Annotated in this window: 46 protein-coding genes (1 of these 46 only partly in view); 19 read left to right on the forward strand and 27 right to left on the reverse strand. The window is 42.5% G+C overall.

Annotated elements, in window-relative coordinates:
• Positions 1-78: 78 nt before the first annotated feature.
• Positions 79-825 (reverse strand): hypothetical protein, encoded by a 747-nt coding sequence (locus MSHOH_RS20040; RefSeq protein WP_048142335.1) that lies wholly within the window; start codon positions 823-825, stop codon positions 79-81.
• Positions 826-1,325: 500 nt separating this feature from the next.
• Positions 1,326-3,449 carry a DUF2341 domain-containing protein gene (locus MSHOH_RS20045; RefSeq protein WP_048142336.1) on the reverse strand — a complete coding sequence of 708 codons (2,124 nt, stop codon included), beginning with the start codon at positions 3,447-3,449 and terminating at the stop codon, positions 1,326-1,328.
• Positions 3,450-3,736: 287 nt separating this feature from the next.
• Here MSHOH_RS20045 and MSHOH_RS20050 point away from each other — a divergent pair, with 287 nt between their 5' ends.
• On the forward strand, positions 3,737-4,252 hold the full coding sequence (locus MSHOH_RS20050) for a deoxyuridine 5'-triphosphate nucleotidohydrolase (protein WP_048142343.1): 516 nt from the start codon (positions 3,737-3,739) through the stop codon (positions 4,250-4,252).
• A gap of 100 nt (positions 4,253-4,352) precedes the next feature.
• Complete coding sequence (locus MSHOH_RS20055) at positions 4,353-5,156, forward strand: 2-amino-3,7-dideoxy-D-threo-hept-6-ulosonate synthase (RefSeq protein ID WP_048142348.1); 804 nt, start codon at positions 4,353-4,355, stop codon at positions 5,154-5,156.
• A 1,237-nt stretch (positions 5,157-6,393) separates the two neighbouring features.
• Here the strand turns inward: MSHOH_RS20055 and MSHOH_RS20065 are convergent.
• Positions 6,394-7,389: a radical SAM protein gene (locus MSHOH_RS20065; protein WP_048142352.1), complete on the reverse strand. Its 996-nt coding sequence runs from the start codon at positions 7,387-7,389 to the stop codon at positions 6,394-6,396.
• Positions 7,390-7,655: 266 nt separating this feature from the next.
• On the opposite strand from MSHOH_RS20065, the gene MSHOH_RS20070 reads away from it, so the two are divergent.
• The 6 genes from MSHOH_RS20070 to asd all read left to right on the forward strand — a co-directional run bounded on the left by MSHOH_RS20070 (position 7,656) and on the right by asd (position 12,677).
• Positions 7,656-8,156 (forward strand): hypothetical protein, encoded by a 501-nt coding sequence (locus MSHOH_RS20070; RefSeq protein WP_239451078.1) that lies wholly within the window; start codon positions 7,656-7,658, stop codon positions 8,154-8,156.
• 880 nt (positions 8,157-9,036) lie between these two features.
• Positions 9,037-9,342, forward strand: coding sequence for a hypothetical protein (locus tag MSHOH_RS20075; protein ID WP_048142354.1), 306 nt, complete (start codon positions 9,037-9,039; stop codon positions 9,340-9,342).
• Between the two features lie 265 nt (positions 9,343-9,607).
• Complete coding sequence (locus MSHOH_RS20080) at positions 9,608-10,666, forward strand: CobW family GTP-binding protein (RefSeq protein WP_048142356.1); 1,059 nt, start codon at positions 9,608-9,610, stop codon at positions 10,664-10,666.
• A gap of 150 nt (positions 10,667-10,816) precedes the next feature.
• Entirely contained in the window at positions 10,817-11,125 is a 309-nt protein-coding gene (locus MSHOH_RS20085; protein ID WP_048142358.1) for a hypothetical protein, read from the forward strand.
• Between the two features lie 246 nt (positions 11,126-11,371).
• Positions 11,372-11,554 (forward strand): indolepyruvate ferredoxin oxidoreductase subunit alpha, encoded by a 183-nt coding sequence (locus MSHOH_RS20090; protein WP_048142359.1) that lies wholly within the window; start codon positions 11,372-11,374, stop codon positions 11,552-11,554.
• Positions 11,555-11,648: 94 nt separating this feature from the next.
• Positions 11,649-12,677 carry an aspartate-semialdehyde dehydrogenase gene (asd, locus tag MSHOH_RS20095; RefSeq protein ID WP_048142361.1) on the forward strand — a complete coding sequence of 343 codons (1,029 nt, stop codon included), beginning with the start codon at positions 11,649-11,651 and terminating at the stop codon, positions 12,675-12,677.
• A 242-nt stretch (positions 12,678-12,919) separates the two neighbouring features.
• On the opposite strand, the gene larC (MSHOH_RS20100) is transcribed toward asd, so the two are convergent.
• The 6 genes from larC (MSHOH_RS20100) to MSHOH_RS20120 all read right to left on the reverse strand — a co-directional run bounded on the left by larC (MSHOH_RS20100) (position 12,920) and on the right by MSHOH_RS20120 (position 18,122).
• The gene (gene larC / locus MSHOH_RS20100) at positions 12,920-14,110 is read right to left on the reverse strand and encodes a nickel pincer cofactor biosynthesis protein LarC (RefSeq protein ID WP_048142363.1); all 1,191 of its coding nucleotides are present in this window, start codon (positions 14,108-14,110) and stop codon (positions 12,920-12,922) included.
• 72 nt (positions 14,111-14,182) lie between these two features.
• On the reverse strand, positions 14,183-14,986 hold the full coding sequence (gene larB, locus MSHOH_RS20105) for a nickel pincer cofactor biosynthesis protein LarB (protein ID WP_048142364.1): 804 nt from the start codon (positions 14,984-14,986) through the stop codon (positions 14,183-14,185).
• Positions 14,987-15,298: 312 nt separating this feature from the next.
• Positions 15,299-16,498 (reverse strand): aldo/keto reductase, encoded by a 1,200-nt coding sequence (locus MSHOH_RS20110; RefSeq protein ID WP_048142366.1) that lies wholly within the window; start codon positions 16,496-16,498, stop codon positions 15,299-15,301.
• A 216-nt stretch (positions 16,499-16,714) separates the two neighbouring features.
• On the reverse strand, positions 16,715-16,870 hold the full coding sequence (locus MSHOH_RS24870) for a hypothetical protein (RefSeq protein ID WP_204245359.1): 156 nt from the start codon (positions 16,868-16,870) through the stop codon (positions 16,715-16,717).
• Positions 16,871-16,880: 10 nt separating this feature from the next.
• On the reverse strand, positions 16,881-17,249 hold the full coding sequence (locus MSHOH_RS20115) for a flavodoxin family protein (RefSeq protein WP_204245360.1): 369 nt from the start codon (positions 17,247-17,249) through the stop codon (positions 16,881-16,883).
• Between the two features lie 210 nt (positions 17,250-17,459).
• Positions 17,460-18,122, reverse strand: coding sequence for a carboxymuconolactone decarboxylase family protein (locus tag MSHOH_RS20120; RefSeq protein WP_082089438.1), 663 nt, complete (start codon positions 18,120-18,122; stop codon positions 17,460-17,462).
• Between the two features lie 172 nt (positions 18,123-18,294).
• Between MSHOH_RS20120 and MSHOH_RS20125 the strand changes: the two genes are divergently transcribed.
• Both MSHOH_RS20125 and MSHOH_RS26105 read left to right on the forward strand, forming a co-directional pair.
• The gene (locus MSHOH_RS20125) at positions 18,295-19,005 is read left to right on the forward strand and encodes an ABC transporter substrate-binding protein (RefSeq protein WP_048142367.1); all 711 of its coding nucleotides are present in this window, start codon (positions 18,295-18,297) and stop codon (positions 19,003-19,005) included.
• The gene (locus MSHOH_RS26105) at positions 19,002-19,346 is read left to right on the forward strand and encodes a cupin domain-containing protein (protein WP_048143706.1); all 345 of its coding nucleotides are present in this window, start codon (positions 19,002-19,004) and stop codon (positions 19,344-19,346) included. Before MSHOH_RS20125 ends, MSHOH_RS26105 begins: the two co-directional genes overlap by 4 nt.
• A gap of 509 nt (positions 19,347-19,855) precedes the next feature.
• Here MSHOH_RS26105 and MSHOH_RS20140 read toward each other — a convergent pair.
• The 6 genes from MSHOH_RS20140 to MSHOH_RS20165 all read right to left on the reverse strand — a co-directional run bounded on the left by MSHOH_RS20140 (position 19,856) and on the right by MSHOH_RS20165 (position 26,139).
• A complete protein-coding gene (locus tag MSHOH_RS20140; protein WP_048142371.1) occupies positions 19,856-20,341 on the reverse strand; it encodes a flavodoxin in 486 nt (161 codons plus the stop codon).
• Between the two features lie 24 nt (positions 20,342-20,365).
• Positions 20,366-20,788, reverse strand: a complete 423-nt coding sequence (locus MSHOH_RS20145; protein WP_048142372.1) for a cupin domain-containing protein — start codon at positions 20,786-20,788, stop codon at positions 20,366-20,368.
• 289 nt (positions 20,789-21,077) lie between these two features.
• Positions 21,078-22,205, reverse strand: a complete 1,128-nt coding sequence (locus MSHOH_RS20150; protein ID WP_048142373.1) for an MBL fold metallo-hydrolase — start codon at positions 22,203-22,205, stop codon at positions 21,078-21,080.
• A gap of 608 nt (positions 22,206-22,813) precedes the next feature.
• The gene (locus MSHOH_RS20155) at positions 22,814-23,392 is read right to left on the reverse strand and encodes a TetR/AcrR family transcriptional regulator (RefSeq protein WP_048142374.1); all 579 of its coding nucleotides are present in this window, start codon (positions 23,390-23,392) and stop codon (positions 22,814-22,816) included.
• A gap of 231 nt (positions 23,393-23,623) precedes the next feature.
• A complete protein-coding gene (gene larC, locus MSHOH_RS20160) occupies positions 23,624-24,205 on the reverse strand; it encodes a nickel insertion protein (protein ID WP_239451406.1) in 582 nt (193 codons plus the stop codon).
• Positions 24,206-24,351: 146 nt separating this feature from the next.
• Positions 24,352-26,139, reverse strand: a complete 1,788-nt coding sequence (locus tag MSHOH_RS20165; RefSeq protein WP_048142378.1) for a hypothetical protein — start codon at positions 26,137-26,139, stop codon at positions 24,352-24,354.
• 299 nt (positions 26,140-26,438) lie between these two features.
• On the opposite strand from MSHOH_RS20165, the gene pyrH reads away from it, so the two are divergent.
• From pyrH to MSHOH_RS20185, 4 genes are all read left to right on the forward strand, one after another.
• Positions 26,439-27,140 carry a UMP kinase gene (gene pyrH / locus MSHOH_RS20170; RefSeq protein WP_048142379.1) on the forward strand — a complete coding sequence of 234 codons (702 nt, stop codon included), beginning with the start codon at positions 26,439-26,441 and terminating at the stop codon, positions 27,138-27,140.
• 162 nt (positions 27,141-27,302) lie between these two features.
• A complete protein-coding gene (locus MSHOH_RS20175; RefSeq protein ID WP_048142381.1) occupies positions 27,303-28,496 on the forward strand; it encodes a hypothetical protein in 1,194 nt (397 codons plus the stop codon).
• Between the two features lie 115 nt (positions 28,497-28,611).
• Positions 28,612-29,727 carry an ABC transporter permease gene (locus MSHOH_RS20180; RefSeq protein ID WP_048142383.1) on the forward strand — a complete coding sequence of 372 codons (1,116 nt, stop codon included), beginning with the start codon at positions 28,612-28,614 and terminating at the stop codon, positions 29,725-29,727.
• Positions 29,728-29,860: 133 nt separating this feature from the next.
• A complete protein-coding gene (locus MSHOH_RS20185; RefSeq protein WP_048143707.1) occupies positions 29,861-30,523 on the forward strand; it encodes an ABC transporter ATP-binding protein in 663 nt (220 codons plus the stop codon).
• A 130-nt stretch (positions 30,524-30,653) separates the two neighbouring features.
• On the opposite strand, the gene MSHOH_RS20190 is transcribed toward MSHOH_RS20185, so the two are convergent.
• The gene (locus MSHOH_RS20190; protein WP_048142390.1) at positions 30,654-31,577 is read right to left on the reverse strand and encodes a ribose 1,5-bisphosphate isomerase; all 924 of its coding nucleotides are present in this window, start codon (positions 31,575-31,577) and stop codon (positions 30,654-30,656) included.
• Between the two features lie 85 nt (positions 31,578-31,662).
• Positions 31,663-32,451 carry a helix-turn-helix transcriptional regulator gene (locus MSHOH_RS20195; RefSeq protein ID WP_048143709.1) on the reverse strand — a complete coding sequence of 263 codons (789 nt, stop codon included), beginning with the start codon at positions 32,449-32,451 and terminating at the stop codon, positions 31,663-31,665.
• Between the two features lie 1,445 nt (positions 32,452-33,896).
• Here MSHOH_RS20195 and MSHOH_RS20200 point away from each other — a divergent pair.
• Positions 33,897-34,517 carry an FmdE family protein gene (locus MSHOH_RS20200; protein ID WP_048142392.1) on the forward strand — a complete coding sequence of 207 codons (621 nt, stop codon included), beginning with the start codon at positions 33,897-33,899 and terminating at the stop codon, positions 34,515-34,517.
• A complete protein-coding gene (gene tsaA / locus MSHOH_RS20205; RefSeq protein ID WP_048142394.1) occupies positions 34,510-34,947 on the forward strand; it encodes a tRNA (N6-threonylcarbamoyladenosine(37)-N6)-methyltransferase TrmO in 438 nt (145 codons plus the stop codon). Before MSHOH_RS20200 ends, tsaA begins: the two co-directional genes overlap by 8 nt.
• A 190-nt stretch (positions 34,948-35,137) precedes the next feature.
• On the opposite strand, the gene cobN is transcribed toward tsaA, so the two are convergent.
• From cobN to MSHOH_RS20230, 5 genes are all read right to left on the reverse strand, one after another.
• Positions 35,138-40,933, reverse strand: coding sequence for a cobaltochelatase subunit CobN (gene cobN / locus MSHOH_RS20210; protein WP_082089440.1), 5,796 nt, complete (start codon positions 40,931-40,933; stop codon positions 35,138-35,140).
• A gap of 481 nt (positions 40,934-41,414) precedes the next feature.
• A complete protein-coding gene (locus tag MSHOH_RS20215) occupies positions 41,415-45,764 on the reverse strand; it encodes a cobaltochelatase subunit CobN (RefSeq protein WP_048142396.1) in 4,350 nt (1,449 codons plus the stop codon).
• Positions 45,765-46,108: 344 nt separating this feature from the next.
• Positions 46,109-46,504, reverse strand: a complete 396-nt coding sequence (locus tag MSHOH_RS20220; RefSeq protein ID WP_048142398.1) for a DUF2149 domain-containing protein — start codon at positions 46,502-46,504, stop codon at positions 46,109-46,111.
• Between the two features lie 24 nt (positions 46,505-46,528).
• Positions 46,529-47,158 (reverse strand): MotA/TolQ/ExbB proton channel family protein, encoded by a 630-nt coding sequence (locus tag MSHOH_RS20225; RefSeq protein ID WP_048142400.1) that lies wholly within the window; start codon positions 47,156-47,158, stop codon positions 46,529-46,531.
• Positions 47,155-47,844: a DUF2162 domain-containing protein gene (locus MSHOH_RS20230; protein WP_048142402.1), complete on the reverse strand. Its 690-nt coding sequence runs from the start codon at positions 47,842-47,844 to the stop codon at positions 47,155-47,157. The genes MSHOH_RS20225 and MSHOH_RS20230 overlap by 4 nt, the downstream gene beginning before the upstream one ends.
• Positions 47,845-48,317: 473 nt before the next feature.
• Here MSHOH_RS20230 and MSHOH_RS20235 point away from each other — a divergent pair, with 473 nt between their 5' ends.
• Positions 48,318-48,833 (forward strand): ArsR family transcriptional regulator, encoded by a 516-nt coding sequence (locus MSHOH_RS20235; protein WP_048142404.1) that lies wholly within the window; start codon positions 48,318-48,320, stop codon positions 48,831-48,833.
• Between the two features lie 155 nt (positions 48,834-48,988).
• On the opposite strand, the gene MSHOH_RS20240 is transcribed toward MSHOH_RS20235, so the two are convergent.
• From MSHOH_RS20240 to MSHOH_RS20260, 5 genes are all read right to left on the reverse strand, one after another.
• Positions 48,989-49,672, reverse strand: coding sequence for a fibrillarin-like rRNA/tRNA 2'-O-methyltransferase (locus MSHOH_RS20240; RefSeq protein ID WP_048142406.1), 684 nt, complete (start codon positions 49,670-49,672; stop codon positions 48,989-48,991).
• Positions 49,673-50,683: an NOP5/NOP56 family protein gene (locus tag MSHOH_RS20245; RefSeq protein WP_048142407.1), complete on the reverse strand. Its 1,011-nt coding sequence runs from the start codon at positions 50,681-50,683 to the stop codon at positions 49,673-49,675. It lies immediately after the preceding gene.
• Positions 50,680-51,645 carry a beta-ribofuranosylaminobenzene 5'-phosphate synthase gene (locus MSHOH_RS20250; RefSeq protein ID WP_048143714.1) on the reverse strand — a complete coding sequence of 322 codons (966 nt, stop codon included), beginning with the start codon at positions 51,643-51,645 and terminating at the stop codon, positions 50,680-50,682. Before MSHOH_RS20250 ends, MSHOH_RS20245 begins: the two co-directional genes overlap by 4 nt.
• A 34-nt stretch (positions 51,646-51,679) precedes the next feature.
• Positions 51,680-52,597, reverse strand: a complete 918-nt coding sequence (locus tag MSHOH_RS20255; protein ID WP_048142409.1) for a DUF2953 domain-containing protein — start codon at positions 52,595-52,597, stop codon at positions 51,680-51,682.
• Between the two features lie 106 nt (positions 52,598-52,703).
• Positions 52,704-53,171 carry a GerW family sporulation protein gene (locus MSHOH_RS20260; RefSeq protein ID WP_048142412.1) on the reverse strand — a complete coding sequence of 156 codons (468 nt, stop codon included), beginning with the start codon at positions 53,169-53,171 and terminating at the stop codon, positions 52,704-52,706.
• Between the two features lie 560 nt (positions 53,172-53,731).
• Here MSHOH_RS20260 and MSHOH_RS20265 point away from each other — a divergent pair.
• Together MSHOH_RS20265 and MSHOH_RS25440 are read left to right on the forward strand one after the other, a co-directional pair.
• On the forward strand, positions 53,732-56,374 hold the full coding sequence (locus tag MSHOH_RS20265) for a PKD domain-containing protein (RefSeq protein ID WP_082089518.1): 2,643 nt from the start codon (positions 53,732-53,734) through the stop codon (positions 56,372-56,374).
• Between the two features lie 581 nt (positions 56,375-56,955).
• Positions 56,956-57,671, forward strand: partial view of a PKD domain-containing protein gene (locus MSHOH_RS25440; RefSeq protein ID WP_394297775.1) — the 5' portion only. It continues 2,224 nt past the right edge of the window; the window shows 716 of its 2,940 coding nt (coding positions 1-716); its start codon is at positions 56,956-56,958; its stop codon lies beyond the right edge, outside the window.

Genomic DNA, 57,671 nt, shown 5'->3' on the forward strand with positions numbered 1-57,671 from the left:
AGAAGATAATGAAAAAAAAGAAAAATAATTTTGCTGGTTTAGCCCTACTGGTTTGGTCTATTTACCTGGTTTAGCCAATCATCTTTTAATTACCATAAACGCCCCGAAAAGCGCTGCAATAAACAGCAATGCTGTGAAGATTGATGAATAACCTGCATCTTCGGCCCCTTCAGCGTCTTCAGTACCTTCAGCACCTTCAACATCTTTAATATCCTCTCCTTCTCCGTCATCTACCTGAGAAACAGGTCCCTCTGCATCAGCAGTATCATCTTCGTCTTCTCCGGCAAAACTTGCTTCTGAACTACCTTCAGTCCTGTCAGAAGCTTCAGACTCGGCTGTATCTTTTTCCGCAATCCTGGCTTCACCTGTTGAGCCACCACCGCCGCTTGAGCCTGTGTTACCATCAGTAGATGAAGTAGAGTATATTATGTCAACTTCAGCAATATAGCCCTGAGATGCATTCTCAATTGTTTCCATCTGAGAAACAGGAATCTCAAAACTGACTTTATCGCCATTAACGTAGAGTTCGACATTTCCGATATTGGTATAGTTTTCAGGAGTGAGATTCAGGTTCAGACTGTATCTGCCTCCCTCTCCTACGGTACTTTTTGCAATTAGCTCTCCCTCATAATATGCCATAATTTCAGAGCCTGCAGAGACAGATTCTCCATTAAAATCCAGCTCTCCATGAAGGATGAGCGGCAGGTCAGGCACATCTCCAATCAAATCGTTATCTTCGGATAAGGCAGTCACACTTACCGCTGCAAACACAGGCAGTATTATCAGGCTTAAAATAAGCACTCCGAACTTTCGGTATTTAATCAAAATTACTTCCCCCACTCTATTCAGGTTAATGTAAAGATTATGAAACCACTGCCATTACTTGATCTCTGCTCTGTCGGACAATAGTCGCAACGACTGCAGGTACCTCTTAAGAAATGGGCTTTGTTTACAGGTTTCCTATGTTGCTATTTTTTTCAGGCAGAGTTTAACTCCCATAAAACTCACAAATATTTGATTTGAAAATATTTCCTGCCCGACAATTTAAGAAGGCAAGAATTATTAAGATATAATATTGTTAGATATTATATATACCAATATATTAAAAAATATTAATTATTTAATAATAATCCAGTCAATATTGAGCTTATATCAAATAATATCCCCAAAAGATCCTGTTTTTTTGTTTTTATACTCCGAAAAAAGAGAAAAAAGAAAGGAAAAAAAGAAAAAAAGAAAGTTACTCTTTTTTACTCTTATTCTTCACTTCTACTGTATTTCCCTGTCAATTTTTATTTCCTTAGTTTCTATTTTCTTATCTTGTTTCATTCTCTCTTCGACTTAAGAAAAGCAAAGGCTCCAAGCCCTGCAAGTAATGCAGATAATGTTTCAAACCCAGGTAGTGCGGACCGTTCCTCAGGTTCAGCTTTGACAGGCAGGGCTGAGTATGCATCATAGCTGGAGATTGAGAATCCTGCAAAAGCTAAGTCTCCTGTGTAATACTCTGCAAGTCCTGCAAAAAGATCCTGTACCAGGTACTTATCTTCAAAACCTTCTTCTACGGAAACTTCTATTATTCCTTTTGAATTTACACCTCTTATTTCACCCATTTCAAGTGCAACAGCATCAATAATCGCCGATTCAGAGTTAAGGTCTTCAGTCTCACCGCCATAAGCCCTGACAATAAAGAAGTCTACAAGAGGAGCAATTTTTTCAATATTTGATGAAGCATAAACGGGAGGAAGACTTGCTGAAACGGATACGTTTTCTCCGGCATTCTCACTGGCAGCCTTAAAAAGGGGTATATAGTCCATGCAATTATTTCCGGAGTCCGGATCAGAGGAAGTTTTGATATAAATGTTAATTCCATCAAAAGGTGCAAGTGACTTGTTGTTGTAGTCAAGGATGGTATTCAGGGAAGATGTAGAGGAATTCGCAGCTTCTTTTGCTGTGCAGTTGAGCTCTTCAAAAAGCACTGCATGTACTTTCTTTCCGTTCTCATGAGCCATTTTCACGAAACGTTCATACTGCCAGACGTCTTCACTGTTTATGCTCAGGAAAACAGTACTGATTCTTGAGGATTCAAGTTCACTTATGAGTACAGGAGAATCGAATCTATATGGAGACGAGAGTTTAATTCCAGAAAGATTAACATTATATCTGGGAAACAGAATCTCTGGAGCTTTGGTTTCATTTACACTCTGATTTTCCTGCACTTTTACTGTTTTTTCAGAAGATTCTTCAGGAGACTTCTCAGAAGCTGAAATCTCAGGGGCAGAAGTTTCAGTCTCGGGGATGGTTTCAGATTCGGAAATTGAACCTTCAGAGGCGTTGCTTTGGATAGATACTTCAGCGTTGTTTTGGGTAGATACTTCAGTTTTGTTCTGATCTGAGACGAAATTTACAGTTGGCTCGGATTCTACAAATTTTCGGACAAAAGCGTATTCTACAGCCATATATCCCGTATTCTTAGAGGCATTGGAATAAGATTCTGCATAAAGATAGACATGCATCGGGAAGTTCGTAATATAGTCATTCGAAGAATAATCCATGTTAACATCCCGAATACCGTTCTTAAACCAGGCTACTTTGCGTGTATCATTTTCTTCATACCAGGCGATTCCTGAGCTGTACCACTCTCCTTCAGGAATGCGGACATCTGTTTTATCAAAAGAATTAAATCTCTCCTTTCTGTAAGAAGTCTCCCAGCGCACCCGACTCTCGTTGGCAAATTCAGTCTGGAACCTGACCTCGTTTTTCCTGCTGCTTATCTGATCTATGAAGCCCTGCCTCAGCAGAGGACCTCTCTCATCTTTTCCTGTAGTAACTTTCATTCTTTTAACTACGAACATAGAATTAATGTCAAAACTATCTTTACTGTAGATCAGGGAGGAATCATAAGCATGAGGCACAGGAACTGTCACTTTACAGATTCCGTTTTTGACTTCGACAAGCCCTCCACCTGCACTTTCGGAATCCCATACAAGCCCCTTGAGTTTATCCTCTTCAAAGTCATCGAAAAATTCGAAGGTTTTCTCTCCATTACTTACTGCCTCAGCAGCCGGATTTCCGCACTTCATAAGGAGTGTGGTGTTCTTGTTCGCAGGCAGGGAAGGGATTTTTACCCAGATGAGAGCTTCTTCAGTTTTCGGGTTCCAGGACTCAATCCAGTAATTAAGTGTTCGTCCTCCGGAAAAGAAACGAAGGTCGGAACCATCCTCTTTTGCCTGTGAAAAATTAAAGTTGGAAAAATTCAGGTTAATAGGAACCTGATAGTCTGTCAAAGTTTCTCCGGAATTTTCAGTAACTATGATCTCCTGGGAATAGCCTTCCGTATCATTTACCTTAGATATGGCCCATAGATCATTCACGGTAGCCAGGGCAGAGCCCGTAATCAAAACCAGGAAAAAAACAGAAATAATTCCACATGTGGTCAGTCTCTTTTTCATTTTTAGCAGCCTCTTTTAAGCCCTTTTGTCAGACACAATGAAAAGTACTATCCAGACATCATCAAGACTATAACAAACACTATTTGTTTTACCTAGGTACTAACCCAAAAACAATAAACCTTTTCATAAATACTTACACATGATAATAGTTAAAATAATAATATTGAGTTATATAAAAATTGGGTGAAAAAGAAAGAGACCAGGGAAAATGAAAGATTTATCGGAACAGGTGAAGAATCTAAAAAGCCCGAAATGGTAATAAAGAATACACACAATTACAGTTTTCCATGACTCTTCTATCCAGCAACGAACTAAGAAAACTCATACAGGCAAATCCCCCTTTGCTTGAAAACGCAGTCGATGTAGAAACCCAGATCCAGCCCAATGGGCTTGAACTTACCCTGAAAGAGATAAAAACAATAGAAGGTACGGGAGCTGTCGATTTTGATAATTCTGAAAGGAAAGTTCCCGACGCAAAAAACCTGGAATTCGGGAGCGACGACTGGATTCATCTTCCCAGAGGCATTTATAAAGTCCTGTTTAATGAAATCGTAAATATTCCCATGGACCTGGCTGCAATTGCAAAGCCGAGATCAAGTCTTATTCGATGCGGGGCAACTCTTGAAACCGCGGTATGGGACGCAGGTTACAGGGGACGCAGCGAGTCCATGCTTGTAGTTTATAATCCGGCAGGTTTTAAGTTGAAGAAAAATGCCAGGATAATGCAGCTCCTTTTCTATACCCTTAATACCGAAGTAGAGGAAGGTTATTCAGGAGTCTACCAGAACGAAAACACAAAATGAATTTTACGAAAAAAAGGACGGTGCTTAAAAGTCTGGAGAGAGATATCTTTCGAAAATATATAGATAAAGTATATATCATCTGATCCGTATATCACAGCCTATGAGTACTATAGGAAAATCCGTTAGGATGGAGCGTATTTTCGATAGAAATACAGGTAATGCAATTATCATTCCCATGGACCATGGAGTCGGTGCAGGGCCCATTTCAGGGCTTACAAACCTTCAGGAAGCTGTAAATAGGGTTGCTGAAGGTGGAGCGAATGCCGTACTCGGACACATGGGGCTTGCCAAACACGGGCACAGAGGATATGGACATGATGTAGGTCTGATAATCCACCTTTCGGCTTCTACCTCACTTGCCCTTGACCCGAACCATAAAGTCCTTGTAACAACTGTAGAAGAAGCTATAAAGGTTGGGGCTGATGCGGTATCTGTCCATATTAACATAGGGGCTGAAGACGAATTTGAAATGTTGCAGGGTCTCGGCTATGTTGCAGGAAAATGCGATGAATGGGGAATTCCTCTCCTTGCAATGATGTATCCACGCGGTAAAAAAGTACGTTCTGAGTATGATGTTGATGTAGTAAAGCATGCAGCAAGGATTGGCGCTGAACTTGGAGCGGATATTGTTAAAACTAACTATACCGGAAGTCCGGAAACTTTCAAAGAAGTTGTTGACGGATGTCCTGTACCTGTAATTATTGCAGGCGGCCCCAAAATGGGCTCGGAAAAAGAACTGCTTGAGATGATTCAAGGCTCTCTTGAAGCAGGCGGACGTGGTGTTGCAATAGGAAGAAATGTATTCCAGGCAGAAGACCCAACAGGACTTGTACGGAGAATTTCAAAAATCGTCCACGAAGGTATGACTGCAGAAGAAGTAACAAACCTTGGTAAAAGTGCCTGAAGCCCGAATATCAAGATAAAAAGGAAAATTTATTAGTTGGTTAATTAGTTAGTTAATCAATTAGTTTAGAAAGTCGTAGACATAATTAAGATCTTAATTTCAGATTTGACGGAACGGGGAATTTACTTTTCAGGAAATTTCCTGTCATCCTTTCCAGTGGAAATGAAGGGGGTGCTACTTTTCAGAAGAAATGTTCCTTCAGATACATAAAGAACAAAATTTAATATTTGACTTCATAACTTCACTTAAGTTCCAGAAAAAGCAGGTAAAACAAAATAAAAATTTTGAGCTATAACTCAGGATTCCTTCGAGTGTTCTTAATTGAACAAATAGTCTCCAATGCTCCTTCACTTTTCTGTTCATTTAATCTTAACCTCGAAGAATATACCGAGATTATTCAGTAGACTTTAATAAAAGTAAGTAGATGCAAAGCTTCAGACAATGCAAATTCCTTTTCTGAAATAGAACCTTAATCTCTTGAAGGACTATCAGATTTAAACACTGTTTCTGTATATATCAAATAAAGAGTTCCCGGTTTACCTGTAGATTCCAGTGGAAATTTGGGGCTTTTTAGATTTTTATTATAAAGAGCAGAATGTGAAATGGATACTTTTTTAATAAAATTTAAGGATATGTGAGATTCAATGAATTAGAAAAGTATGCAGGATAAACTTATACAGGATAGAAAAAGGGGAGGACAAAATAAAATAATTAAAAGAAAAAATAAACGATTGAAAAGTAAACACCACTTGAGAAAGTAATGTGAGAGAATAAGGATACCAAGGCAAATAAGGAAGCCGATGATGAGTTAAGGCAAAAATAAAGTAAGGAGACTTTAACTTAAGGAAGAACCGAGAAAAAGATAGATTTCTTAAGAGTAGAGCAGTCCAGAAGCACTCCTGATAGTGAAAGTGGATAATGAAAAGATAAAAGAGAAAAACCGTTTATAACAGTGAAATCCGGGAAACAATTGAAAAGTATATAGGAAAAAAACGAAAAGTCATAGATGAGGAAGAACTAAAAAATAGTAAAAAATAAATTTACGAAAAGTTCCAGTGGAAATAAGGGGGTTCCTCTTTAAAGAAAAAGGAGAAACTGAAAAGTCTAAAAATAATTTTTACAATTATAAAAGTAAAAAAATTATCAAAAAGGTGAAAATTAAAAGTCAGGCTCCAGAACTCAAAAGAGACTGTTCTTTAAGCCAGAAACCTGCTCTGCGTTCATATCTATGCCGGCATTAGAAATCTACAGCGGGCACAAGGTCGCAACCTGTGCATTTAAGACACATTGTCATTGCAAGGGAGGGATCTAGCCCGTATTTCTTCAGGATTTCAGCTTCCATTTTCGCAAGTTTCAAAAGGCGTTCAGGAGAAGGACGTTCGGTAAAACAGTCCCCTGATCTGAGAGGATGAGGGTTTACCGGGCGCAGGATTGGAATTACCCCTATCTTTGCAAGGGTCTCGATTCCTTCCCTGACAGAATCATCAGTTTCCCCAAGTCCTATTATGAAGTTACTGAAGACCCTGTTTTTTCCGAAAATTTCCACAGCTTCTTTAAGCCTGTCCAGAATATAATCAAGAGAAAGATCTCCACACACCTTCCGGAATATTTCTCTGTCCATGGTTTCGACATTATACTTAACCTCGGCAACTCCAGAATCGTAGAATTTTCGGGAACAGCCCCTGGTTGGATATACAGAAACTCCTATGGGGACATCGTATTTTTGAAGTGCAGGGAGAAGGCTGAGTACACGCTCAACTTCTCCCTCGATTGAGGTTTCGACACCTGAGGTAATGGAGATAGCTTTGAGAGATCCTGCCTGAAGGACATCATCCACTATGCTCAGGACTTCCTCCTCACTCTTGACATGCCCCTGAAGTTTAGGTACAGGGCAGTATTTGCAGTCAAAAATACATCTTTCGCAGAGCGTGATAAAAGCCTGATCAGGGCAATGTGCAGGTGCAGGTTCAAGTTTTCCTCTGGCAAGTTCTTTGCCTTCATGCAGAAGCGCAACTGTCTCGCTATCTCCTGCTGCGGCAATGGAAAGAGGGGAATTCTTGTTTACGCTGAGCCTGACCCGCTTCCCTCCTGCTCTAAAAAAAACGGAGCTTGTACCTGCCCCTGGACCTGCAGTAGAACCTCGCGCCCTTGGAATAAGTAAAGGGTCCACAGAAACGGAACCTATTGAGATAAGAAAAGCTTTTATTTCCGGCGTGATTTGCGTACTTTGCATTAGGGTGTTCCTCAAGATAACTATTCTTTCCTGTAGTTCCGGCCTTTTTTCATCATCACCAGATAGTATATAAATCATTCTGAAAATATAACTTAAATAGTCTGGAACCAGCTTTGAGATAAGGAAGAATCTTTTCGTTAGACATTAATTTATAATATCTGGATTGAAAAAAAGTCTTTTTCCCTGGAAAAAATCGAAATAAGCATATATAAATAAAACAAATGCTATTTAAAGTTCGAAATTAATCTAGGAGGAATAGAGTTTTGTTGAAGAAGTGGTTTCCAGTACTGGTAATACTCATATGTGCCATTTTTGCTGTTTCCTCGGGGTGTAGTGAAAACAGTGAAGAAGACACAAATGTTCCTGAAGAATCGATTGAAGAAGTAAACGAAGAAGTGGCTTCTGCAGAGGATGAAGGAGAAGAAGTTAAAGTGGAAATGGTATCCACCGGAGACTCCAGCGACTGGTGTGCTGTAGGTTCTTCATGGAAGTCAACAAACCCCCAGACAGGCGAAGAAGTTACAATGAAGATCACAGGGACCGAAACTGTTGATGGTGTCCTGATGTGCAAAGCCGTTTATGAGACTAATGTTGAAGATGAAGACTTCTCCAAAATTGAATATTTATGGTCCGAGAACGGAGAAACCTACTTCTGGACTGCTTATGACGCTTCAGGAGAAGTAATTTCCGAGATGAGCATGAAAGATGGCAAAATGAAAATCGTTGATGAAGAAGGCAATGTAATGGAGTATTCTCAGGGGCAATAAATAACAATAGGAACCCTAAAATAAAGATAAGGTAGCAATTCTGCTGGATTTTCCAGCACATTGCCTTTTTCCTGAATCTCTCTAACCTATTGTTCTTTATTATTTATTCTCTACTATTGTTCTCTACTATTATTATTCTCTAACATTGTTTCTACTATTATTTTCTAATTATTAAATTCTCGATCTAGTTAATTCCTGATCTCTATTTTAAATCTTCTCTTTCTTACATCCAAGTGTATTCATACCCGGTCATTTTTTAAACTCAAAGAGAAATTTCAAGGAAATAAGATATCTGATCCTGATTTTCTAGGTTGATTCGGAATGATATATGAGTACTATAATATTAGCTCCATTGATTAAAATTACAATGATGTAATAATGATACATGAATATAATAACATTATGTGTTACATAAATTTACAAAAGTATTATATACCTGAAACGCGTAGTATAATTTGCGTTCTCATCCCTTCAACACCCCAAAATTACAAGATCTACTCCACACAAATAAAGGGATAAAGAAGAAAGAAACTAAACTAAAACTCGCAACCCGTGAGTCCAGTACCTCAATATCTCTTCCCAGACAAAATAAAAGCATCTCTTAATGCCGTTCGGAACTTCCAGGTTTTTGGATGGGAACGCAAGCCTATTTTTCAGAAATAATTACAAAAGAAAGTTGATTTTTAGAAGCTTTATCATGAATTCCTGATTCATTTTAAACTTATTATAAGTTTCAATTTTGTGATTTTTTTCATGCATCATGAGAAATTTGACCTGCTCACGTGCTATAAAATGAAAATTCCGAAACAAAATCAAAATAATTATATATTAACCCTCCTGATTTTTAAAATATATTCTTTTACGGTACAGGAGGTCATAAATGATAGAAGAAAAAGATGAAATTGACCTTTTTCTGGATTCGCAGGTAAAAACCGAAAAAGAACTGCTACAGGAAAAATGTGAAAAAACTTACTATGCAGCATCCAGCCAGGTCCGAAGGGACATAATGCAAACCATATGTTTTCTTGGGAAAAGTAAAGAAGAACTCCTTAAAAAAACCGGTCTTGATGAAGCTGCTTTAAAGTTCCATACTGAAATTTTGATAAATACTGATTTTCTCTATCAGGATGAAGAGGGAGTCTACAGGCTGACAGATCTCGGACTTAAGGTGCTTCCGAAACTTTAACAGATTATAGTTATGATATAGTTTTAAGGAACATTTACGTTTCGAAAAACTCTTGTCTGCGAGCTAAAAACGGAAGTTTTCTTCTGACAAACTCCCTCCGCACAGCCGACAAAGTCAGTTTTGGGAAGAGGAATATCCTTTTCCGGCAAGACTTATCTCATAAGCCTCAAATAAAACACGTTGCCTATTTTATATATAGGAGTAAATATATTACATTTGTCGGCCTGACATAGAATCTTTTTTCAGGTAATAGGACAGGAAAAACATGAAAGTCATGATCATAGGAGGTTTTCTCGGAAGCGGGAAAACAACCGCAATTCAGAGGATTAGCAGGCAGCTTAGTGATGCCGGAAAACGGACTGCAATTATCGTAAACGAGATAGGGGAAATAGGGCTTGATGGAGAGACGCTTAAAAGCCCCGGAATTATGACACAGGAACTAACAAGCGGCTGCATCTGTTGTACACTAAAAATCAGCATGCAGTATACTCTTCAGACCCTTGAAGAAGAGTTTAAGCCTGATATCGTAATTATCGAGCCAACAGGAATTGCTTTCCCCGGACAGATCAGGGAAGAAATCGAAGTGATGGGACTTTCGGAGTTATCTTTTGCTCCGGTTGTAACCCTTGTAGACCCCGGGCGTTTCGGCACCGAGGCAAAAGAGATCCCAAGGTTTATTGAGACCCAAGTAAAAGAAGCTGAAATCCTTGGCATAAATAAAGTGGATGTGGCGCCTGCAGAAATAGTTATGGCAACAGAGCAGATGCTTGCAGAACTGAACCCTGAAGCCAGGGTCCTTAAGTTTTCAGCAAAAGTAGGAGATGAACAGTTTAAAGACCTGTTCATTCATCTTGCACTTCCAGGGATTGAGAAACCCTCTCAGGAAAAGCAAAATTCTATTGAAATTTCTGAAGTCTCGGCTCATTCAGTCCTTTATACCCTCTCATCCTGCGGGTTTAACCCTGAAGAAGGAAGGCAATTTATTGAAGAGAGCCTTCAGACCATAAGAGACAAAGTGAGGGAGATTAATCCTGACTTTATAGGCCATGTTAAACTTTCTCTGAAACTCCCGAGTTCCATGATCAAGGGTAGTGTAACCTCTTCAGAAGAAGCCCCGCAGGTAGAGTTCATTCCTCGCAAAAATGAAAAGCTCGAAATCAGACTTCTGTCTGCAATTACAAAGATCCCGAAAGATAAGCTCACGGGAATAGTGGAGAGTACACTTGAAGAGAAACTACGGGAGTCAGATGTATCTTTTAAGAAAAAAGAACAGCAGCAACATGGTTCACTTACGAAAATAAGCGGGATCATGAAAAAGAAATGAGCACTGGAGAAACACTGGCAAAAGAGTGAAAAAAGTGAACATCAACAAATTTCTGTTTCACTCAGTAAAGAAAGCAAAATATCAGAAAAACTGAGATATTAAAGGAAAGGATACCTGAAATATTAAAGATAAAAAAAATGGAGCTTCTATATGCACGACGAAATTGACGAAATTGATGCTTATTTCGCTTCAAAAGAAGAAATTACAGAAGGCGAAGTTGTCAAAATGGAACATATGATGATGGAAAAGGTTTCCATAAATCCGGCAAGAAGGAAACTCCTTCGGACAGTAGGGATCTTCGGAAAAACTGAAAAACAGTTAAAAGAAGAGTCGGGGTTAAACGATTTCTTCTTTAAGTTCAATATGGATTTCCTGCTCAAAGAAAGATTCCTCAAGTTTGAAGACGGCATGTACCGGCTTACAGATTCGGGAATCGCATTGCATGATTCCGTGTGTTAAAAAGCATATTTTCTCATATTCTTTCTTATTTTTCCATACTTTCTAAAACATAAATTTTGGAAGCATAAGCCTTAGCTCCTTCCGATTCTTGAAAATTGCTTTTTGCTAAAAAACGATAAGTTTTTATGGTTATCTGAATAATGGCGTTATGATCAATTTTTTCGATATTCTATGGAAGTTTCAAAAACGCCCTGATATAATTTCCTGGTACATATCGAGCAAATCAAAAAGGAGTGTGAAAAAAATATGCCAGCATTAGTTAACGCAGATGAATGTTCTGGATGTGGAACCTGTGTCGATGAATGTCCCTCTGAGGCAATCACCCTTGATGAAGAAAAGGGCTGTGCAGTCGTTGACCAGGATGAATGTGTAGAGTGCGGTGCATGTGAAGAAGCATGCCCGAACCAGGCAATTAAAGTACAGGAATAAAAAACAGAGATCAAGATGGAATAACTTTTTATTCCATTCTTTTCTTTTTCCTTTTTATCAAATCATTTTTATCTCTCCGGAGGCAATTTTTTAGATGGCAGCAGTTAAAGCGGGAATTTTAGGCGCCACTGGCGCTGTAGGGCAGAGATTTGTAGAAGCACTTGCAAACCATCCGTGGTTTGAGATCACAGCCCTTGCAGCGTCCGAAAGGAGTGCCGGCAAAACGTATAGAGAAGCGGCAGGCTGGAAACTGGACACCGCCATGCCGGAAAGTGTCGAAAACATAGAAGTTGTTCCTGTAGACCCGAAAGCCGTTGATGCGGATGTGGTCTTTTCGGCTCTTCCTGCAGACCTTGCCCTTACAGTGGAACCCGAGTTTGCAAAAGCCGGGTTTGCAGTTGCAAGCAATGCATCATCCTACAGGATGGAAAAAGACGTCCCTCTTGTAATTCCAGAAGTAAACCCAGAACACCTGGGACTCCTTGAAGTCCAGCAGGACACAAGGGGCTGGGACGGATACATCATTACAAACCCTAACTGCTCCACAATTGTCATGACAATTACCTTAAAGCCCCTCATGAAGTTCGGGCTCGAAACCGTGCAGGTAGCTACAATGCAGGCAATTTCCGGTGCAGGGTTTTCCGGAGTTTCAGCCATGGCAATCTATGATAACGTAATTCCCTACATAGGAAGCGAAGAGAAGAAGATGGAAACTGAAACTTTAAAACTCCTCGGGGAATTCAACGGCTCAGAAATCGTGCCTGCGGACGTAAAGGTTAGCGCTTCATGCAACAGGGTCCCTGTAGTTGACGGGCACACTGAAGCTATCTGGGCAGGCATGAGAGACAAGCCCACACCTGAAGAAGTAAGGGAAGCTTTCCTCAAATTCGACCCGAAACTCGGAGAACTCCCCTCAGAGCCGGGAAAAGCCCTGATAGTGCGGGATGAAATTGACAGACCCCAGCCGCGCCTTGACCGTAACATGGGCAGAGGCATGAGCGTCTCAGTAGGCAGGATCAGAGAAGGGATCCGTTACATTGCAATGGGGCACAACACAATCCGCGGAGCTGCAGGTGCAAGCGTCCTTAATGCAGAACTCCTGCACTCGATTGGCAAGCTCTGAGTTCAGACGAAATGCTTCAGCAGCAAAAACATCAGGACTGGAAGCTTAAAAGCACGATTGAAACTGCAGAAATCAGTAGAAAATAGTAAAGAATAAGAATTAGAAGTAAAAGGTCTGAAAACCCGGACTTTTTACTTTATTAAAATTCTTCTCGCAGAAACTTTTGTTTTGAATTTATTTTCCTTAAATGTTTTGATTCTAACTTTGAAATTGATTTTTCAAGCATTCCATTTCAGGAATTCTCAGGAGAAAAGCCTTCTTGCAGCCTCTTCTGCCCTGCGCATAACTTCTCTTACAGGAATCCCGCTGGCTTTTGCGATTTTTTTGCAGTCTTCAAATTCCGCAGAGATATTGAGCAGAACTCCTTCCGAGTCCCTGGCGATTTTGACCGCAGTTTCAAACTCCTGACCTTCCAGATCTATTTTTATCCTTTCAATATTTCGGGCAGCCATTAGCCTGTGTCGGGCAGGCATAACCCTGACTCCAAGCGACCCTGTCTCAATAATGATCTTCCGGGCGAGTTTTGCGCTATCTTCAGGCTTTGCAATGACCTTGATAATATGAGCAGGTCTTCCTTTTTTCATGGTTGCGGGCATAATAGCAACATCTCTGGCTCCCATTGAAAGCAGTTCCTCGAAAAGGTTGCCCAGGACTTCCCCGCTTACATCGTCAGCATTGGTCTCAAGAACCTCGATAATATCCGGAATCAGATGCGAATCAGGCTCAAGCAACACTCCCTGAAGCACATTGGGACCCTCAAGCTCGGCATCCCCTGCTCCGTATCCGATGGCAATTGCCCTTCCCTGAGGAAAAGTGTCAACAGGCTTCACAAAATGTGCAAGAATTGCAGCCCCTGTAGGAGTAAGCAGCTCCTTATTCACGTTGCCTCCCCTGAAATAGAGCTTTCCTCTCCTGAGGATCTCAAGGGTTGCAGGAGCTGGCACTGGGAGAGTCCCGTGGGCGCATTCTATTGTTCCGCCTCCCACGCTGATAGGAGTGCAGTAAACCGAATCGCAGTTAAGAGAATGGATGGCTGCAGAAGAGCCTATAACATCGGCAAGGGCATCACTCTGCCCCACTTCATGAAAGTGAAGCTTTTCAAGGTCAGGTTGCCCATGGACTGTAGCTTCAGCCTCTGCCATTTTCAAAAAAATATCAAGAGCACTTGCCTCCACTTTCGCGGGCAGTTTTGCAGCCTTTACAAGGTCCACAATTTCAGGGTATGTTCGAACATGCTCTTTTTCAGGTACGTTTATGTGAACATCCAGGGCTTTGATTCCTTTTTTTACTACTTCCCTAATATCCATGGATACCGGTGCAGATGCTTCGATTAATTCTTTTACTTCTTTCCTGTCAGCTCCAAGATCTAGAGTACACCCCAGAATCATATCTCCTGCTGCACCTGAAAAAGGGTTAAAGACCAGTGATTTCATAAAGTTCCTCCCTGAATTTTACTCTTTAATTCATCCACAGTCATTATTTTCCGGGTATCAAAATTCTCCCGATTAATCTTCCTGTTCCGCTTCTTCAGTTTTTTTCTCTGCCCCGGCAGCAGCAATCATATTGGCAATCCTGGCTGCATAAGCTCCTGCAACAAATCCAGCATCAATATTTACCACTGCAAGGGTCGAGCAGGACTGAAGCATTGACAGCAGGGCTGCTTTTCCTCCACCGCCTGCCCCATAACCAGTGGATACCGGAAGCCCTACTACCGGCACGTCGACGAGCCCTGAAACTATAGTCGGAAGCGTCCCCTCTCTTCCGGCTGCAACAACGATTGCTCCCGGGTTCCGGAGTTTAAGTTTCTGCAGTTCGGGGATCAACCTGTGGATCCCGGCAACCCCTACATCGTACACGGCAATAGTTTCACAACCCATTTCAGAAGCAATAACCCTGGCTTCTTCTGCAGCAGGAATATCTGCCGTACCTGCGGATATGACTCCAACAACTCCTCCCGTACGTGGAGCAGGGGTGCCGTCGTGGATAATCACGGTGCGTGCACGGCTGTTCCACTCCAGTTTTTCAGAACCAAAAACCTTCATTAATGCTTCCACGTGTGAGGCAGAGGCGCGAGTAACCAGGGCTCTTTTACTTTTTTCTACCATAACCCTGGCAATTTCGACAACATCTTCAGGTTCCTTGCAGTCAGCAAGAATAGCTTCGACTACACCAGTCCTGTTTTTCCTGTGGGTATCCACTTTAGCTATATGCGAATAGGAAACAAAACCCAGACCTCGGACCTGCTGTTCCGCAGTTTCAAGATCGGTTTTTCCTTCTTTGACAGATTTTAATATATCAGTGAGATCCATGCGCCACCCTTAATCGAAAAGGATTGAATGCTTTAGCAATAAACAGCTTAAACCAAGCTACCAGGCAATAATTATTAGTTTGGAAACTTTTTAGAGTTTCGTGCCATATTCGTACACGTTTGATTTTTATAATTATTTGTATTATTGCTTTGTGACTTGAGATAAAAAACTCAAAATTATAAAGCTGAATGAGTACAGTTAACTGAATGAAAAGCAGCAGCGGAAAATGGAGATATTGTTTAATCCTTCGATAAAAGTCAGCTTAAACAATATCTTTATTTTGTCGTTTTTCACTTCAAATCGTTCTCGCTTTTAAGTCCGCTTGAACATCTCCCTCGCCATGGCAACTCTCTGCTCAAAGTCGGGTCCTTCCAGTTCTTCTACAACAGATTCGAGCATCGTTGGTATATCAATGTGCTGGGGACATTTTTCAAGGCACTGTCCGCACTGAACACACATGGATGCAAATTCGGGTTCCCCGAGACCGACAGCGCCGCCAAGCCGTGCCGCATACATGAACCGTTCCTCGTCGGGGTTGTCGACCAAATACAGGTTGTTATACTGCTCGAAACAGAGTGGAATATTCACGCCCGCCGGACAGGGCATGCAGTACTGGCAGCCGGTACAGCCCACTTTCATCAGTTCACGATACTTCTGTTCTACTTTCTTTACTAATTGAAGTTCGGTTTCTGCCAGGGAATTCGGGTATGCCTGTTCTGCAATCCTGAGATTCTCCTGAATATGCTCCTCCTCATTCATGCCGGAAAGGACGACCGTGACCTCCGGATGGTTCCATACCCAGCGGAGTGCCCATTCAGCAGGAGACCTCTTTATTGGGGCTTCGTCCCAGATTTCTTTCACGGCTTGAGGCACGGTTTTTGTCAGGTTCCCTCCGCGGAGGGGCTCCATAATGATTACTCCAAGACCTTTTGAAGCTGCATATTCCAATCCCTTGGTACCTGCCTGATTCTTTTCGTCCAGGAAATTGTACTGGATCTGGCAAAAGTCCCAGTCACAAACGTCCACTATCCGGGTGAAATCCTCCCCCGCACCGTGGAAGGAGAAACCTGCATTCCTGATGCGGCCGTCAGCTTTGGCTTTGTCAAGGAAATCAGCTACACCAAGCTTTTCGACACTGTCCCAAAGACCACCAACGAGGGCGTGTATGAGATAATAGTCGATGTGGTCTGTGTTGAGTTTCTCCAGCTGAGCATTCAGGAATTTATCCATATCCTCCCGCCTCTCTATAAGCCAGGAAGGAAGCTTTGTGGCAAGTTTCACTTTTTCGCGGTACCCGTTGGCAAGGGCACGGCCCAGGAAAGGCTCGCTCTCTCCCATGTGATAAGGCCAGGCAGTATCAACATAGTTTACTCCGTGGTCGATTGCATAATGTACCTGCCTGGTGGCTCTTTCTTCATCTATACTACCGTCTTCTTTTGAGGCGAGACGCATGCATCCGAATCCAAGTATCGAAAGTTCGTCTCCATTTTCAGGCATTTTTCTGTAAAGCATTTTTCATTCTCCTGAATATTAGAATTGTGTCATCTAGTATCGCCATTGACTGACTGAACAGTCATTAATAAATATGGTTTTTAGTATATATGTACTTTGATTGATCAATCACTCACAAAAAGAGTGAAAAAATAAGTTTTAGTTATGCATCTCCATATAATTCTTCAAATCTCGGTTCGCATGACTCTGCTCTGCTCACTGTATCTTATCCTTCGATCAAGCCGCTCTTCCCATTTCATATGCCTGTTCCATTGCTTTGCTTCCTTTGATGTCTCCAATGTTCCAGGCACCAGTTCCATAGATAATACCCTTTTCGTTTGCCCCTTCAAGACAGGAAGTAAATCCCCGGAATCCTTCAAACGTTCTCTCCATTGCCTGCCTATTATCGTCGGCTGCCGTCGCAATAAAAATCCTTATCGCTGATTTCTGTATAACGGGAGCAGGTACGGTCAATTAGAGTCTTCATTTGACCATTCATCGTGTAGAAGTAAACCGGTGTTGCCATTACGATCACGTCTGCAGCAATCATTTTTTCCAGGACTTCAGGCATATCATCTTCTTGGGGACAGCCTTCTCCCATGCTATAACAGGCTCCGCATCCTGTGCAGTAATTGATTTCCCTGTCCTTCAAGAATATCCTCTCCACAGAGTGTCCAGCTTCTTTTGCTCCAAGAATAAACTGGTCGCACAACAGGTCGGAGTTTCCGCCTTTTCTCGGGCTGGCGGACAGAACCAGTACTTTTTTACTCATTTGTATGATCCTCCATATTCTTGCTTATGTTTTATATTTCTGTAAATTTGAGTTGTGAGACAAGCTCATTATAATGTGAATTTGGTTACTGACTGATCAATCAATCATTAAATACATAATAATATATAACTATTTGCTCCGTCAATAACGAGGAAATATAAAAAGAAATTGATAAACAATTCATAGGTTTTCATCCACAAAACGCACTAATTACTTATTGCTTTCTGGCACTATCTCATCTACACAATTTAGAGCGTTCAAAGTTCTTGGAAAGCACATGTAAGGTAAACTTTGCGTAATTGCTTCAATCATTGTTTCTTCATCATCTCCAACACTCAGATTTCCTCTCACATGTGATTTTAACTGGTTTTCACAGCCACCTAAAGTACTTAGGATACATAGGGTCAATAATTCTCTGCTTTTTAAATCAAGACCACTTCTTGTATATATATCTCCGAAGCAAAATGCTGACAAAAATCGCTGAATGTGCTTTTGATTCTCAGGTGTATTTTTTTGCATTTGTTCAATCACATCACCAAAGATAACCTTTTGTACTTTTAATCCCTCGTCAAAGCGCGTATCTTCATTTACCTGCTTTTGACTTTCAACTGGAAGCGGGATGTTTCTCTCTTTAAAAACTTCATTGGCCTGGTACATTGCATTTAATGTTTTAGAAAATCCCAGATGTGGTACGCACTGATAGATTGCTTCCTTTATCTCTATCGGAGTTACGCCCACATTTAATGCTACACCCACATTTAATGCTACACCCACATGTACTCTGACTTGGTCTAAAGTTGACGAATGATTAATTGTTAGTTCTTCTGTTTTTGAAACAGACCGTCCACAAATGAGTCCCGTCTGTGGTCCCATAAACCTTCTCTGCCAAATTTTTTATATCGAGGCGGTACTTCTCTTCGATGTGAAGCGGGGTCACAGGCAGAGGTCATCGTAGATAAGCACCAGCTCGTCGCCTTCCTCACCTCTTGAAAGCCACGAAGAGGAATATTTGATATGCCTGAAACAGTATATTTAGAGAGACACCATGAAGTTCAAGACTATCACCTCCGGCATCCTTTGCGTTGCATCTGCTATGCCCGATCCGCCGTTCGAATTTATGGATGGCGAGACGCCAACAGGCTTCGACGTTGAGCTAATGCAGGCGATTTGCGCGGATCTCGGCCTGGAATGGCGGCTCGTTCACTACAGCGGTGCGGATTTCAACGGCATCTTCTTGGGGCTGACGAATGGGTCGTGGGATTGCGTTGCTTCGGGAACGACGATCACGCAGGAACGACAAGCCGTTGCCACATTCTGCGGCCCGTACGTCGAGTCAGGTCAAAGCCTCGTCTGCAATATCGAGAAAACGCCGAACGTGAACTCCGTTGATGACCTTCGGGGGATGATCATCGGTATCCAGCACGGAAACACGTCCGAACCTGTGGCACATCGTCTGAAGGCGGAGGGCCGCGTCGCGGAGGTTCGTACGTATGCATACCACGATATCGGAGTGATGTTGAATGACCTGGAAGCCGGGACAATCGGCGCGGTGATGAAGCTGGCCCCGGTCATGCGTTGGCTAGTGAGAAATCGCCCTCCCTTGCGAGTGGTGCAGGAAGGGATCACCGATGAGAAGTTGGGCGTGGCCGTGCGTCTGGGCAACGACGCCTTGCGCCAGGCCATCGACGACTCACAGGCCCGACTGTGCAAGAATGGTGTGCTGGGCAAACTCACGAAGAAATGGTTGCAGACATGATTCGTTGTATCCACTTGTTCACTGGGGCTGATGGGAAGTCTCACGTCGAAGATAGGGCCATCCCCATCGACGTCGTGCAAGCTGCAACGGCCGTACACTTTGAGGAGACTGCGGCCGGTTCAGCGCTTGACTGGCACACTGCGCCGCACGTCCAATACGTGATTACGCTGTCTGGCACGCTCGAATTCACCACTCGTGACGGTGAGACCTTCGTTTTGCGTCCCGGTGACGTGTTGCTGGCCGCCGATACTACAGGTAGCGGCCATCGGTGGCGCTTGATCGACGATCAGCCCTGGCGGCGCCTATACGTCGAGTTGGGCCAACCCGCAATGAAAAGGTAAGATCCGTCTGTCAATGGAGGTTAGGCTGTCAGGAACAGCCCGCCATATCACGGCTCACTTCAGGTAGGCAGAAAAGCCCAATCCCGTGAAACGCGGGACTGGACCCCGGCTTTCGCCGGGGTGACGAGGTTGACTGAGAGCATTTCCCTTAAGTCAACAGCCTTGCCGTTATAAAAGGGACCAAGTTGACTTTTCCCCCTTTGTAAAGGGGTGTTGGAGAGATTTTTCACGTAACATGGTGACGCCTTTAGCAGGACGGTCACGCAGGTCATAGCAGGAGTTAAGGAGATCCATCTGACATTTCACGGTCTCCGCTTTCGCTGCTTTCATCCGTGTCACAATGGAATCGAACGGCTCTTTAATATGTTTGTTTGTCATTACAACTTTCTTATTCGTGACCGTTCAGTCACGCAGCCAGCATCGCAGGCTGATGTACATAAATCCTTCGGATTTGATGCTGGCTGACTCGAAAATCTACTGTATTTTTCGAGTAGACCGAATAGTTACTTTTACTCTATCATCCCAATTTTACGCAGCCACTCGGATACCTCATTCTGTGCATTTTTTACTTCTCTGCCCCGGACTGCAAGACCGTTCAGAACGGTTGACTGTGGGCAAAGCCTGGTGATATCTGTAATACTTCTCCCCAGACGGCTTCCCTCGTGTGTACAAAATGGCACAATGGTTTTGCCGGAAAAATCGTGTTTTGACAAAAACGCTGCAACTGGCCTTGGTATTGTACCCCACCAGTTAGGATAGCCAATGAAAACTGCCTCATACGATTTCATGTCCTTAACTGCTGTTTTCAACTCGGGTTGGTAACCCGATTGCAGTTCCTGCTTTGCCTGTTCCACAACCTCATTGTATTCGCTGGGATATGGATTTACAGACTGAATTTCAAAAATATTGCTCCCAATGTTTTTATGAATTTGAATAGCTATTTCGCGCGTATTGCCAGAATGTGAAAAATAAGCCACAAGAATTTTTTTATTCACTGAAATTGTCCTCCATATTTGGAGTTATTTTAACTTGTTATATTCTTCATCCGTTATGGGTTCCAGCCATTCAGCCGGACCTGCATTAGCATTTGTTTCAACAGAAAGGTGTACAAACCAGCTATCAGGCGCCGCACCATGCCAGTGCTTTACGTTTGAAGCAATCTTTACCACATCTCTTGGATTAAGTTCCTGTGCAGGCTTTCCTTCCTCCTGATAGTAACCACGTCCTCCTGTTACTAGCAGAATCTGTCCGCCCGGATGTTTATGCCAGTTATTCCGACAGCCGGGTTCAAATGTTACATTGCCTATCGGACAATTAAATTCATTGTCCCTTGGCACCAGCATGTTAAGCCATGCATTACCTGAAAAATATTTACTAAACTGTTCCGGAAGTTTTTCACCTTTCGGGAAGATTACACTTTGACTTAAGTTTGATTTATCCATAGATTATCTCCTTGAACTTTTTTACATTCTTTTCGTCATTTGCTCGATCATGGCTTGTGAGTGACTAATCAGTCAGAATGTAAGATTTAATGTTATATAAAAGTAAGCCCTACAAAGAAAAATAGAATATAAAAAGTTGAAGAATAATTTCCCAACAATAATTTCCCAACATGCCTATGATCTTTCTCTTTCGATCAAACAGCTTTTCTAATTTCACATACCATTTCCATTACTTTGCTTCCTCTGATATCTCTCATATTCCGGCACAATTTCAATAGAGAATACTCTTTCAAAAATTCCACCATGAAGTTGGAGGCATGTGTAAGTCTGAATCTAATAGAACGGTTTCGCCAATTTTCGGGGCAATTATGCTTACTTCTCTATTTTTTGCCTCTTTAAGTGCTCGTTCTATTGGTTCTTTCCAACCATGATTAGCTAATGTAAATGCTCCCCAATGCATCAACATCATAGTTTTACCATTTACATCTAAATTGGCCTGGACAGATTGTTCAGGTATCATATGAATATCCGACCATCTCCGGTCATATTGGCCGCCTTCAATTAAGGTGATATCAAAAGGCCCGTATTCCTTTCCTATTTCCTTAAAATGGCTGTCATATCCGGTGTCTCCGCTGGTATATAATCGAGTGTTGTTTCCAAGAATGACCCATCCACCCCAGAGGGTAGTATCGATATTAAACGGATCTCTTCCAGAGAAATGTCTGGCTGGTGTCAAAGCAACGGTTAAGCCCTGGTACTCCGTTTCTTCCAACCAATTGAGTTCCGTAATATTTTCTTCTGGAACACCCCATCGAATCAAATGAGCACTAACCCCAAGAGGAACAAAGAAATGTGATACTTTACTCTTTAGCTTTACAACAGATTGATAATCTAAGTGGTCATAGTGGTCATGTGTAATAAAAACTGCATCAATCGGCGGCATTTCATCAATAAGATGCAGCATGATATCTTCACTATATTCGTATCTTTTAACTCCCACGAATGAAACCGGTGAGGCAATAAGACTTAGCATAGGGTCTATCAATAACTTTTTATTATCAATGCTAAGCAGAAAAGCAGAGTGTCCAAACCAGGTCAAACTATCATTTTCACTTTTAATTTTGTTCCAGTCAATGACAGAAACAGGAATTGGACTCGTCGGATTGCGGTCTTTAGACTCTGAAGCAGAATCTTCATCCATTGATGAAGCGTTTGAGGAATTTATGACCAACTCTGTAGGATCCTCATTAATAAATTTCCCATCAACATAATTACTTAAATGTTGATATGTTTCTTTTTGTTCTTTCGTTGGATTCCCACCGAAAGCTGGGTCTATGTTTATAAACAATGTAATAACAACGCCCAATAGAAGCAAAAAACTGAGTAAATATAATATCACTTTTTTAAGCTTTTTCATATTTTCACTTCTGCCATTCCTATTTCATGCAGCCACTCGGATACATAATCCTGCGCTTTTTACGTCTCTGCCCCTGACTGCAAGATCGTCCAGAAGAAAGACGGACGACCCTGAGCTGCTGTGTATATACTGAGGAATCATCATATGGTACGCGGAAAGGAGATGCCTTTGGTTTCCTGCGGTCTATTTTGCTTTCTCCGCTATTATTGAATATTCTTTGATAGGCGCCGCTTTTCCCGATTTTGGACAAATTTCAGAATATAGTAAGTCATAAAGATATAAACTCCATGATGGAAACTTAATCTGTGAAGAAAAGCATGGCTGGTTCATCAAAGTTCCAATAGGAATATGTATAGTACAAAATTAGTTTGAAGCCCGCGTCTCTAGCAAAGAAAGATGGGAAGACGCATGTATCCAAACTCAAGTATCGAAAGCTCGTCTCCATTCTTAGGCATTTTTCTGTACAACATTTTCCATTCACCTGGTTTCTTCAAACTATTTTCTATGTACCTCGGGTTGATTTTCTGATTAACTGGATTTTTTGAGATAAGTCAGTCCATTGCTTTCTATTTATGAGTGAGCAGTCACTCACCGATGAGTGAAAAAAATTATTCTTTAGCCAGACCTCTCCAGATAATCTGGAATCCATCCTCCAAAACTTTATTTTCATCTAGCGAAGAATCTGAATCAAGGATAAAGTTCACTACCGTCCTGCTGGCCTGATAGAACATTGAAATGGTCAGTTCCTCAGAAAAATCTCTGATCTCGCCATTTGCTATTCCTTCCTTCACAAGATCATGAAGAAAGACATACTCTTTAGTTACTTCTTCACGCGTAAACTTTGTGATATAGGGGGATGTGCAAAATTGTCCGACAAAAAGGAATTCTTCCTGATTGTCTACTCCCCATTTGACTAAATTTGACCATATTTTTCTTAACTTATCCTTGAAGGTACTCTGTGCCTCAATTCCCTTTCCCATACTGCGGCTTAACTCTCCTTTAATCTCAAAATACAGGTTATTTATAAGGTCTTCCTTTGTGGGAAAGTAATTGAAAAGGGTGCCTGTGGCTACACCTGCATCTTTTGAGATTTGTGCAGTGGAGGTACCATGAAAACCTCTTTCAGTGAAGAGCTTCAGGGCAGCATCCATAATTGCTGTTTTTTTGTCTTTGACCTGTTCTTTCATGTATTATCTCTACAATTGACTGATTAGTCAGTTATGTTGTAATATTATGTTTTTATAAATACTTAATGGTGCTTTTACTTAACTCTTGCCAAGTATTTTAGTACACAGAAGATTTTGGGAACTATAAGATAACGAGCACTCTATAATAATGCCTTTCACAATAGAAATTTTCCAGAATGAGAAAGGCTTTTGGGAAAAAGGCCCTTACTCTGAAAAAAGGTAAAATGGGCTTTAATTCCCGAAGCAGGTTTTCGTCTTATCCTTACAGTACAGTTTTTTCGAAACAGGGGACAAAGGTTCATTATCCAGTCCAGGACCACAGTCATTGAAATTGACAGTAAAGTCCTTTATGCCTTTAAGAGCTCTTTCTTCAATTAATTCCTTAATTTCGTACATGGAAAGCTTCAGACCCGCTTCCTTTACCCTGCTTGCCAGGTCCTTAAGTTCTTCGTACTCCACCCGGGCAGAAAGGGGCTTTTGCTCTTTTCCTATAACTATTTTTATGTCAATTTCCCCTTCCCAGAGAGGCAGGTCATTTTCGTCCCTGAAAGAAAGGCAAAGCTTCCTCAGCTCGCAGTCAAAGGGATAATGCTCGGTCTTCAAAAGCCTGACTCCGAGAGTACCGGTTTCCAGAGCCATGAACTCGGCAAGAGAATCAAGATTTTCTTCCTCACAATCAATAAGAAAAATATACTCAGGTCTGCCTTTCTTGGTAATGGCTGGTATTACGTGCACGTTTTTAGCTCCGAGTTTCATCAGTTCTTCTATCAGGTAAGGAACCTGGTCGCAGGTGATATTGTCAATGTTAGTCATCAAAAGCAAAAAGAGGCCTCCCGCTGTTTTCCAGAAAAGAAAAAGGCAGAGGTTGAAACAAAGTTAAAGTCCTGCCTTAAACCCGTTCTTCTCTGCCCATAGTTCAGGTCGTTTTTGTGGATTGTCTGGTTTTCATCTGGATATACTCAGATATTTTCCATGGATTTCATTATCCTGACTGCCAGTTTTGCAACGTCGAGAGCTTTTTCCCGGGCTCCCGGAATTGCAGCTGAACAGGACTTCCCTCCTTTTTCTGCAAGCTTTGCAACTTCTTTCGGGTCAGCAACTTTCATTGCAGCTGCAACGGCTGCAGGTACGGTAATATTAATTATTGAGTGCCCTGAAAGCTGGAGTTCGCAGACGGGTATAGCTGCAAGGGGTATAATTTCCAGAAGCTCCTTTTTATCATTAAAAATTGCATCCGGAATCACATTCTGCCCAAGTCCCAGAAGTTCAAAGGTCCTTCCGTCTACAGTCAGTTCAACATCGGCATCCGTATCAAATCCGTAGTACGAACTTGTGAAAGGATGGTTTCTGCGAGCACCTCCGACCATTTTCTTTATTTCGATCCTGATGTCATGTCCGGTCATAGCTCCAAGCATTGCAGCAGCCCTTGTTTCAACGGTTTTTTTTCTTTCCAGATCCAGTTCCCTGACGACATCTTCCACAGACTTTCCGACTTTTATGTCTTCATATGCTTTTTTTGCCCTCCTGACGATTGCGGCTGAGCGAACGCCGTCAGTCCCGAGGATCATGGTACGTGTAATAGGGCCTCTCCTTACCTGTTCGGTTTTCCTTGCAATTGTATTAAGGGCAACCGAAGCAATTTCCGGATCAAGCCATTCGTTCTTTTTTACCTCTGCAATAATATCTGCTGCCTGCTCAACATCACCTTCAAACTTGATAAGTGACCTGAGGGCGATTATGGTATCCGCAGTCATATGACCAAGAGGAGGCATAATAGGGCCGCCGGAAAAACCTGCCCCTATTTCGATAGACTCCTTAAAAGCACAAAGCATCTCACCAAAAGACATCATCCCGACAACAGTGGGAGCTCCTATGTCTTTCAAGATAACCCCGAGGTCTCCTACCAGCCTAAAAGAGTCGTATTCTTCGTCCGTGCCGCGCATATGGAGCTTTTCCGGGATTCCTGCAGCCTGACATGCAGCTTTGCCTGCAAGATATGCACTGTTTACTTCGAAAAAACCGCCGTACTCCTCCCCTACAAAAGCATCAGGGTGGACAATTTCAAGAGCTGCTGCAGCTCCGAGAACTGCCGAAATTATAGGACTTGCAGAAATACCTGCTCCCCAGTAGGCCTGCATCATAGCTTCAGTTCCGATCCTGGCCGCATTCATAGCAACTTCAGGAAAACCGATGTCTTCTCCAAGGGTATTGTGCCCGTAAAGAGGTCCTCCCGCAACTCCGAGAGGAAGCTTTCGCCCATCAATTCTGGTAAGCTTGCCTTCTGCCATCGCATTGTAAATGGCCTGCACGGCTGCAAAACCGGAAACCTTATTATTGGATTTAGGGGTGGGAACAGCTATAACCCCTGCCCTATCGGCTCCTGCAATCATACGGGCAAGTGCTCCTATCTTCCGGTTCCCTGCAGGAACACCGGCCTGAGCGTTGGAACCTGCAAAATAGCAGATCGTAGCTGCAAAAAGGGCTGCATTTGCAGGGCTTGCTCCGGCTTCTTCTGCAGCTTCAATACCTTTTTTGAGTACATGATCTATTTCCAGGCTGCCGGCATCTTCATCCGTAAGCCTGATATTAGCACCCCGGAAAAGCTCCGTAGCGACAGCGTTTGCAGCACACATAGCGCCTATATTTGTCATTCCGTGACCTTTGGTAAGGGCTTCAATCCTATCATTTGTAAGATTCTGTATACCTGAGACTGAAGCCGTTACTGCAGCACATACCTCGTTATTCAAAAGATCTTGCCTCCTCCAAAAAGTGCGTAGAGATTATTTTCCCTCAATAGTTTAAAATTTGTCGTGTAAATAGTTATGTATTAACGCTGTGACAGCATGAAAAAAATGAAAAATATGATAGAAAAAAGCAAATCAAGTAAATTTGAGTTTAATCTTCGTTGTGAATATTGAAAAATTTAAGGGCAAAAGCCTATTGCATCCCTCCCGCAGCCTGCAAAATTGAGAAACGTGAAAAACTGTGAGTAAAAAATGTCAGCGATACATTTAAAAATCCGAATTGTCAATGTGTAGAGATCATCATGCTCATAGTACTCTCATTAGGCGGTTCAATTCTCGCAAAAGATCTTGATTCGGATCGTTTTTTAAAATATGCAAAAGTACTGCGCGACATATCGAAAAAACATACACTACTTGTAGTAACTGGCGGGGGAGAAGCAGCACGAAACTACATAAGTGCTGCACGGGCCATGGGGGCAGATGAAGTAACCTGCGACTACATAGGCATAGAGATCACTCGCCTGAACGCAAGGCTGCTTATTGCAGCTCTCGGACCCAATGCGTATCCTGAAATTCCTTCAAACTACCTTGAAGCCTCAAAGGCCATGACTTCAGGTAAAGTTGTGGTAATGGGAGGAGTCACACCCGGCCAGACAACTGATGCCGTTGCTGCAATCCTTGCAGAATATCTGCGTGCGGACCTTTTGACAATTGCAACCTCGATTGACGGGGTTTATTCTTCAGATCCTAATTATGACCCTAGTGCAGTCAAATATGATAAAATCTCTCCTGAAAAACTCATAAACATAGTAATGGCTATAGAGATGAAAGCAGGTTCGAAATCACCTGTGGACCCCGTGGCTGCAAAGATTATAGAGCGCTGCAAGCTCGACGCCCTCGTCATGGACGCCAGAAATCCTGATCTGCTTGGAGAAATTCTGGACGGAGAAGCAGCAAAAAAATCTCCCGTCTCCTGCGGAACCTGGATTACAGCAAAAAAATAAAAATCTGAGATACGTTTACAGCCTTTTTCCAGTACGTTAAAACGTAGAGAAAACATCAAAAACTTAAACAAGGAGGTTCCTACATACATTCATGTTGCAAAGAACCAGAGCCGGATACCCGACCTGGTTCCAGGCAGTTTTTGGAAAGAGGAGGAACCGGGCTTGAGCCTGCCAGAAAAAAAGAACTGTTTAAAACAGAAAGAGTATATTTTCCGTTTATTTTCTCTAACCTTAATCCTGACTTTCTTCTGCTCCCAGATAACTCCTGTATATGGGGCAGTAAACTGGACAGCTGCCGGAGAAGAGAGTGAGAATAAAATTATTCTTGACTTTTTCTCAGACCATGACCTGAGCGACACAACGGTCAGGTTTGAAGAGCCACATGAAAATGCATCTCTTGTCTTTACCCTGAGTTCAGGAGAAGAAATCCTGAAATCGGAAACCTTCGTCCTGGGTCCGATACAGGCAGGGCAGAAGATTACAAAAATTCTTTTCTGGGGACTTGAAGAGGACTTTGGAAAAGATAGAGATTCATATACTGCACAGCTTTTTGTGAAGGAAGGGAGCAAAACTCTCGAAACACAAAAAACCTCTTTTTCTTACAGAAACCCATATCTTTCAAACCTGAAAGTTGTGGATTTTTCTGCAGACTCCGAAAAAGCTTCCGTCCTTATAGACCTTATAAGTTCCGCAAACCTCAGACTCGTACAGATGCCTGAGCCCGGCATGGTAGACCTTGACCTTAAACTCCTTTCAGGCACGGACATCATATACACCGAAAGCCTGGAAAATATCCCTGTAACGGATGCTTATTACAAAGCAATGAACTGGCCCTTCCTTCTGGAAAAAGACAGAAATTACACAGCTCTTCTGAAGGTACATTCTCATTCCCCTGATCTTACTACCGCTTATATATCGGAATTCAGGGCAGAAGAAAAAGTAGAAATTCTTGATACCGATATCGATGTTGATGAATACGGGGCAAGCGTTACTGTCGTCGGAAAATCCCAGGTGCCTTTTAACGGAGTTATCAGGGTTGTTCTTACTCCTGAAGAAGGAGAGGTTCAGGTTTTTGAAGAAACTGCAGACATCCTTACCGCAGGAAAAGAAGATACCGTGGGAATTATCTGGCAGGGGGTCCCCAGGGGTGACTATAATGTAAAAATATATACAGTAAACCTTGACGGCGAAGTCCTTGACAGCCATGAAACGGTCCTGCGGGTTTTTGAGCCAGTAGCCGAAATAAATCCTCCGGAAGAATCTCCTGCTTTCAGCTTTCCAATCGCATTTGGCATTTTTCTATGCTTCGCAGTCTTGTTCGGAAGAAAAAGAAGAGGCAAAAAAGAAGTGCGGTGACGAATAGTCTCAAAGTCAAAGCTCAAAGTCAATAGCTAACCGATAATCTCAAAACAACAATCTCAAGCTGTCTGAAGCTAGCTGAAGTTAGAATGTATCCGTATGCGGGATCATTATGTTTGACCTCATCATTCGAAACATAACGAACAGGAAAGTTCGGAGCGTACTGACAATCTGCGGGATAGCCCTCGGGATTTTTGCAGTTATAGTTATGGGCGCCATGTCTGAAAATTTCCATCAGACATTTGAACGTTCCATGAGTGTGACAAGTGACAAGATTCGGGTCTTTGCCGAAAGCGGAGTCTTTGGAGGGGGGCTCACGGACGATAAAGTAAGTGATGTCCTGCGGGTAGCCGGGGTAAAAGATGCCTACGGGCTTTTGATGACCACCTTTGATGAGGATAAGATGGGCATGACAGGAAAACAGATCCTTGGTGTCCCTCCTGAAAAATCCGGTGTCGCCCTTAACCCGGTAGAGCTGAAAGCAGGCCGCTTTCTTAACTCCGGAGACTCATACAGCGTGGTAGTCGGAAACAACATCAAGAGAGAATACAATCTTGAGGTTGGCAGCAAGTTTGAGATCCATGACAAATACTTCACTGTTGTCGGAATCCTTGATTATACCGGATCTATCTTTGACAATGCAGTGATCATTCCTCTTGAGACTGCCCAGGACCTTTATAGTGTAGGAAATTCGGTTTCCTATATTTTTGCCGTGCCTGATGAGCGGGTGGATGCGGAAATGCTCTCCAAGAGGATCGAGTTAAGTGTAAAAGGCACAAGCACCCTTTCTCCGGGAGAACTTGAGGTGCAGGCAAAGCAGTCCTTTATGATCTTCAGCGTAATAACCATCAGTTCCGGGCTTCTTGCAGCAATTATAGGCGGGCTTTGTGTGATGAATACGATGCTCATGTCCGTTGCTGAGAGGACAAGAGAGTTTGGAATTTTAAAAGCCATAGGCGCAGAAACTCGGGATATCCTCCTCCTGACGCTCGGAGAGGCTTCATTCATGGGACTTTTAGGGGGGATTCTGGGAATTACAGTTGGTGTCGGAGCTGTCCAGATTATGAACGCCTGGCTTGAAACGACAAGGATAGTGCTTTTCCTGATAACTCCAAGGCTCCTCACAATTGCCATGATTTTTGCCCTGCTCATAGGCGCCCTTTCAGGACTTTATCCTGCTTATAGAGCTTCAAAAATGAGCCCTATGGAGGCTTTGAAGCATGCCTGAAGAAAAAATGGAGAATCTGGCATCAGTAGAAAAATCTGGAAAAAAAGAGATCTCGGGGGATGAAAGAACTGTTAGAGGAAAGGTCGAAAACATTGGACATAATGATGAAAGTAAAGGCGGACAGAGAGTTATTATGCAGGTCGAAAACCTTTCCAAGACCTACTCGCAGGGTAAAATTCCTGTCCATGCCCTTCGCTGTGCCTGTATAACCGTAAGGAAAGGAGAGCTTCTTGCCATCATGGGCCCATCGGGTTCAGGGAAATCAACCCTCCTTGCTTTGATAGGCACGCTTGAGAAAGCCACTGACGGAAAGATTATCCTTGACGGGACAGACCTTACCTCAGTGCCCGAAAAGCTGCTTCCGAGAGTGAGAAGAGAGAAAATAGGTTTTATTTTCCAGCACTATAACCTGATCCCTACACTCTCAGCCCTTGAAAATGTGGAACTTGCCATGCGTTTTTCCAGGGTACCAAAAAAAGAGAGAAAAGAAAGGGCAAAAATTCTGCTTGAAGATCTTGGCCTGGGAGACCGTCTTAATCATAAACCCACAGAGCTGTCCGGCGGAGAGCAGCAGCGGGTTTCTATTGCCAGAGCACTCGCGAATAAACCTGCCCTGATTCTGGCTGACGAACCTACAGGCGAGGTGGACAGCAAAACCCGGGACTCCATTGTGCGGGTTTTCAAGGAATTGAGCCAGAAGGGACAGACAATTCTTGTAGTAACTCATGACCCAGAGGTTGCAAAGGAGTGTTCAAGGGTACTCAGAATTACGGACGGCACAATTAAAGATTATTAGAGGTACTCCTGATCCGGGAGCAGGTCGCAATTCACATGTCTAAAAGCACCCCTATCAGCTACTTTGCAGCCCACCGGAAAAAGAAAAATCAGAAAAAAAATCCTGAATGAGAATATAGAAGGAGTATTCTTTAAAGTTCTCCAAACTCCCAGCCAAGATGCTCTTTTATTACAGTATAAGCCATCGCAGGCGGGATGATCCCTATATCAGTAACTATCATGTCGATATACTCGGCGGGGGTGAAGTCAAAAGCCGGATTTCTTACCTGCACGTGAGAAAGCTCTTTCAGGATTGAAGGGTCTACGATTTCATCTATAGCTCTTTCTTCGATTTCTATGGGATTTCCGACTATCGTGCTCGGGCTGAATTTGAAAGTCTCGGCAGCCACCATGAAACTCTTTCTGGCTTCATGAGCGGCAAGAGCAAGCTGAGAAGTCCCTATTTTGTTTACGAGAGCCCCGTTTGTCGCAATCGCATCAGCGCCGACTATTACCTTATCCACATCTTTCATATAGTAGCGTACAGCAGAGTCCACAATCAGGGTTGTGGGGATGCCAAAGTTGTTAAGATGTCGGATTGTCAGTAAGCCTTGGCATCTGGGGCGGCTTTCGGTTGAAATTACCGAAATGTCTTTTCCGTCTTCAAAGGCTGTGGTAATTATGGAAAGTGCAGCATGTGAGTTGCAGTGGGTCATTATTACATCCCCGTCCATAACCCTCCTTGACCCTATTTTTCCAATTCTTCCAAGGGCTTTATCTGCCTTCTCAATAAAGGCATTTGCGTTTTCGATAACCTCCTGTCTGGCTTCCTCTACATTCTCCGAGGAGTATCTGGAAGCTAGTTTTACGGCGTTAGGGAGGGATACGGCTGTAGGTCGGGTACTGATAAGATAACTGGAGACTTCACTTATTCTGGCTGCAAATTCCTCAATTGAAGTAACCTCAAGTTGTGCAGCATAATCCCTGATGGCTTCAGCCGCAGCTTTTGCAATCCTGCCTGCACCCCGGATTTCCATTGTCCGGATTTTTTCTGCAGTTTCCTTAACTTTCTCCATAATATAAGGATAGTCAGAGCCTGATTTATAGCTATCTTCCGATCGATCCCGATCCTGGTAGATAAAGACCCTGGTAGACTGAATTTCAGATCTCAGTTACTTTTTCTGATCTATTCCTGTAGTAAGCAAAAAGGTCTTCTCCCCATTGAAGGGCAGTAGGAGTGAAACACAGGATATCCTGTTTATGGTCATAGGTACCGTCAGAAAAGGGAAGACTTAAAGAGAGAAAACTATCAGTGATAACATGAGAAAATTCTATTTTTTCGTCACATACGTATAAACATGAATTCGGAAGCTTTAGAAATTCTCTTACTTCAGTTTGATATTCCTCTTTTAACCTCTCATAAACCGAACGGGTTACAAGAATGGAAATGTCCGCCCCATTTTTTGCAAAAGAAAGAAAAAGAGAAGGGTAAAGAGGATGAAAAATGGAGGAAATGCCATTTATCCTTTTAGATATTGCAAGTCTTTCCACAAATTCCCTGTGTGGTTCAAAGAGACGTGTTCTGTCAGGAGGTTCGGAGAGTGTACAGTTGTCCAGATCTTCAATCCTGCTCCTTAAAGAAGCGGGTATGCACTCAACTGCATGGTTTGCCCAGAACTCATAACTGCTACCAAAAACATTTAGTAAACCTGCCATTGCCTGCAGTCTGCTGGCTACTGCTATGCCAAGAGGTAATAGACTGTAAATGTCGCCGGTCTTGGATACCAGAGAATCCTCCCTTAGTTTTTTTAGTTGAGGGAGAACAGCTACAGCACTGGCATCCAGATACATATTTATTTCTTTAATCGTTTTTGGCCCCTCATTTAAAAATAAAAGGAGATCTTTCCTTTTCTCAGAGAAAAAAATTAATTCGAGAAGCGAGCTGTTCATACTCTGGAGATATAAGTAAATATTTGATAAGTATCTTTCGTCCTTTTCAGAAGTTCTTTCCAAGAAATATTAACATCTTACTAAAATTTTTCTTGAATGCTAGAGGAAAATTTTAATTTAATACACTAATGAAAGGGTATATATTTAGATAAATATTACACCGTAAAAAAACAACCAGATTAAAGATGTGCAACACGATTATTAAGTCCGAGTAACTGGATTTTGAGGCGGCTAAATAATTTAATGAGAAGTAAATTTTAAGGTCGTATAGGTTATATACCTCTATAACATAAAGAGGAAGTCAACGATTAAGAGTTAAGGGGTTTTTCTCTTAATCGTAGGGGTTGAATCACACAATTGGGAGCCAAATCAGAGGTGGCAAAAGGCTCCCAATTATAACATTAATATTTTTTAAGAGTTTTATCAATACAAACTTTCTGGTTTTTGATTATCCGAATATAAATTACTAAAAACTGTTAAATTTTTTGAATAAAACTAGTCAGTTGTCTCCAAGTATATGAGATGTGAACTGAAGAGTTTTTGATTGAGAAATAGGCTGAAAAATTATATCCGAGTATTTTTAATTAAAAGATTTTAACTGTAGATTTTTAAATTCTGAATTGAATTTTCAGAAGGAAAAGAAAAAAGAAATAGGTATTATACCCATAGAATTGACAGTATTTTACGCCAACAAAAATTTTTATGCAAAAAAATATTTCAAAGTAAATGAAAAAAACAAGAGTCTCCAAAAGTTTGATAGCAACTAATATTTTGCTTCATTTATTATATATAACTGAAAACCGTAAAAAGTGAAATAGATTGAGAGTAAATGGGTTTCCTCTCAGTCCGATGGGGTTGGATCATCGGTAGGGACCTCGGAAAGGGAAATTAAGGTCCCTATTATCCTTATTATAGGGTAATTTCCTAAATCCTGAACTCTTTTTGTCAAATAAAGATTTTTTTCTTAATTACCTGATTTCTGAACTGCTATTGACTATAAGCCGTCATTATATAAGTCGTCATTATATAAGCCGTCATTATATAAGTCGTCATTAACTGTAGATTTTATTGATTATAGATTATTATGTAATTATTTTACTGATTTGATCTGACTGGTTTTCAGATTTTTCCTTTACCTGATTGTTGATTGTTATATCTGCAGTTGTGTTCGAAAATGTTTTCCAGAGACAACGTCATAGAAATACCCAATTAGAATGAAAATAGAAGTGAATATCTGGCTTCTATATTTTTCTTGCTAGAAGGACAAAGGAGTATAGAATGGCAAAATATCTCAAAATTTTGCAGTTTTTAAAATAACATAGGGACTGGACTTAAGTTAGTACTTCAGGCTTTTTTTGTAACATCAATTAAATACAAAATTTATAAATAGTATTCAGAGAATATGAAATGGACTCATTAAATTAACCAGAGATACCAGAAAATTAATGAAAGTAGGAGTTGAGAACCTGGATTTCAATAATACTGATTTCGATACCGCTGTAAAATTTCACGGACATGTCTGCCCTGGCCTTTCAATAGGATACAGAGTGGCTACTCTGGCTGCAGACCGTTTCAAAGACAGAAGCAAGGACGAAGAACTTGTTGCAGTTGTGGAAAACAGGTCCTGTGCAGTGGATGCAATTCAGGCAATCAACGGCTGCACATGCGGAAAAGGAAATCTTATTTTTAAAGAATACGGGAAGCACGTGTATACATTTTTCAAGAGAGGGGATAAAAAAGCCCTGAGAATTTCCCTGAAACCTGATGTCCTCCCCCAGGACGATAAACACACAGCGCTCTTTGCAAAAATTAGGGCAGGTATTGCAAGCCCTGAAGAGGAAAAAGAGTTCAGGGCTTCGCACGAAGCAAAAAGCCAGAGAGTACTGAAAATGCCAGAAGAGAAACTTTTCGGGATTACTGAAATTGAAATCGAGCCCCCGGAAAAAGCCATAATCTATCCTACCGTCATATGCAGCAAATGCGGAGAAGGCTTTATGGAACCCCTGGGAAGGGTAAAAAACGGAGAAATGGTCTGTATCTCCTGTTTTGAGGCAAAAGATGAATGAAAATACAGAGCCAATTCCCAAAAGGATTGAGTTTACTCCTATAGGCTATGTGGAAAACGACTACCTTGAACCGGGATACAATGAAGAGATTTACGAAAAGGTCTCAAAAATTGTCATTAAGAAAGACCTAGAGGATGGGCTTTACAGAGTAGAGGAACTTGAAAAACTGTATATCCTCTTTTATTTCAGCAAATCAGAAGGATATAAACTGATTCACCGCCGCCGCTATGACGGAGAGATGTCAGGGGTTTTTGCAAGCAGGAGCCCATACCGCCCTAACGGGATAGGGCTCACCATTGTAGAGCTCTTAAAGGTAGAGGGCAACGTGCTTTATGTCAAAGGCCTTGATGCCATCGATGGGACCCCTGTGCTAGATATAAAACCTTACGTAAAAGAGCTTGAAGAAAAGGCAGAAAGAAGCAAGGAATGAAAAAGAACAAAAAAATAAGTGCAGAAAACTGATAAATCGAAACAAAAAGATAAAAAGTTCTATTTCTAAGATGAAAAAGGGAATTAACCCCTTTTCAAACTTAGTTTCGATTAATTTTTTCCGGTTTTGATTCACTTATTTCAGTTTTAATTCATTCTTACCGGTTTTATTCAGTTCTTTTGGTATCTTTTCATTTCTTCCGAGTTCCAAGGTAAATTCCTCCCACTGCTGCTACCACGAAGAGAATTCCGACTATATCAGATCCTGAGAAAGAGAAATCTCCGTTTTCTGCTTCTTCTACAGACTCCTTCTTCATCTCGTAGCCTTCCACATAACTGGAATCTGCAGTATTTCTGATTTCAGGAGCAGGTTCAGGAGAGTCAACACCATAACCGGCATCAGAATTCTGAACAGTCTGATTACTGGCTGATTCCTCGCTGCTTGAGGTCTGGTTGCTGGCCGTACTGTCTTTTGAAACCACAGTAGCTTTTCCAGTATCATGATCACTATGACTGCTGCTCCTGCTCTCATCTGACTGCTTTGAAGATTTGCTTGATGTTGCTTTTTCAATTGCTTCGGTGAAACCGGGAACCGAAACAAGACCTGCAACATAACTGTTTAAGGTTGGATTTCCGCAGGTATGGTGACAGCAGGCTACCCCGTCTTCAACCACGGATTCCGCGTATTCCGTAGCCAGACTTTCGAGAACCTCATCCGAAGCGTCCCAGTTGCCCTCAAGAGCAGTCTCCAGCAGCCGGGCAGTAATAGACTGGTATGCATAGGAATTTGTCTCCTTGAGTGCACTGCTTAGTTCGGAATCGGCGATATAGGCCTCATAGACTTTATTCCAGACATCATCACTGACCAAGTCAGGGTTTGTAGCTTCCCAACCCCAGAGGTTTTCAACAAAGTCCGAGAGCTGGCTCACACCCTCAAAACCGCTTCCCAGCATTCCCTCAATATATTTAGGGTTCAGGCTGCGGGTAATAATTTCCCTTGTAAGGTAGTCACTCAGGGTTTCTATTTCTTCGTCACCCGAATTTTGCAGGTTCATTATGTACGAATCAGGATAGAGCCCTGAAATAAAGGAAACTGCAAGGTTAAGGCCTCCAAGGTACTCAAAGGCATCACTGTTATCCAGAACCCCGTAGGTGTTTGAACTGCGGCTCAAAACCGTGACCTCGACATCTCCGAGATTTGCCTCAAAAACCTCAGTATTCTCAACAGAACTGCCGTCAACCCGGAACTGTTCGACAATTTCAGCAATACTTTCTCCCCACACATATTCTCCATACATATAACTCATCCTGTTTATGTAGAGTTCGGCAAGTTCATCGGTGCTTGAATTGTTCGCAGAGACAGCGTTTGCCAGTCCGGTCCCGTAAGTGCCGTCCTCAGGCCCGAAGACCCTCAGAAGGGCTACGGCCATTGAAGCTGTTTCGTTCCGGAAGGACTCGTTAAGGACAGAGAAAAGGTCATTGGTGTTCTCCCGGACATAATTCGTGTTTTCTTCCGAATTGTAGGAAATATACGCAGGAGCAGGCCTTTCCTCACCTTTTCCGTACTGGTTATCGGGGTCATTGTAAGCAAGATAAACCGCCTTATCGATCAGCTCTACTTTATGTGGGAAAGTGTCCCTGTAAAGCCCCGAAATCTGCACAAGAACGTCAATACGCGGCCTGCCAAGTTCCGAAGAGTTTATCAGTTCAACATCTATGACCTCGTCTCCGTCGTCGTCCCAGACCGGCTTGACTCCCAGGAGATAGAAGATTTCAGCCTCAGTTACTCCTTCGTTCCGTGTAGATTCGCCAGCCCAGAGGACTAAACCGATTTTCTTCGGGTACTGTCCGTCGTGCTCTGCCCGGTAGGCTTCGATTGTCTGGTTAGCCATTTCCTTACCAAGTTCCCATGCCTGCTTTGTGGGGAGAAGCTGCTCGTCAAAGGCGTAGAAGTTTCTTCCCGACGGAAGTGTATCCGGCCTGAGTATGGGGTCTCCACCAATATTCGGCTCGATGTATTTACCGTCCAGAGCTTTAATGACCTGCTGGATTTCATTTTCACTTTCTCCGAGTTTTTCTGCGTATTCCTGAGCCGTAGTAAGATAACCGGTTACTTCTTCGGAACTGTTCCCGAGAACCTGTTGCTGTGAGTCTGCAATACTCACGTTCTGCAGCAGGACAAGGTCCAGAAGGTCGAGAGGAGCGGTTTCTGAGCTATTGTATGCAGCCACCTCTTCGGCAAAATCATCTCCCAGCATCGAGTATACCATCTGTGTAAGGTTTTCTCCCTCCGGGGAAGTCCCGAGTATGTGAAGCCCGTAAGGCATGGAAGTAGTCTTAAGTTCCTCCAGAATATCTTCAAGTTCGTCAAGGAACTCTTCTTCAGTATCTTCATTTTCGGACAGACTTACGTTTACAAGCTCGTCAAGACTGAGTTCCATGGTAAGGTTAACGATTTCCTGCATGCGAAGTTCTTTCAATTCCGATTCACTGGGAAGAGTCTGGTATTGGGAAATCTTGCTACTCAGCTCAGTGTAATTCCCATAACTTTCGGAAAGCACCACAGGCGGGATCAGGTGGTCGATAATCACCGCATTACCCCTGCGCTTTGCCTGCATTCCTTCTCCCATTCCGTCCATGATATAGGGATAAATTACCGGAATATCTCCGTTAACGATTGCAGGCCACTCATCACTGAAGAGACAGAATTCTTTTCCCTGGAGCCATTCCACAGTCCCGTGCCGGCCCATGTTCACAATTGCATCAGCTTCGTACTCGTTCTGAAGCCAGAAATAAAACGCAAGATACTGGTGGTGGGGAGGCAGGTCTCCGTCATGGTAGAGAATTTCATTGTCCGAAAGCCATCCTCTTGTAGGCTGGGGAGCAAGGATTACATTATTGCTGACTTCAACTTTTGGGATTACCAGGAATTTGTCCCCGGAGTCATCTTCGTAGACCATTATTTCTCCGGGAGCGGGACCCCATTCTTCAATAACTTCTTCCTTGCGGGCTTCGGGCAGGGCCTCAAACCATTCAAGGTATGTGGATTCGGGAGTCAGCTCGACTTCCCCTGATTCGACAAGCCTTTCAAGCTCTCCTGGAGCCCAGGTCCCTATGTTCGTACCCTGTTTTAACATAAGATCCGTTAATTCGCTTTCATTCGGAATGGAGTCCTTATCAATATCATAGCCTGCGTCTGCCATTCCCTCAAGGAGGTTGTTAATACTCGGAATAACCTCAAGGTAAGAAGCTCCTATGCTGTCATTTCCGCAGCCGTGGCTGTAATAGAGGATTGCAACTTTTTTATCGGATTCCTCTTTTTGGGAAAGTTCAGTCTGAGCAACTGCCCTGTCAACGAGCCATTCCACCTGGTCTGCAACAGGGACATAAATTTCAGTATTTGTTTCATTATCCAACTCGTTGGAGGCGATCATCATCGGGTCGATCCAGCCCCAGGTCTCGGGCCTGTACAGCCTGATCATATAGATACTTGTCAGAGGATCACTGACATTCTGCCATTCTGTAAGGTTCATGTAACCGTTGAGGACGCAATTAAAAATCGGAACCCCAAGATCTTCAATGTTAAAGTACTGGCTGCGGTAGGTGGTAGAGACTATCAGGTCCACTTTCGTAGAGTTGTTGTAGTTGAGGAATTTGTCAACATATTCCTCGCTTGACCCGTAACATGCTATGACATTCACATTTCTGGATTCGAACTCCTCTATGAGAGCATCGATAGGCTGCATATCCGAAGGATAATAGGAAAGGTAGAACAGTATCCCTACCGTGGGGGCGCTCTCGTTGAAAGAATGCTCACTTTCATTCCTGCTGCCGTACCATTCGAAGTATTCACTCGCATTGGATGTGAAATAAGAACTATCAGCCATACCAGGATGGTAAATAGCACTGGCTGCTCCTTCAGGGGCTGCAACCTGAAGATCGTCACGTTCATAGAATACCCGGGCAAGATAGAATATAAGGTTATCAAAGTTGGAGCCATTTGTGGATCCGTAAACCCAGTACTCCTGAAGATAGTCCTTAAAATCGCTTATGTCCGTAAATGAAGAAGGAATGGAAGAGTTGTCTATGCTGTCAGGTAAATACGTGTTGTAGCCTATGACAACAGCTCCGTTTGATATCGCTTCATTGACAGTGTTTTCAAGTTTACTGGCACTGTCGGTAAACATGTTAATATAAATTATATCCATGCCGCTGAGGTCGACATTTTCTCCGCTTGTGGCAGGGAGATAATAGGAAACGCTCATATTAAGAGAAGAGCTGCCGTTGATCCTTTCTGCCAGGGTGCTTAGTTTGAGATCATAATTTGAGTATCCCGTGATTATGGCAATATCGAGATGAGAAGCATCTCCGGAATGTGAAGAGTTAGGGTCTTGACTCGAAGAGCCGGGCACCTTTTTTAAAAGCACCAGATCTGTTCCGGCTTTATTATCCCCGGTTTTGCTTATTGTCCTGCCTGAGACGGTAGTTCTGTTAAGATAGCTGAGTATCTCTTCGTAATCGATACTTTCATCACTTCTCATGGTGAAAGTAATATTTGCTGGCTGACCACCTTCAATGCTGAATTCACTCTCATTGGTAAGCCACATCCCGCCCATGGAAGAACTGTATACTACAGCAGAAAGCCGGTATTTCCCATCTGGAACATCTGAAAAGACATACTCCCCGTTCTCGTCACTTGTAGTGTTGACAACAAATTCTTTGTGCTGAGTGAGAAGAACAAGGTCTGTTCCGGCCTTGTTATCTCCGGTCTTGCTTATTGTCTTACCGGAAACAGTAGTCCTGTTTAAATAACCAAGTATCTCTTCGTAATCGATACTTTCATCGCTTCTCATGGTGAAAGTAATATTTACGGGCTGACCGTTCTCAATGCTGAACTCGCTCTCATTAGTAAGCCACATTCCTCCCATGGAAGAGCTGTATACTACAGCAGAAAGCCGGTATTTTCCGTTTGGGATGTCTGAAAAGAGATAGTCTCCGTTCTCATCGCTTGTAGTGTTTGCAATGAACTCTTCGTTCTGAGTTGTAAGGACAAGGTCTGTTCCAGCCCGGACATCTCCGGTCTTGCTGATCGTTTTGCCTGAGATAGTAGTTCTGTTAAGATAGCTGAGTATCTCGCTGTAATCTATATTTTCATCGCTTCTCATGGTGAAAGTAATATTTGCTGGCTGACCATCCTCAGTGCTGAATTCACTCTCATTAGTAAGCCACATCCCACCCATGGAAGAACTGTATACTACAGCAGAAAGCCGGTATTCTCCATCAGGAATATTTGAGAAGATATACTCCCCGTTTTCATCACTTGTGGTGTTGTTGAAAAGCTTGAACAGATATTCGGATGTAGAGCTCTCGTTTTCTTCAGAATCCTGAGATTCCGTATTGTTCTGGTCAATACCGTTAGAATCAGAAGAATTGGAGTCCAAAGAATTGGAGGCCGAAGAATTGAGATCCGAAGGATCAGAAGAATCAGAAAGGTACGGAAGATCTACAAATCCATTACCGTATCTGTTCTTTAGTAAAACAACAGTGCTCATTTTCGGGTATTCAAGCTTCATAACATAAGAAATCCCGGAAATAGAGAAACCTGTCCCCGAAGGCTCGGAAAGAGAAGAATCGTTCAGTAATTCCTGAACCCGGTAAGGATCAATATTATTGCTGCTGTTAATCTGAATATTCTGGTCAACCAGATCAGCACTGTTTACTGTAATATTCAGTGAGGCAGTATACCATTTACTTTTCTCATCAGAATAATTCGTTGCAACAAGAGTATAGTTACCATTAGGGATATTTTTAAAGATATAATAGCCGTTCTCGTCACATATCGTATTTGCAACCAGCTCATAATGCACATCTTCACTTTCAGATGCCTGAGCAGTTGTAACCAGTACAAAAAGCATCAAGAAAATTAATCCGTAAATTTTGATTTTTTTGTTTAAAGGGGTTGTTCCTTTACTCAACTTTTTTTTCATAACCTCTTCTCCAAATAATTTAAATTTCAACGTAGTTAGAACTTTCGAGTCCAATCCTGAAACAAAACGCTCTCCAGACAAACAATCATATAATTTTCAGACCAATCGTTCCTGCAGCAGATATGAAAGACAAATTCAAAAGAAAAATCTCATATTGCACAAATAAATAAAGTAAACTTTACTTACCAGTGCAGAGTAAAATATCATTTAAATGGGAGTTTTTGAAGGATATTCAAGAACGATAGACTCAAAAATCATTGACTGTCCACCTCAGAGTAGAAAACTAATTGAACAATTTGAGCTCAAGTTTAGTTTACTTATATAAAAACCTCAGATTTTAGGTAATGATCATTAGCTAACAGGATAACAAAAAGTAAAAAAGTACAAATTAAGGAAAAAATAATTAAAAAGGGAGAGAACAAAAGAAAGGAAATGAGAAGAAAAGAGCGTAAAATAAAAGCTCTCTTCTTCAAGACAGAGATTACATTTTCTTTCTACGGAATCCGAGGTAAATTCCTCCCACTGCTGCAACCACGAAGAGAATTCCGACTATGTCAGAACCGGAGAAAGAAAGACCTCCATTTTCTACTTCTTCGACGGATTCCTTCTGCATCTCGTAGCCTTCCACATAATCGGATTCAAATGACTTCTGGATGTCAGGAGCAGGCTCTGAAGAATCCAAACCATACCCCAGATCTGAATCCTGAGAAGTCCGGTTGCTGGCTGAGTCTCCGGAAGGTGCTTTAGAGGTCTGGTTGCTGGCTGTACTGTCTTTTGATACCACAGTAGCTTTTCCAGTATCGTGATCACTGTGACTGTTGCTGCTACTTCCCGGAGTCTCTTCCGTAGTTTCCTGATTTTCGACCTGAGTTGCTGCTTTTATCCGCTCGGAATAACCAGGAACAGATACCATTCCGCTTACGAATTCATGGAGAAGTGGGTTTCCGCAGGTATGGTGGCAGCAAGCGGCTCCATTTTCAGCTACGGACTCTTCATATGCGGTTGCAAGGCTCTCGAGAACATCTTCCGAGGGTGTCCAGTAATCATGCCTGACAGCTTCAAGCATCCTTGCGGAGATTGACTGGTAAGCATCAGGATTATTCTGCTGGAACCACTCTTTCATAGAAGCATCATTAATATAGGTCTCGTACACCTGCTGCCAGACAGTATCGTCCACAAGGTCCGGGTCGCTGACTTCCCATCCAAAAAGATTGTCCACAAACTCTGACATCATGCTGCCGCCCGAATATCCGGAATTCTGCATCCCTTCGATCCATTTTTCATTGAAATATCTGGCCCGCAGGTCCTTACTGAGATACTCCTGCATTCCAACCATCTGAGCTCCGTCCAGATCACTTGTATCCGAAATATACATTTCCGGAGTGCTGCCGCTAAGATACCTCGTTGCAAGATTCATGCCTCCGAAGTACTGGAAAAGGTCATCGTTATCAAGGGAGTCGTAAAGGTTTGAAGAGGACGAATGTACCGACGCGTCAACAGTTTTCAGGTTGCCTTCGAGAAGTTCCCTGGACTGTATGCCCCAGAAATCCTCTCCGTAAGCGTATCCCATTTTGCTCAGGTATACATTTGCAATAGCTTCTTCGTCTTCCCATGTCCCGCTTGCACTGACTGCATCTGAGACCCCGATATCATACGTGCCGTCCATTACCGCAAAGCAGCGCATTGTGGAGAGTTTTGCTGCAGTCTCACTGTCATATCCTGCTTCAACAAGGGTATCGTACAGTGTAAGAGAGCTCTGGTTAACGTAGTTGGGGTAATTTACGGAAGGAAGAGAACTTGCAAGTTTTACAGCGCTGTCCACCATTTTGATCTTATCAGGGAAAGCATCCCTCATTCCTGCGGTAGTATAGACAATATCGATACGCGGCCTCCCTGGTTTTGACGTATCATAATTCGGCAGCAGTTCTTCTTCAGGGATAGCTTCAACTCCGGTCACATAACCGTACTGATCCCAGACAGGCTGTACCCCGAGCATGTAAAGCACTTCAGCTTCCAGAGTTCCGTGATCGGCAATAAACTCCACCCCGAACCTTGAGAATGAAACCTTTTCAGGATATTCACCGTACTTATCATGATAGTCCTCAAGCAACTGGATTGCAAGGGATTTCCCGATCTCCCATGTTGCCTTTGAAGGATAGAGTTTCGAATTTACACTGTAATAGTTGCGTCCTGTCGGCACAGCATCCGGATTCATAATCGGGTCCAGCCCCGAAGCCGGCGGGATGAAGCCTCCGTTCAGAGCCGAAAGAATTCTGTCAATCTCCGCATCGCAGTCAAGAAGCCGGTCTCTGTACTCCAGTCCAAGTTCGAGGTCAAGTGTAACAGAACTGTTGGTTTCCCCGTAGACTGCAAGCTGTGCAGTGGAAACATTTGTATTATTGGTTACAACCTCCCAGACAAGTTGGGTAACTTTCGTATCATTTAGCGGAATTCCGAGAGGGTAAGCAGATTCAGGATAGAAAGCAGCAGTAACATTATCCTCAAAGGTTCCCCCAAGCATAGCCCTTACCATTGCAGAAAGCTCATCTTTCTCAGGGTCTGTCATGTTCATTCCGGGAACACGGCTGAGAATGTGCATCCCGTATGGGATATTTTCATTCCCTACGTCTTCCAGATACTCATGAAGAACATCTTTTACGAAACTCTCAAATTCTTCTTCACTGTAATTCCGGAGAGCAGTTACATTCTCTATTCCCAGATCGACACTGAGATTGAGTGCTATTATCTCGTCGATTATGGCTTGCTGGTATCCTGCCCTGGTCTGGGTAGTGATACTGGGGTCGTAGTACTGCTGGACATAAATTGAGAGGTTCAGCAAGCCTCCGTAAAGCCCGCTTCGTTCAAGAGTAGGAGTCAGGTGGTCGATAATAAGGGCATTACCCCTGTACTCCGCAGTTATTCCTTCTCCCACGTTAGCAACTATGTAAGGATAGATGTTTGGCAGGTCCTGCAGCAGCAGGGGAGACCAGTCAGAAGTCCTGTTCATACCGTAAGTAGAGCCCGGAAGCCATTCATGTGTGCCGTGTGTCCCCAGGTGGATGACTGCATCGGGCTGCCAGTCATGGTTAAGCCAGAGGTAGAAAGCTATGTACTGGTGTGTTGGGGGTACAACATTGCTGTGGTAAAGGGTGTCATTGTTCTGCCCTGTTCCTCTGGCAGGCTGGGGCATGAGCCAGACATCTCCGAAACGCACTGCAGGGATTACAATGTACTTTCCGGTTTCATTCTCATAGATCATAACAGTCTTATCCTGAGGCAGATCTTCAGACCAGGGTTCTCCCCATTCAGCCGTTACATTGGCTCTCAGGTCTTCCGGAATTTCAGACTCAAACCACTCTCTGTAAGTCTCCATTGGTATGAGGTGAAGTCCCCATTCAGTTCTGTTTTCTACCATTTCATGCAGAACACCCGGAGCCCAGGAACCTACATTGATACCCTGAGCCTGGAGCATCTCCAGAAGAGCACTGTCATTTTCCGGAATTCCGGAGACTTCATATCCACTTTCGTTCATCGCATTGAGAAGGTCAAGCATGCTCTGAGTTACGTTGAGGTAATTTGCCACTATGTTGTCTTTTCCCGAAGGGTAGTTGTAATAAATGACAGCTACTTTCTTGTCCTGGTTATCCTTTAATTTCAGCTCTGCCCAGTTAATTGACCTGTTTGACATCCAGTCAATCTGAACTGGAAGAGGTTCATAGTTGCTTTCACCGGTTTCGGAATCGTAATTATCAACTCCTATTACAATGTACTCGAAAATTCCGTCAATACTCGGGAGCAGGGTCTTGTATACGACTTCGCTACTGGGGATACCCCTGTTGCCGTCAGCTATGTCAGTAGAATTAGCAGGATTATTGACAACCAGTCCCGTGAGGACAGGAACGTCAAGGTCTGTAAGTTCCTGTATACCTTTATCAGGATCACCGTAATTCAAACGGAAACTTTTAAGAGAAATTACGCACTGGACAAGAGGTTCTCCGTTTTCGTCAAAGTAAAATTTGTGGATATCATTGAAAGTATCAAAGCCTGCAATTACATTGCAGCCCTTTCCTTCCAGATCGCGGATAAGGGCATCTATGACTTCAAGATTGTCCCCTGTATAATCCGAGGCATGGAACCATATCCCGATAGTGGGTTTACTTTTATCGTAAATATGTCGTGGTTCAGTTGCGTTGGAGTACCATTCAAGGTAGTCAGTGGTATTTTCAAACCAGTCAGGCTGAGATTCGTTGGTAGGAGAGCGGGCATCAGGATGGTAAAGTCCGCCTTCGGGGAACTCTATGGGCTCCTCGTAAACCCAGCTGTCCGTAAGCTCGGGTTTATCTCCGTAAGTTTTTGCGAGATAGATAAGGAAATTTTCAGTATTCTTCTTCAGGACTCCTCTTGTACCCATATTGTAGAAAAATTTCTCTTCAGTGGAATTATAAGGCTTGGTCCCGGTAAAGATCTGATCATAAACTGAAGTGTTGATGTATGTCGGATCCATTGCAGATGTAATGTCTATGAGTACAGTCCCATTTTCATGTGCACTCTCAAGGTCGTCTCCGATATCTTCGAACTGCGACCAGAGCATGTAGGAAAATATTACATCCTGGTTTTCAAAGGTGACATTGGTAAAGTCCGCATACCCCGAAATATATGTTACATTTATACTCGCATTGTACGGATTGGACTCCTCTGCCGCAGCAAGGGCGCTTCCGTCATAACAGATAAAAGTAAGGTTTACCTGATTTTCATCAGCCGATACGTTTTGTGCAAGCAGTAAAAAGACCACCGCACATAGAACCAGTAATCTACTTCGTGCCGTATGCATATTATCCCCAGCAATTTACCGTGAACATGGGGCATCCCGGGAGGAAGAAATTATCAGGATGCCCGGCCCACCAGAGGCTTTTAATTTAAATATTTGATAATTTTAGGAACTTCCATAAAACAGCCGCCAAATTTTAGGATTGAAAGTGGAAGCTCTCGATTCGAACTCTTCATTCAAACTCAAAACTTCCTCAAAAAAATGAGCAGCCGATTTTGTTTTAATAGATTCAACTTTCGAAGCATTGGATGAAAAAGATATAAAAGACGGTTTTTGGCTTACAATTGTTAGCTATTTGGGTAAAAAGGGAAATTTTAGAACAATTTTACTAAAAATAGGACGAAAAATTAATAGGAAGCAGATGCACTTGTTGAAGTGGATGTATCATTTCCCTCAGAACCTTCGGGCACGTAAATCACTCTGCCGTCAGCCAGCTTATAAGCCGTACCCAGAGCTTCTCCTGTACCTCCTCCGATATTGTCGGTCATGTTCAGGACCTCTATTGGCTTCCCCTGGTCCTTGATGATTATCTTCATATCCTCGGCTCCGGGATTCTTTACAATTGTAATATCCTCGTTCGAGCTCAAAAGTTCGGGGAGATGGTATGACATCACAAGGGCTACAAGTAGCGCCACGGAAAAGACCATTGCAACGTCAAAAAGATTGGCAACCCCGGTCATGGGGTTTTGCTCATCAGGGTCATTTAAAAGCCCGGTTCGCCTGTACCTTCTGGATTTTCGCATAGTATTCCTCCTTTAAAAAATCTATCAATTCCCGGTCTTCTCCTCGACAATATCCAGAATGTAATCGATATCTGACATGTCTTCCCAGTACCAGCGCCTCCTGACCTGGGTAAGCACATAGGCTATTCCGGCAGAAAAGAGCCCTACAACGGTAGTCGCAAAGGCAATCATCAGGTTCTGTGCCAGGGTTTCGAGGTCTCCCTGCGAAAGCCCTATAAGGGCAGGCCCGAGAGGGATCAGGGTTCCCATAAGCCCGAGCATGGGAGCAACAGTAGAGATTATTTTCGTGTGCTCGAGGCGCTTTGCCATCCTTATCTCATATTCCTCGGAAAGCTTACCGATTGCAGGGAAATTCTGCTCTTCAAGGTATTGTGCAGACTCTTTTGCAAAGGTCGTGACCATGTAATTTTGTTTTATATTCAGAAGAGCCTTCGACGCTTCCGAAAAACCCGAGCTATTAAGACTTTGCCTGATTTTTTTGCAACTAACTTCCAGGCTGTTCCGATCCCTGGTCCTTTTTGAATATTCGGAAAGGAATTCTCCTAACTGAATAAGTGAAACAAAGACCAGGAGAGTCAAAAATATCATTACCGGATATAGTAAAGCCGATGAAAATACGTATATAGTCCGGAATAACAGATCCATATTGCTCATTGGTTAGACCTCACACGGTCAAGGAAAAAACCTGCAAGAATTATTATCCCGAAAGCCAGAAGGGGAAAAAAGCTTGATTCTCCGGTTTGCATAGGAGCCATGTTCATCTGTTTTGATTTCATGTAGGCAGGGATTAAAAGAGCCCCCAGAAGATAATAAATTCCGATAAGCATCATGGCGCTTCCCATAGTTTCGGGAGTTTTTCCACACCTGGTCTTCCCAAACCTGAAAAGAAAAGAAGAAGCTACAACTGCAGTAAAAAAAGCAACTCCTACAAGGAACCCTATTTTTATTCCGGAAAAGTTGAGACTTTCTGAAAGAAGCATGCAGGATACCGCAAGAGCTCCAAGGCAGACAGGGCAGGGCATGGATATTGCCAGGAAAGTGTGTCTGGAAACATCTTTCCCTGAATTCCACTTTTTCTGTGTGTAAATGCCGGCCCATATAAGGAGAAGAGAAACCAGAACGTGGATTCCCATGCCCATTGCAGAAAGGCGTTCAAAGGCATCCAGACTCATGTGGTCAGCAACACTTCCGAATAAAAGGGCAAGAAAAAAGTAACTGCCACCAATTGTGAGAATTTCTCGTGTAGTGATATTTGAAAATCCGCAACCTAATCCAGTTTTAATCCCGAATATAAGAATGCCTATCAAAATACCGATAACAGTCAATGTCGAAGAGTCCATAAGTACCTTCTGAGCATCTATAGTAGGATTAGATAAAAACTGGTTTTTGGGTAACATTTGTTAGTATTTTGGATAATAAGTTTAATTGATAACGTTTTTTGGAAAATAAAAGTCAAATTCCTGATTTTCATCAACAGGCGTTCCAAAGAAATAATCATAAAAGTGAAGAAACCAGCATGAAAGTATACTAATATACAGCTAATTTTAAAAAAGTAATCAGGGAAGTTGAATAGCAAATGAATGTCAAAATTTAACAAAAATTATGCAATAATTCACTCTGTTAACTATCGAATAATTTTGAATAAAAGAAAGTATAGACGGAGAATTAAAGTAAATTTGTTATACAAATAAATAAAAAAAGCAATTCGAAGGTAATATAACATGATTTACTTGTTTTAGATTGGGCAATAATTATAAGTAGTGGAGGTAAAATAGAGAGCTATCATGGTAGTAAGTATTAGAGGGATTAAGGAATGAATGGTGGCGGAGAAAACCTCTTCAAAGCAATCTCAAGCGATACACGCCTTTCGATTCTTGAAAGCCTGAGTGAAGGCGAAAAACATATTTCAGGACTTGCAAGAGAAATAGGAATCTCCGTGCCCGTTGCTGCAAAACATGTGAAAGTCCTGGAAAAAGCCGAACTTATAGAAAGGAAAAAGTTCGGAAATACTCATATGATAGGCATAAAGCTGAATAATGTCTATTCTTTTCTGGACCGCTTTGCAGAAAACAGGAAGCTTGAGGTAGAAGAGGGGACGACTTTGCTTGAAGCCCTGAAAAGCGTAGCTGCTGTTGAAGTAAGGAAAATGGGAGACAGGATAAAAGTCGTCTCTACGGACGGAGAAGAGGGCTTTTATGTTTATGAAGTGGACGGCAAGTTCTCGGATAAGACTGTAGACGAGTATGAGTTTTACGAAGATTCGATCGTTGAGTGGAAGAAGTTAATTCCAGTTACGAAAAAGAGGTTGTTTGTAAATATAAGAAGGTAAAGTAACCCTACAAAAACAGCTTTACAAAAAATAATTCTTTGAAAATACTTCTGTAGCAGTTTCTGCAGTAACTCTGTTAAAGTAGTTATACTACCATTGAAAAAGTTCTGATTAAATAGATTTTCGGAAAGTTCAGCCTTCTGTAAGAACAGGATTCATTCCTTTAACTTTGCCAGAACCCCAAGATGGTCTTCATGATAGGGCATTAGGTCTCTTGCAGTCAAAATTTCGAATCCGGGTTCGAAAGCCTGTTCAAGTTTTTTTACTTCTTCTTTGAAGATCTCTTTCGGGCTTGCCGCAGTGTCAATGCTGCGAGCTTTAATAGAAAGGAGGAGATATCCTTCTTTTTTCAAAAAGCGGGCCGCATTTCGAGCGGCTATTTCTGCCTGGTTAGGCTGGGCAACGTCCTGAAAGATCAGGTCTACAGGTTCAACAATATGGGCGTAACTGTCGGGCTTCCCTGCGTCAGCGAGAATAGGGAAAATGTTTTTTCGCCTGGAGGCGAGACCTATGAAGTCGCGCATGCTCCTTGGAGCAAACTCAACGGAATATACCGCCCCTTCGGATATGATATCAGAGACGTGGCTAACCGTTGTGCCTGAAGCAGCCCCCAGGTAGAGAACCTTTGAATCCTTTCTCAGAGGGATATCGAATTTTTTGAGGACCATGGCTCCAAGCTTGCTCCTGCGCGGGTCCCATGTCCTGTATTCGGCTCCTTCAACAGAAATCAGTTTTTCTCCGTAAACGACTTTTCCGGGGTCAAGGTTAAGGGTGGAAAGTTGCTTTTTATCTTTTGTAACTTCGAAAATCCCTTCGGAAAGCGACCTTATTTCGAGCATTTACTTCCTCCTTTTCTTTTTTGGTTTTACCCTGACTTCCTGCCGCTTTTGAGGAGGCCTGGGGTTTGCTTCCCTGATCTTCCGGATCTTTTCTTCCAGTTCACCTGTAAGAGAAGGATCTTTTTTTGCAGAATAAAAATCAATTCTTGCGGCAAGAGAAAGTTTCGCTGCAAGGGCTCTTGCTACTTTTCCTCTCACCCACCAGGGCGAGGTGTTGATAAGGGGATGGCTGTAGATTATACCATGCTTCGGGGACGGAGCCCGGGATCGAAGGTGTTTGAAGAGGGCTTTGTTTGCCCCTATTACCTGAATGGTACTTGAAGGAAAAGCAGCAAGTTTTTCAAGGCTGCCTGCAACGCTTATGAGCCTTGCCCCGAGCATGGGTCCTGCCAGCATGGTCAGGTTGGGAGCAAGAGATGCCATGCTATCCTCAATGTAAGCCTCGATCTGTTTCCGCCGGTCATAGAGACTGCACACACTCTCTGCAAAACCTTTTAGAAGGGATTCGTCTGCGGTTTCAAGTTTTGCACCCATAGAATCTCTGGCTTTTAAATAAAGAGGATCATCAGGAGGAATATTCTCGCGAGAGCCGTACTTTGCGACAAAATATGCCAGGGATTCCCCGTTGAGCCCGCTTTCAGGGAAATAGCCTCCGTACCATTCAAAAAGCCTTTCAGAAAGAGAGTTGGTAGTTTCGTTAATGTCGTCCAGAGCTTCTACTGCCTGAACTATACGCTGGTCAGGGGTGAGAGCCTCTGAGACCTGGAGTTTTACGGTTTCCAGAGTTACTTTGTGTAAAAGGGAATAGTATTCTGAAAGAGAATCTACAAAACCATAATCGATAGCTACAGCTGCCAGGTCAAACCCTTCGGGAGGGAGATTTTGCCTGCTGTCCCTCAGAGAAAGTGAACGGAGGGCAAGCTCTCTTACATTCTTTGGATAAATCTCGGAGGCAAGCAGTTTTCCATCATTGCCCAGCTCGATAACTCCAAACCAGGTATTGATTTTCAATCGGAGCCTCCAAAGATATCCGCGCCCCGGTTTCTTCCCTTTGTAAGCAGTACTTCTCCGCCAAGAGACTCGTCAAGCATATGCTGGACTTCTTTCTGAAGCTTTCTGGCTTCTTCCTGACTCTCAACAATTCCATAAACGACAGGCCCGAAAGAGCTGACTCCCGAGCCGCTAGCTCCGTTGTCCTGCATGTATTTCATGATATCAATTACAGGTTCAGGCTGAAGTTCGACTTCCCTCTTTTTAAAGCCGGCAGTCTGGAAGTGGTTGACTGCCCTGCCAAAACTGTCAATATCCTCTTCAATAAGCGCAGGAAGCATCTGCATAAGGATTACATGAGAGATCTCCTGAACTTCTGCGAGAGGGATAGGGCAGACCTTTTTGAAAATATCCACTTCTTCTACATCATGAACTCCCTTGGAATTGGGGATTGCAAGAACAATATTCCAGTCAGGAAACTCTCTTCTGAAAAGTACGGGTCCCGGAGGCATTCGACTGGCTGCGGAAGGAGAAAATGCACCTTTATCCCTGAACATGTGCCCTCCATCCAGGATGAAACCGCCATTTTCAAAAGCAGCAACTCCTATTCCGGAAGTCCCTCCTCTACCTACGGCAACTGCGAGCTCCCTGACACTTTTGCCAAGTCCGTAAATCTCATTTACGGCTGCGGCTACCGAAAGTGCAGCCTGAGTTCCGGAGCCAAGCCCCACATGGTCAGGAAGATCCCTTTTGATATGGATTCTGATCCCTTTTCCTGCCGGAAGCACAGCTTTTGCTGCTTTTTGCATCCTGCCTGCAAGAAGAGAAGCGCCTACAACCTCAACAATATCCGCTTCAGTTGCCGAAATTTCCAGGCTGGGTGACTCGAGAGTGATTCCTACCCCTCCGTCGACCCTGCCTATCTCTGCATTGAGATCAATAAGGGTAAGATGCAGTCTGGACGGAGACACCACATTAATCATATTCATCTGTATCCTCATTGCTTATTCATAAAGCTTAGGAGTTTATCTTCGAACTACCCCGAAGTTTTTCCTTAACAATCGAATAAGTAAAAGATAAAGTTTTCCCGTTAAATATAAATTTAATGAATGGGAAAATCAGCGAATATATTTTTATACGGATCTCCGCATTCCCCCGGAAATCCAGCAGTGACTCCATAAAAACAGGACAGACAGCAAAACTGCAGCTCCGGCAACGGCTGTAAACCGTTCCAAGAAGAGCATGTATAAGCCCGCAAAGCATCCCCGTATCCGCAGGATCCGGAAGCCCGAAGGTAAGGTCAGCTTTCAGGTTTTTGATTTTTATTGCATTAAGCATATCGGAAATAAGACGGAACAGAGGTTTTCGAAGGGCTTTGTAAGCTTCCAGACCCCAGTGGAGTTTTTCCATGGTAGTCATTCCCTTCTTTGTCTCCACTTCACCTTCAGTACTAACTCTTTTTTTACCTCTTAACCGATCAAGTATCCCTCTTTTCTCTTCAGTTTTTTCTTTAATCTCAATTTTCTCTTTACCTGCAATAATTACTGGCTCTTCTTCAGGCTTCTTTTCCTCATGTATCCTGTCTTCTTTCACTTTCATCTCACGTTCTGCTTTTAGAAGGGCTTCATCTCTGCTTTCAGTCTGTTCAGAACCTTTTTTGTCCTGAGGACTTCGTGTCTCCGCTGTTATGCCAGTTTCTTTTTCCACTGCTCCTTTTCCCTCTTTACCCGGCGCTTCAAGAAGACATTTTTTTTCTTTTGGCTCTCCAAATAAAAACGTATGGGAAAAAAACAGCCATTTTACAGTAAATGTGCCTCCCAGTTCTTTCTTTTCTTCAACACTGAGAACCTTAAGCTTGAAAGTGAAAACTATCGCCGTAAAAAGTATGAATAGAATAAGCAGAAAAACCAGAAGGATGAGATATATAGCAATCATGCTAAACAAGTTGAGGGAAAAAAGATAGCCCTGACTATCCTGAAGCCCCTAACCTTTTAGTTCCGGTTTCTGGAGAATCCCTTAAATGGGTTTAACCAGAAGGAATTTACTGGAAGCAGCCCCCTTTCTCGACGTATGTTTCCGTTTGTTCTTTAACCTCAGTTTCGCGGATTTCCGGCCCTGTGCTCTCCTTTACTTCCAGTTTCTCTTCTTTTTTATGTTTACCTGTCGCGCCTTTGATTTTATCTATAATTTCAGGCATCATACCCTGAATTGAACTTAGAATTGACCCGGCATCACCTTTTTCAGAAACCCTGAAGATTCTGGCTTCTTCTTCGGAGATCATAATAAAAGCTACAGGCTCGATCTTTGCACCTGCACCTCCGCCTCCTCCGTACCCGGATTCGTTTTCCTTTTTGCCTTCTCCACCTCCGCCTCCAAAACCCATTGTAATTTTGGAAACGGGAATAATTGTTTTTCCTGCAGCTGTAATAGGTTCTCCAACAACAGTTTTTGTAGTTGCGATTCTTTCAAGTTCGCTTGCAATTTCTTTGATAGTTTCTTCTACACCCATCTTTTTTATCCCCCGGTGTTATGGTATAATTTGTTTATATGGATAATAAATGTTATCTATTTTCTATTATATTTTCAGTCCAGAGTTATTATAATATTTACTTAATTTATTTATTCAATTTTGTACTCATATTTTCAAACATAAGATCTCATATTCAGATAAATTATGAAATAATTCTCGAATACGACTTCGCATAAACAAGAACATTTGTTCTTGTAAATAGCTACCCAATTAATTAAAACTAATTGACTGCTTTGCCATAAGAACACTATTTCATTCTTGTGTAAAAAAATTCTATTTTTATTTCTATTAAAAAGTATTAATCTAAATCACTATATTTATATTTGTTTACATGTGTTCCGATTTATTAAAATATTTGAATATAAGGAGTTAGATTTTGAATTAATATATTTATTTATTAAATATTTATAATTACAATTTGTACACTTTGGCGCCTTGAGGAAACTTAAGGTAACTGCTGAAAACAATTCATCCATACAGAGATTTTACCCCCAATTTCTTGAATGGACGGAGGAATTAGAATTCAGAATAAATTAATCATTTTATTAGGATTTTTTCTTGTTTTAGCGTTGATTTCAAGTGTTGGAGCGGCGGCTGAGATTATTGTCCAGCCAGGAAACTCAGTACAGGCTGTTGTGGACAATGCAAGTTCAGGTGATGTAATTACCATAAAAGCCGGAACATATACGGAAAATGTCAAAATAACCAAAGGTAATCTTACGATAAGATCTGAGTCCGGAAACCCTGATGATACAATAATTAAAGCTAGAAACTCAACAGACAACGCGCTCTTCGTGCAGGCTGATAATGTAAAAATTAGCGGTATTAAAGCTGCTGCAGCAACCGCGGAAAGTGCCTCAGGAATCTGTCTTTCCGGATGTAATAACTGTGTAATTGAAAAAAACAAGCTCACAGCTAACGGGCGTGGAATTTATATCGTGAGCTCCAGAGGGTGCACGATCTCGGGAAACACAATTGTCAACAATGGTTATTATGGAATTGTGCTTGGGAGTTCCAGCGGCAATACCATTTCCGGAAATATGGCTACTAGTGACGGGCGTGGTATCTATATGGGCAACTCTGACGACAATATCGTTTCAGGCAATACTGTCACTTTGAACAGCGTTTTAGGGTTCTATAGTTGTAGCTTGTGTGACCGAAACCAGATTTATAATAACTACTTCAATAACACCGAGATATCCGTTAAAAGCGGGTCAGGAAATTCCTATAATACTACAAAAACCCCAGGTACAAACATCATTGGCGGCTCTTATATAGGTGGAAACTACTGGGGGAAACCTGATGGTACGGGCTTTTCAGATACGGCAGTGGATAAGGATGGAGATGGAATTTCAGATTCCGCGTACACTCTGCCGGACAGTTCATACACAGATTACCTGCCTCTTGTATATCCGTCTAACTCGCCTGAACCCGTACTCCCTGTTGCGGACTTCAGCAACGACGTTACTTCAGGGAATGCACCACTAACGGTTACATTTACTGACAAAAGTACGGAAGCTCCCACTGAATGGAACTGGGACTTCGGAGATGGAAATGATTCAACAGATAGGAATCCTATACACACATACACCTCAGCAGGAACTTATACTGTAAAGCTTACAGTAAGCAATGAAAACGGAACAGCTTCGAAAGACGGTACAATAACTGTTCTCCAGACATCTGAACCGGTAGTCCCTGCTGCTGATTTTAGCAGCAATGTTACCTCAGGAAATGCACCACTGGATGTAAGTTTTACTGACATAAGTACAGGTTCTCCAGCAGCCTGGAACTGGGATTTCGGAGACGGAACCAGTTCGGCAGATCAAAACCCTGTACATACTTACTCATCGGAAGGAACCTACACGGTAATGCTTACAGTAAGCAATGCAAACGGGACATCTTCAAAGACTCTAGAAATAAATGTGACGGGGGTAGAAATGGATATGGGCCTTCCTGTTGTAGACTTTGGCACTAACGCCACTCAGGGCTCTGCCCCTCTTGCTGTCCAGTTTACCGACCTTTCGCAGAATGTAGTTTCCTGGAGCTGGGACTTTGACAATAACGGACAGTCTGACTCTTCCGACCAGAATCCTGTTTATGTATATGAAATTCCAGGAGACTATACTGTTAACCTGACAGTCAGCAATGCAAATGGTACGGCTTCAAAAACTACTACAATAACTGTGCGGGAGGCAGAGACGGATACAGGCCTTCCGGTTGCGGATTTCAGCGCGAACGTTACGAGCGGCTACGCTCCACTCTCAGTCCTGTTTACAGATCAATCGCAAAAAGCAACTGAAATAAGCTGGGATTTTAACAATGATGGACTGGCTGACGTGAACTCCAGTACCGTAATTTATGTATACACATCTCCAGGAACCTATAGTGTAAATCTGATCGCAACCAATGATAATGGGACAGTTTCAAAAACCGCTACAATAACTGTAGATAAGGAGAGTAGTGGAGGAAGCAGCCATAGCAGTGGAAGCAGCAGTGGTGGCGGTGGTGGAGGATCCCCTGAACCTGCAAGAAATGTTCAAACAAAAGAAATTTCACAGACTTTCATAACAAACGGCAAGGCTGTAAAGTTTGACTTCACAAAAAACGCCACCTGTGTTGTTTACGTGGGCTTTGATGCAAAAAAGACAGCAGGCAAAGTCACAACAATTGCCGAAGAATTAAAAAACAAATCCGTACTTGTTTCCAAACTGCCTGAAGGAGAAGTATATAAATCATTTAACGTGTGGGTCGGAAACAGCGGGTTTGTAAGCTCAGAGAATATAGAAAACTCGGTACTCTGTTTCAAGGTTGAAAAGGCCTGGGTTCAGGATAAAAAGATAGATCAGGATTCTATCGCTCTCAACAGGTATGGCGATAAAAAATGGGAGCAGTTACAGGTTAACCTTTCAGGAGAAGACAAAAAATACCTGTACTTCACAGCCGATGTCCCGGGATTTTCCTCGTTTGCAATAACAGGAAAAGCGAAAAACCTCTCTGAAGAAGATACAACAGAGACGGACCCTGAACAGGAAGTTCGCTCCATCAATGGAGAGTTTGCGAAAAATATGGAGCAGGAAGTTGAACAGAACTCTGACAGGGAAGAAGGCACGAGTGCGCCTGGATTTGAAATAGTCTATGGAATAGCCGGCATGCTTGCGGTTTTCCTGTATAAAAGAGAGTAAAAAGGCTGAAGGACATAAAAAGGAGATCAAATAAGGTTCAAGCGTGAAACATTGATATCGAAGGTAATATCGGTATAGAAAGTAACTGACGAGGGGAAGCTCATCCCCTCTGTTTTATTTTTCCACACACTCTGTTTTTCTATGTACTTTTCTTTTCTACCACTTTATTTTTCTGAATACTCAGATTTCTCAATTTCTCTCCTTTGATTATTGAAAAAAGAGATTTGAGAATAACAAAGATAATTATGTAATCGAGTTAAAAAGTTAATTCGCGCCTTACAAACAAATTATTATTTTACCGATCTGTACACGTTTTTTAAGTTTTATAAAAGTAATATTTTAAATCTGTGTACTTCTATTAGTTATACACATTCCAGCTCAATTGAAGTAATCGATTCAGGAGTTTTACTCTAAATACCGGCCAAATTCAGCGCAAATGCAGAGTCCTACATCTGTATGTTCATTGAACATGGAGTGTATTTTTCATGGTTTACTGATACTACAATTTTCGTCCCTGATACAGATTTCACCCCCAATTTCTTGAATGGACGGAGGTATTAAAAATTAGAAATAAACTGGTAATTTTATTAGGAGTTTTTCTCGTTTTATTATTAATTTCTGGAACAGGAGCAGCGGCTGAGATAATTGTCCAGCCAGGAAATTCTATACAAACTGCCGTAAACAATTCAAACTCAGGCGATACAATAATTATAAAACCCGGAACCTATACCGAAAATATCAAAATAACCAAAGGTAATCTTACGATCAGGTCCGAGTCCGGAAACCCTGATAATACGATAATTAAAGCTAAAAGCTCAACAGTTAACGTGCTTGCCGTGCAGGCAGATAATGTAAAAATTAGCGGCATTAAAGCTATTGGAGCAAGCGGGTCCAGCTACTCAGGGATTTACCTGTCAGGATGCAATAACTGCGTAATTGAGAATAACAAGCTTATGAGCAACGGGCGCGGGATTTATCTCGTGAGCTCAAAAGGATGTACTGTTTCTAAAAACACAATTACGGGTAATGGATATTATGGAATAGTACTCGGGAGCTGCTCCGGAAATACCATTTCCGGAAACACTGCTTCTGATGACGCCCGTGGCATCCATGTAGGCTCTTCTGACGATAACATCCTTTCGGGTAATATGGTTACCTCGAACAGTGCCTACGGCATATACGTATGCGGACTCAGTGACAGGAACCTCGTCTATAACAATTACTTCAATAATACCGATGTAACTATAAAAAGCGGGATAGGAAATTCCTACAATATTACAAAAACTGCAGGCAAAAA

The sequence above is a fragment of the Methanosarcina horonobensis HB-1 = JCM 15518 genome, from assembly GCF_000970285.1.
Lineage (GTDB): Archaea > Halobacteriota > Methanosarcinia > Methanosarcinales > Methanosarcinaceae > Methanosarcina > Methanosarcina horonobensis.

Bases quoted from the DNA above. Each gene is read 5' to 3' on its own strand.
- MSHOH_RS20110 (WP_048142366.1), bottom strand. From the start codon at position 16,498: ATGCTTTACAGAAAAATGCCTGAAAATGGAGACGAACTTTCGATACTT.
- MSHOH_RS20225 (WP_048142400.1), bottom strand. From the start codon at position 47,158: ATGAGCAATATGGATCTGTTATTCCGGACTATATACGTATTTTCATCG.
- MSHOH_RS26105 (WP_048143706.1), top strand. From the start codon at position 19,002: ATGATTCGTTGTATCCACTTGTTCACTGGGGCTGATGGGAAGTCTCAC.
- MSHOH_RS20255 (WP_048142409.1), bottom strand. From the start codon at position 52,597: ATGATTGCTATATATCTCATCCTTCTGGTTTTTCTGCTTATTCTATTC.
- MSHOH_RS20090 (WP_048142359.1), top strand. From the start codon at position 11,372: ATGCCAGCATTAGTTAACGCAGATGAATGTTCTGGATGTGGAACCTGT.
- larC (WP_048142363.1), bottom strand. From the start codon at position 14,110: ATGAAATCACTGGTCTTTAACCCTTTTTCAGGTGCAGCAGGAGATATG.
- MSHOH_RS20180 (WP_048142383.1), top strand. From the start codon at position 28,612: ATGTTTGACCTCATCATTCGAAACATAACGAACAGGAAAGTTCGGAGC.
- MSHOH_RS20145 (WP_048142372.1), bottom strand. From the start codon at position 20,788: ATGGATAAATCAAACTTAAGTCAAAGTGTAATCTTCCCGAAAGGTGAA.
- MSHOH_RS20240 (WP_048142406.1), bottom strand. From the start codon at position 49,672: ATGCTCGAAATAAGGTCGCTTTCCGAAGGGATTTTCGAAGTTACAAAA.
- MSHOH_RS20250 (WP_048143714.1), bottom strand. From the start codon at position 51,645: ATGATTAATGTGGTGTCTCCGTCCAGACTGCATCTTACCCTTATTGAT.
- MSHOH_RS20260 (WP_048142412.1), bottom strand. From the start codon at position 53,171: ATGGGTGTAGAAGAAACTATCAAAGAAATTGCAAGCGAACTTGAAAGA.
- MSHOH_RS20195 (WP_048143709.1), bottom strand. From the start codon at position 32,451: ATGAACAGCTCGCTTCTCGAATTAATTTTTTTCTCTGAGAAAAGGAAA.
- MSHOH_RS20075 (WP_048142354.1), top strand. From the start codon at position 9,037: ATGATAGAAGAAAAAGATGAAATTGACCTTTTTCTGGATTCGCAGGTA.
- tsaA (WP_048142394.1), top strand. From the start codon at position 34,510: ATGAATGAAAATACAGAGCCAATTCCCAAAAGGATTGAGTTTACTCCT.
- MSHOH_RS20125 (WP_048142367.1), top strand. From the start codon at position 18,295: ATGAAGTTCAAGACTATCACCTCCGGCATCCTTTGCGTTGCATCTGCT.
- MSHOH_RS20120 (WP_082089438.1), bottom strand. From the start codon at position 18,122: ATGGGACCACAGACGGGACTCATTTGTGGACGGTCTGTTTCAAAAACA.
- MSHOH_RS20190 (WP_048142390.1), bottom strand. From the start codon at position 31,577: ATGGAGAAAGTTAAGGAAACTGCAGAAAAAATCCGGACAATGGAAATC.
- pyrH (WP_048142379.1), top strand. From the start codon at position 26,439: ATGCTCATAGTACTCTCATTAGGCGGTTCAATTCTCGCAAAAGATCTT.
- MSHOH_RS20150 (WP_048142373.1), bottom strand. From the start codon at position 22,205: ATGAAAAAGCTTAAAAAAGTGATATTATATTTACTCAGTTTTTTGCTT.
- MSHOH_RS20155 (WP_048142374.1), bottom strand. From the start codon at position 23,392: ATGAAAGAACAGGTCAAAGACAAAAAAACAGCAATTATGGATGCTGCC.
- MSHOH_RS20055 (WP_048142348.1), top strand. From the start codon at position 4,353: ATGAGTACTATAGGAAAATCCGTTAGGATGGAGCGTATTTTCGATAGA.
- cobN (WP_082089440.1), bottom strand. From the start codon at position 40,933: ATGAAAAAAAAGTTGAGTAAAGGAACAACCCCTTTAAACAAAAAAATC.
- MSHOH_RS24870 (WP_204245359.1), bottom strand. From the start codon at position 16,870: ATGGAGAGAACGTTTGAAGGATTCCGGGGATTTACTTCCTGTCTTGAA.
- MSHOH_RS20200 (WP_048142392.1), top strand. From the start codon at position 33,897: ATGAAAGTAGGAGTTGAGAACCTGGATTTCAATAATACTGATTTCGAT.
- larB (WP_048142364.1), bottom strand. From the start codon at position 14,986: ATGGATCTCACTGATATATTAAAATCTGTCAAAGAAGGAAAAACCGAT.
- MSHOH_RS20115 (WP_204245360.1), bottom strand. From the start codon at position 17,249: ATGAGTAAAAAAGTACTGGTTCTGTCCGCCAGCCCGAGAAAAGGCGGA.
- MSHOH_RS20230 (WP_048142402.1), bottom strand. From the start codon at position 47,844: ATGGACTCTTCGACATTGACTGTTATCGGTATTTTGATAGGCATTCTT.
- asd (WP_048142361.1), top strand. From the start codon at position 11,649: ATGGCAGCAGTTAAAGCGGGAATTTTAGGCGCCACTGGCGCTGTAGGG.
- MSHOH_RS20065 (WP_048142352.1), bottom strand. From the start codon at position 7,389: ATGCAAAGTACGCAAATCACGCCGGAAATAAAAGCTTTTCTTATCTCA.
- MSHOH_RS20080 (WP_048142356.1), top strand. From the start codon at position 9,608: ATGAAAGTCATGATCATAGGAGGTTTTCTCGGAAGCGGGAAAACAACC.
- MSHOH_RS20215 (WP_048142396.1), bottom strand. From the start codon at position 45,764: ATGCATACGGCACGAAGTAGATTACTGGTTCTATGTGCGGTGGTCTTT.
- MSHOH_RS20185 (WP_048143707.1), top strand. From the start codon at position 29,861: ATGCAGGTCGAAAACCTTTCCAAGACCTACTCGCAGGGTAAAATTCCT.
- MSHOH_RS20045 (WP_048142336.1), bottom strand. From the start codon at position 3,449: ATGAAAAAGAGACTGACCACATGTGGAATTATTTCTGTTTTTTTCCTG.
- MSHOH_RS20050 (WP_048142343.1), top strand. From the start codon at position 3,737: ATGACTCTTCTATCCAGCAACGAACTAAGAAAACTCATACAGGCAAAT.
- MSHOH_RS20085 (WP_048142358.1), top strand. From the start codon at position 10,817: ATGCACGACGAAATTGACGAAATTGATGCTTATTTCGCTTCAAAAGAA.
- larC (WP_239451406.1), bottom strand. From the start codon at position 24,205: ATGACTAACATTGACAATATCACCTGCGACCAGGTTCCTTACCTGATA.
- MSHOH_RS20220 (WP_048142398.1), bottom strand. From the start codon at position 46,504: ATGCGAAAATCCAGAAGGTACAGGCGAACCGGGCTTTTAAATGACCCT.
- MSHOH_RS20235 (WP_048142404.1), top strand. From the start codon at position 48,318: ATGAATGGTGGCGGAGAAAACCTCTTCAAAGCAATCTCAAGCGATACA.